General features: G+C 71.4%; 54 protein-coding genes (2 of these 54 only partly in view). 31 read left to right on the top strand and 23 right to left on the bottom strand.

Annotation, left to right across the window (positions count from 1 at the left end; genetic code table 11):
* Nucleotides 1–234, bottom strand: partial view of a M4 family metallopeptidase gene (locus AB0N68_RS04425; RefSeq protein ID WP_292793458.1) — the beginning only. The gene continues 837 nt to the left of window position 1, outside the view; only the first 234 of its 1,071 coding nucleotides appear in the window; it begins with the start codon at nucleotides 232–234; its stop codon lies beyond the left edge, outside the window.
* A gap of 94 nt (nucleotides 235–328) precedes the next feature.
* The gene (locus AB0N68_RS04420) at nucleotides 329–544 is read right to left on the bottom strand and encodes a hypothetical protein (protein WP_187663017.1); all 216 of its coding nucleotides are present in this window, start codon (nucleotides 542–544) and stop codon (nucleotides 329–331) included.
* Nucleotides 545–637: 93 nt separating this feature from the next.
* Between AB0N68_RS04420 and AB0N68_RS04415 the strand changes: the two genes are divergently transcribed.
* Complete coding sequence (locus AB0N68_RS04415) at nucleotides 638–2,155, top strand: SDR family NAD(P)-dependent oxidoreductase (RefSeq protein ID WP_280568748.1); 1,518 nt, start codon at nucleotides 638–640, stop codon at nucleotides 2,153–2,155.
* Nucleotides 2,156–2,237: 82 nt separating this feature from the next.
* Here the strand turns inward: AB0N68_RS04415 and AB0N68_RS04410 are convergent, their stop codons facing one another.
* The gene (locus AB0N68_RS04410; RefSeq protein WP_187663019.1) at nucleotides 2,238–3,311 is read right to left on the bottom strand and encodes a sensor histidine kinase; all 1,074 of its coding nucleotides are present in this window, start codon (nucleotides 3,309–3,311) and stop codon (nucleotides 2,238–2,240) included.
* Nucleotides 3,312–3,321: 10 nt separating this feature from the next.
* Complete coding sequence (locus AB0N68_RS04405) at nucleotides 3,322–3,993, bottom strand: response regulator transcription factor (RefSeq protein ID WP_292793451.1); 672 nt, start codon at nucleotides 3,991–3,993, stop codon at nucleotides 3,322–3,324.
* Nucleotides 3,994–4,080: 87 nt separating this feature from the next.
* Here AB0N68_RS04405 and AB0N68_RS04400 point away from each other — a divergent pair, with 87 nt between their 5' ends.
* From AB0N68_RS04400 to AB0N68_RS04385, 4 genes are read left to right on the top strand one after another with little or no spacing between them, the layout of a single operon-like run.
* The gene (locus AB0N68_RS04400; protein ID WP_259951900.1) at nucleotides 4,081–4,764 is read left to right on the top strand and encodes a M15 family metallopeptidase; all 684 of its coding nucleotides are present in this window, start codon (nucleotides 4,081–4,083) and stop codon (nucleotides 4,762–4,764) included.
* Nucleotides 4,761–5,882, top strand: a complete 1,122-nt coding sequence (gene alr, locus AB0N68_RS04395) for an alanine racemase (protein ID WP_313366512.1) — start codon at nucleotides 4,761–4,763, stop codon at nucleotides 5,880–5,882. The genes AB0N68_RS04400 and alr overlap by 4 nt, the downstream gene beginning before the upstream one ends.
* On the top strand, nucleotides 5,879–6,829 hold the full coding sequence (locus tag AB0N68_RS04390; RefSeq protein WP_313366513.1) for a D-alanine--D-alanine ligase family protein: 951 nt from the start codon (nucleotides 5,879–5,881) through the stop codon (nucleotides 6,827–6,829). The genes alr and AB0N68_RS04390 overlap by 4 nt, the downstream gene beginning before the upstream one ends.
* 42 nt (nucleotides 6,830–6,871) lie before the next feature.
* Complete coding sequence (locus AB0N68_RS04385; RefSeq protein ID WP_101847682.1) at nucleotides 6,872–7,261, top strand: VOC family protein; 390 nt, start codon at nucleotides 6,872–6,874, stop codon at nucleotides 7,259–7,261.
* 15 nt (nucleotides 7,262–7,276) lie between these two features.
* On the opposite strand, the gene AB0N68_RS04380 is transcribed toward AB0N68_RS04385, so the two are convergent.
* The 7 genes from AB0N68_RS04380 to AB0N68_RS04350 form a co-directional block, all read right to left on the bottom strand.
* Nucleotides 7,277–9,925, bottom strand: coding sequence for a DEAD/DEAH box helicase (locus AB0N68_RS04380; RefSeq protein ID WP_292794069.1), 2,649 nt, complete (start codon nucleotides 9,923–9,925; stop codon nucleotides 7,277–7,279).
* A gap of 24 nt (nucleotides 9,926–9,949) precedes the next feature.
* Entirely contained in the window at nucleotides 9,950–10,450 is a 501-nt protein-coding gene (locus tag AB0N68_RS04375) for a roadblock/LC7 domain-containing protein (protein ID WP_292794066.1), read from the bottom strand.
* Nucleotides 10,447–11,010: a GTP-binding protein gene (locus AB0N68_RS04370; protein ID WP_187663026.1), complete on the bottom strand. Its 564-nt coding sequence runs from the start codon at nucleotides 11,008–11,010 to the stop codon at nucleotides 10,447–10,449. The genes AB0N68_RS04375 and AB0N68_RS04370 overlap by 4 nt, the downstream gene beginning before the upstream one ends.
* 68 nt (nucleotides 11,011–11,078) lie before the next feature.
* A complete protein-coding gene (locus AB0N68_RS04365; protein WP_187663027.1) occupies nucleotides 11,079–11,450 on the bottom strand; it encodes a roadblock/LC7 domain-containing protein in 372 nt (123 codons plus the stop codon).
* Between the two features lie 110 nt (nucleotides 11,451–11,560).
* Nucleotides 11,561–12,274, bottom strand: coding sequence for a purine-nucleoside phosphorylase (deoD, locus tag AB0N68_RS04360; protein ID WP_187663028.1), 714 nt, complete (start codon nucleotides 12,272–12,274; stop codon nucleotides 11,561–11,563).
* Between the two features lie 13 nt (nucleotides 12,275–12,287).
* Nucleotides 12,288–12,947, bottom strand: coding sequence for a DNA alkylation repair protein (locus AB0N68_RS04355; protein ID WP_292794062.1), 660 nt, complete (start codon nucleotides 12,945–12,947; stop codon nucleotides 12,288–12,290).
* 101 nt (nucleotides 12,948–13,048) lie between these two features.
* Nucleotides 13,049–14,086 (bottom strand): FUSC family protein, encoded by a 1,038-nt coding sequence (locus AB0N68_RS04350; protein WP_259951919.1) that lies wholly within the window; start codon nucleotides 14,084–14,086, stop codon nucleotides 13,049–13,051.
* A 101-nt stretch (nucleotides 14,087–14,187) separates the two neighbouring features.
* Here AB0N68_RS04350 and AB0N68_RS04345 point away from each other — a divergent pair, with 101 nt between their 5' ends.
* The 13 genes from AB0N68_RS04345 (at nucleotide 14,188) to AB0N68_RS04285 (ending at nucleotide 28,505) form a co-directional block, all read left to right on the top strand.
* Nucleotides 14,188–14,643, top strand: a complete 456-nt coding sequence (locus AB0N68_RS04345) for an SRPBCC family protein (protein WP_292794056.1) — start codon at nucleotides 14,188–14,190, stop codon at nucleotides 14,641–14,643.
* A 94-nt stretch (nucleotides 14,644–14,737) separates the two neighbouring features.
* On the top strand, nucleotides 14,738–15,826 hold the full coding sequence (locus AB0N68_RS04340; RefSeq protein ID WP_292794053.1) for a DUF998 domain-containing protein: 1,089 nt from the start codon (nucleotides 14,738–14,740) through the stop codon (nucleotides 15,824–15,826).
* A gap of 132 nt (nucleotides 15,827–15,958) precedes the next feature.
* Entirely contained in the window at nucleotides 15,959–16,177 is a 219-nt protein-coding gene (locus tag AB0N68_RS04335) for a hypothetical protein (RefSeq protein ID WP_292794050.1), read from the top strand.
* A 65-nt stretch (nucleotides 16,178–16,242) separates the two neighbouring features.
* Nucleotides 16,243–19,107, top strand: coding sequence for a helix-turn-helix transcriptional regulator (locus AB0N68_RS04330; RefSeq protein WP_292794047.1), 2,865 nt, complete (start codon nucleotides 16,243–16,245; stop codon nucleotides 19,105–19,107).
* A gap of 73 nt (nucleotides 19,108–19,180) precedes the next feature.
* The gene (locus AB0N68_RS04325) at nucleotides 19,181–19,384 is read left to right on the top strand and encodes a cold-shock protein (RefSeq protein WP_025104028.1); all 204 of its coding nucleotides are present in this window, start codon (nucleotides 19,181–19,183) and stop codon (nucleotides 19,382–19,384) included.
* A 234-nt stretch (nucleotides 19,385–19,618) separates the two neighbouring features.
* Nucleotides 19,619–20,644: an iron-siderophore ABC transporter substrate-binding protein gene (locus AB0N68_RS04320; RefSeq protein ID WP_292794044.1), complete on the top strand. Its 1,026-nt coding sequence runs from the start codon at nucleotides 19,619–19,621 to the stop codon at nucleotides 20,642–20,644.
* Between the two features lie 32 nt (nucleotides 20,645–20,676).
* Nucleotides 20,677–21,720: a FecCD family ABC transporter permease gene (locus AB0N68_RS04315; RefSeq protein WP_268777417.1), complete on the top strand. Its 1,044-nt coding sequence runs from the start codon at nucleotides 20,677–20,679 to the stop codon at nucleotides 21,718–21,720.
* Nucleotides 21,717–22,790, top strand: coding sequence for a FecCD family ABC transporter permease (locus AB0N68_RS04310; RefSeq protein WP_259954919.1), 1,074 nt, complete (start codon nucleotides 21,717–21,719; stop codon nucleotides 22,788–22,790). The genes AB0N68_RS04315 and AB0N68_RS04310 overlap by 4 nt, the downstream gene beginning before the upstream one ends.
* Nucleotides 22,787–23,587, top strand: coding sequence for an ABC transporter ATP-binding protein (locus AB0N68_RS04305; protein WP_136051913.1), 801 nt, complete (start codon nucleotides 22,787–22,789; stop codon nucleotides 23,585–23,587). Before AB0N68_RS04310 ends, AB0N68_RS04305 begins: the two co-directional genes overlap by 4 nt.
* Nucleotides 23,577–24,533, top strand: a complete 957-nt coding sequence (locus AB0N68_RS04300; RefSeq protein WP_313366514.1) for a siderophore-interacting protein — start codon at nucleotides 23,577–23,579, stop codon at nucleotides 24,531–24,533. The genes AB0N68_RS04305 and AB0N68_RS04300 overlap by 11 nt, the downstream gene beginning before the upstream one ends.
* Before the next feature lies 1 nt (nucleotide 24,534).
* On the top strand, nucleotides 24,535–25,374 hold the full coding sequence (locus AB0N68_RS04295) for an ABC transporter ATP-binding protein (protein WP_259954923.1): 840 nt from the start codon (nucleotides 24,535–24,537) through the stop codon (nucleotides 25,372–25,374).
* A 24-nt stretch (nucleotides 25,375–25,398) separates the two neighbouring features.
* On the top strand, nucleotides 25,399–26,430 hold the full coding sequence (locus tag AB0N68_RS04290) for an ABC transporter substrate-binding protein (RefSeq protein WP_187663039.1): 1,032 nt from the start codon (nucleotides 25,399–25,401) through the stop codon (nucleotides 26,428–26,430).
* Nucleotides 26,427–28,505 carry an iron ABC transporter permease gene (locus AB0N68_RS04285; RefSeq protein WP_363332179.1) on the top strand — a complete coding sequence of 693 codons (2,079 nt, stop codon included), beginning with the start codon at nucleotides 26,427–26,429 and terminating at the stop codon, nucleotides 28,503–28,505. The genes AB0N68_RS04290 and AB0N68_RS04285 overlap by 4 nt, the downstream gene beginning before the upstream one ends.
* Nucleotides 28,506–28,575: 70 nt before the next feature.
* Here the strand turns inward: AB0N68_RS04285 and AB0N68_RS04280 are convergent, their stop codons facing one another.
* Nucleotides 28,576–29,418: an alpha/beta fold hydrolase gene (locus AB0N68_RS04280; RefSeq protein WP_268777412.1), complete on the bottom strand. Its 843-nt coding sequence runs from the start codon at nucleotides 29,416–29,418 to the stop codon at nucleotides 28,576–28,578.
* Nucleotides 29,419–29,513: 95 nt separating this feature from the next.
* On the opposite strand from AB0N68_RS04280, the gene AB0N68_RS04275 reads away from it, so the two are divergent.
* Entirely contained in the window at nucleotides 29,514–30,080 is a 567-nt protein-coding gene (locus AB0N68_RS04275; protein WP_187663042.1) for a TetR/AcrR family transcriptional regulator, read from the top strand.
* Between the two features lie 87 nt (nucleotides 30,081–30,167).
* Nucleotides 30,168–30,983, top strand: a complete 816-nt coding sequence (locus AB0N68_RS04270; protein ID WP_268777410.1) for a TspO/MBR family protein — start codon at nucleotides 30,168–30,170, stop codon at nucleotides 30,981–30,983.
* Here AB0N68_RS04270 and AB0N68_RS04265 read toward each other — a convergent pair.
* Genes AB0N68_RS04265 through AB0N68_RS04240 form a run of 6 tightly spaced genes read right to left on the bottom strand, consistent with a single transcriptional unit; the run spans nucleotide 30,980 to nucleotide 38,957 of the window.
* On the bottom strand, nucleotides 30,980–31,651 hold the full coding sequence (locus tag AB0N68_RS04265; protein WP_187663044.1) for a response regulator: 672 nt from the start codon (nucleotides 31,649–31,651) through the stop codon (nucleotides 30,980–30,982). The two genes, AB0N68_RS04270 and AB0N68_RS04265, sit on opposite strands and share 4 nt — an antisense overlap.
* The gene (locus AB0N68_RS04260) at nucleotides 31,648–34,209 is read right to left on the bottom strand and encodes an ATP-binding protein (protein WP_292795274.1); all 2,562 of its coding nucleotides are present in this window, start codon (nucleotides 34,207–34,209) and stop codon (nucleotides 31,648–31,650) included. Before AB0N68_RS04260 ends, AB0N68_RS04265 begins: the two co-directional genes overlap by 4 nt.
* Nucleotides 34,206–34,811: a potassium-transporting ATPase subunit KdpC gene (kdpC, locus tag AB0N68_RS04255; RefSeq protein WP_292795276.1), complete on the bottom strand. Its 606-nt coding sequence runs from the start codon at nucleotides 34,809–34,811 to the stop codon at nucleotides 34,206–34,208. Before kdpC ends, AB0N68_RS04260 begins: the two co-directional genes overlap by 4 nt.
* 20 nt (nucleotides 34,812–34,831) lie before the next feature.
* Nucleotides 34,832–37,189, bottom strand: a complete 2,358-nt coding sequence (gene kdpB, locus AB0N68_RS04250) for a potassium-transporting ATPase subunit KdpB (protein ID WP_363332175.1) — start codon at nucleotides 37,187–37,189, stop codon at nucleotides 34,832–34,834.
* 2 nt (nucleotides 37,190–37,191) lie between these two features.
* Complete coding sequence (kdpA, locus tag AB0N68_RS04245) at nucleotides 37,192–38,868, bottom strand: potassium-transporting ATPase subunit KdpA (RefSeq protein ID WP_187663048.1); 1,677 nt, start codon at nucleotides 38,866–38,868, stop codon at nucleotides 37,192–37,194.
* Nucleotides 38,868–38,957 carry a potassium-transporting ATPase subunit F gene (locus AB0N68_RS04240; RefSeq protein WP_036292752.1) on the bottom strand — a complete coding sequence of 30 codons (90 nt, stop codon included), beginning with the start codon at nucleotides 38,955–38,957 and terminating at the stop codon, nucleotides 38,868–38,870. Before AB0N68_RS04240 ends, kdpA begins: the two co-directional genes overlap by 1 nt.
* A 281-nt stretch (nucleotides 38,958–39,238) precedes the next feature.
* Between AB0N68_RS04240 and AB0N68_RS04235 the strand changes: the two genes are divergently transcribed.
* A complete protein-coding gene (locus AB0N68_RS04235) occupies nucleotides 39,239–40,387 on the top strand; it encodes an SLC13 family permease (protein WP_292795288.1) in 1,149 nt (382 codons plus the stop codon).
* A gap of 71 nt (nucleotides 40,388–40,458) precedes the next feature.
* Here the strand turns inward: AB0N68_RS04235 and AB0N68_RS04230 are convergent, their stop codons facing one another.
* Together AB0N68_RS04230 and AB0N68_RS04225 are read right to left on the bottom strand one after the other, a co-directional pair.
* Complete coding sequence (locus tag AB0N68_RS04230; protein ID WP_292795282.1) at nucleotides 40,459–41,052, bottom strand: FMN-binding negative transcriptional regulator; 594 nt, start codon at nucleotides 41,050–41,052, stop codon at nucleotides 40,459–40,461.
* Entirely contained in the window at nucleotides 41,025–42,005 is a 981-nt protein-coding gene (locus AB0N68_RS04225) for a DMT family transporter (protein ID WP_313366667.1), read from the bottom strand. The genes AB0N68_RS04230 and AB0N68_RS04225 overlap by 28 nt, the downstream gene beginning before the upstream one ends.
* On the opposite strand from AB0N68_RS04225, the gene AB0N68_RS04220 reads away from it, so the two are divergent.
* Nucleotides 42,004–43,410, top strand: a complete 1,407-nt coding sequence (locus AB0N68_RS04220; RefSeq protein ID WP_313366666.1) for an aminotransferase-like domain-containing protein — start codon at nucleotides 42,004–42,006, stop codon at nucleotides 43,408–43,410. The two genes, AB0N68_RS04225 and AB0N68_RS04220, sit on opposite strands and share 2 nt — an antisense overlap.
* A gap of 9 nt (nucleotides 43,411–43,419) precedes the next feature.
* Here the strand turns inward: AB0N68_RS04220 and AB0N68_RS04215 are convergent, their stop codons facing one another.
* Entirely contained in the window at nucleotides 43,420–45,369 is a 1,950-nt protein-coding gene (locus tag AB0N68_RS04215; RefSeq protein ID WP_396654845.1) for an APC family permease, read from the bottom strand.
* A 224-nt stretch (nucleotides 45,370–45,593) separates the two neighbouring features.
* Here AB0N68_RS04215 and AB0N68_RS04210 point away from each other — a divergent pair, with 224 nt between their 5' ends.
* From AB0N68_RS04210 to AB0N68_RS04195, 4 genes are read left to right on the top strand one after another with little or no spacing between them, the layout of a single operon-like run.
* Complete coding sequence (locus AB0N68_RS04210) at nucleotides 45,594–46,655, top strand: VanZ family protein (protein WP_292796170.1); 1,062 nt, start codon at nucleotides 45,594–45,596, stop codon at nucleotides 46,653–46,655.
* 33 nt (nucleotides 46,656–46,688) lie between these two features.
* Nucleotides 46,689–46,949: a type II toxin-antitoxin system prevent-host-death family antitoxin gene (locus AB0N68_RS04205; RefSeq protein ID WP_085604709.1), complete on the top strand. Its 261-nt coding sequence runs from the start codon at nucleotides 46,689–46,691 to the stop codon at nucleotides 46,947–46,949.
* Nucleotides 46,946–47,209 (top strand): type II toxin-antitoxin system RelE family toxin, encoded by a 264-nt coding sequence (locus tag AB0N68_RS04200; protein WP_292796176.1) that lies wholly within the window; start codon nucleotides 46,946–46,948, stop codon nucleotides 47,207–47,209. The genes AB0N68_RS04205 and AB0N68_RS04200 overlap by 4 nt, the downstream gene beginning before the upstream one ends.
* A gap of 53 nt (nucleotides 47,210–47,262) precedes the next feature.
* Nucleotides 47,263–47,967 carry a GTP pyrophosphokinase gene (locus tag AB0N68_RS04195; protein WP_259954947.1) on the top strand — a complete coding sequence of 235 codons (705 nt, stop codon included), beginning with the start codon at nucleotides 47,263–47,265 and terminating at the stop codon, nucleotides 47,965–47,967.
* Between the two features lie 10 nt (nucleotides 47,968–47,977).
* Here AB0N68_RS04195 and AB0N68_RS04190 read toward each other — a convergent pair whose 3' ends face one another.
* Together AB0N68_RS04190 and AB0N68_RS04185 are read right to left on the bottom strand one after the other, a co-directional pair.
* A complete protein-coding gene (locus AB0N68_RS04190) occupies nucleotides 47,978–49,300 on the bottom strand; it encodes an amidohydrolase (protein ID WP_292796181.1) in 1,323 nt (440 codons plus the stop codon).
* Between the two features lie 22 nt (nucleotides 49,301–49,322).
* Nucleotides 49,323–49,967, bottom strand: coding sequence for a TetR/AcrR family transcriptional regulator (locus AB0N68_RS04185; RefSeq protein ID WP_187663056.1), 645 nt, complete (start codon nucleotides 49,965–49,967; stop codon nucleotides 49,323–49,325).
* A 153-nt stretch (nucleotides 49,968–50,120) separates the two neighbouring features.
* Here AB0N68_RS04185 and AB0N68_RS04180 point away from each other — a divergent pair, with 153 nt between their 5' ends.
* From AB0N68_RS04180 to AB0N68_RS04160, 5 genes are all read left to right on the top strand, one after another.
* On the top strand, nucleotides 50,121–51,785 hold the full coding sequence (locus AB0N68_RS04180; protein WP_292796184.1) for an ABC transporter substrate-binding protein: 1,665 nt from the start codon (nucleotides 50,121–50,123) through the stop codon (nucleotides 51,783–51,785).
* Between the two features lie 167 nt (nucleotides 51,786–51,952).
* Nucleotides 51,953–52,777, top strand: coding sequence for an ABC transporter ATP-binding protein (locus tag AB0N68_RS04175; protein WP_292796187.1), 825 nt, complete (start codon nucleotides 51,953–51,955; stop codon nucleotides 52,775–52,777).
* Nucleotides 52,774–53,580, top strand: coding sequence for an ABC transporter ATP-binding protein (locus AB0N68_RS04170; RefSeq protein ID WP_292796190.1), 807 nt, complete (start codon nucleotides 52,774–52,776; stop codon nucleotides 53,578–53,580). The genes AB0N68_RS04175 and AB0N68_RS04170 overlap by 4 nt, the downstream gene beginning before the upstream one ends.
* Nucleotides 53,577–54,665, top strand: a complete 1,089-nt coding sequence (locus tag AB0N68_RS04165) for an ABC transporter permease (protein WP_292796193.1) — start codon at nucleotides 53,577–53,579, stop codon at nucleotides 54,663–54,665. The genes AB0N68_RS04170 and AB0N68_RS04165 overlap by 4 nt, the downstream gene beginning before the upstream one ends.
* Before the next feature lies 1 nt (nucleotide 54,666).
* Nucleotides 54,667–55,095, top strand: partial view of an ABC transporter permease gene (locus AB0N68_RS04160; protein ID WP_292796196.1) — the start only. The gene runs 720 nt beyond the window's last position; 429 of the gene's 1,149 nt are visible here — the first part of the coding sequence; the start codon lies at nucleotides 54,667–54,669; the stop codon falls past the right edge of the window.

Here is a 55,095-nt window from a genome sequence, read left to right as displayed (position 1 = left end):
CTGCGTGTTGCCGGCGTCGCTGATCGTGCGGTTCGGCGCATCGGAGAGCTGCGCGACGAGGTCGCCGTTCTCGTCGATGGAGAGGTCGATGCGGGCGCGGAAGGGCGGGCGCCCGGCGGTGAGCGTCTGCCGGGCGGCGGCCGCGGCCTTGGGGAAGCGACCCGACTCGGCCAGGCGCGCGAGCAGGTAGGAGGGGACGACGCCGGGGTGCGGGAAGGATTCTGCGCTGCTCATGCGTCGACCCTACGCCGGGGATCGGACAGAGCAGGAGACCCGCTGCCGTTCCTCGAGGACGGCGGGAGCCATGGCGGCGGTGGCCGTGCGAGTGCTAGTCGCCGGATTCGCCAGGGGAGGCGCCGGGTCGGCGACGTGCCCCGACGATGAGCAGCACGATTCCCAGCACCGCCAGCAGGATGTTCACGCCGAGGTACACGGCGCCGTCGGCGCCGCCCGCCCGGACGACCGAGAAGGATGCGACCGTCCCGATGACGGCGAGAGCGAGGCACACGAAAGCGACGATCCTCAGCGTGCCGGCCTTCCTCATCTCATCCCTTCCGTCCGGACCCAGCGTAGCCGCGCGGCGCCCGGCACCCCACACGGCAGGAGACCCCCAGGACTGTCGCGTAAAATCGGCCTAATGACCGACGCGCCCGACGCCACTCCCGACCTGGGCCCCGGCATCGACCCCGACGACCTCGCCACCACGCTGCGCGTCCTCGCCGAGCTGCACACGATCGACAACGAGCACCCCGACTTCGTGGCCGTGCGCCACGCGACCGCGGCGATGTTCAAGGCGGTCAAGCGCGTGCGGCGCAAGGAGATCCGGGACGCGATCGCCGAGGCGGACAAGGCCGTCGTCGCTCGCACCGCCACCGGCGCTCCCGACCGCATCGACGACGAGACGCGCGGCAACGATCTCGCCACGAGCGTGGTGGACGCGCCCATCGCCGGCGAGCTCCTCAAACCCCGCAACTGCTACATCTGCAAGCAGCCGTACACGCTCGTCGACGCGTTCTACCACCAGCTCTGCCCTGACTGCGCGCGCTTCAGCCACGGCAAGCGCACCGCCCGCACGGACCTCACCGGCAAGCGCGCTCTGCTCACCGGCGGCCGCGCGAAGATCGGCATGCACATCGCGCTGCGCCTCCTCCGCGACGGCGCGCACACCACGATCACCACCCGGTTCCCGCGCGACGCGGTGCGCCGGTTCTCGGCCCTGCCGGATGCGGGCGACTGGCTGCACCGGCTGCGCGTGGTCGGCATCGACCTCCGCGACCCGGCCCAGGTGATCGGGCTCGCCGACTCGGTCGCCGCGCAGGGGCCCCTCGACATCCTCATCAACAACGCCGCCCAGACGGTCCGCCGCTCGCCGGGAGCCTATTCGCTGCTCGCCGACGCGGAGCTCCAGCCGCTGCCGGACGGGCCGCTGCCAGAGATGGAGACCTTCGGGCACACCGTCGACCCGCACCCGCAGGCGCTGCAGGCCTCGGTCGATTCGCACCCGCTGCTGTCGGTGGCCGCGCTCGGGGGCACGGTCGCAGAGCAGGGGGGACAGGCGCTCACCGCGGAAGACCTCGCACGGCTCGCGATGTCACCGGGCTCGTCCTCGCTGGAGAAGCACGCGGACGGCACGGCGATCGACGCGGGCGGACTCGTGCCGGACGTGAACCGCGTCAACAGCTGGGTGCAGTCCGTGGATCAGGTCGATCCGCTGGAGATGCTCGAGGTGCAGCTCGCCAACACGACCGCGCCGTTCCTGCTCATCAGCCGGCTGCGGGCGTCGATGGCCGCGTCGCCGTCGCGCCGGAAGTACGTCGTGAACGTCTCCGCGATGGAGGGACAGTTCTCCCGGCGCTACAAGGGTCCAGGCCACCCGCACACGAACATGGCGAAGGCCGCGCTGAACATGCTGACCCGTACGAGCGCGGGGGAGATGCTGGAGACGGACGGCATCCTCATGACCGCCGTCGACACCGGCTGGATCACCGACGAGCGCCCGCACTACACGAAGGTCCGGCTCGCGGAGGAGGGCTTCCACGCCCCGCTCGACCTGGTCGACGGCGCCGCCCGCGTGTACGACCCGATCGTGCGCGGCGAGGCCGGCGAGGACATCCACGGCGTCTTCCTCAAGGACTACGAGCCCAGCCCCTGGTGACGCCCGTTCGACTCCGTTCGAATCGCCTGAATGGTTCTATCCGGAGCCGAAACAGGGCGAATCGCGCGATTCGAAAGCCGGGTCAGCCGGGATAGGGGTGCGGGAACCAGACGGTCACGATGAGGCCTCCGCCGGTGCGGGGGGTCAGCACGAGGGTTCCGCCGTGTGTCTGGGTGATGCGCTGGACGATCGCGAGGCCGAGGCCCACCCCGGCGTGCTCCGCTCCCCGCGTGCGCTCGGTGCCGCGCTGGAAGGGTTCGACGAGCGTGGCGACCTGGGAGGCGGGGAGCTCCGCACCGGTGTTCTCCACGACGAGGGCCACCGCGTCCGGGAGGGAGTGCGTGCGCACCGCGACGGAGCCGCCGCCGTCGCCCCGGTTGTGGACGATCGCGTTGGCGACGAGGTTCATGACGAGTTGCGGCAGCAGGGCGGAGGAGCCGAGCACGGTCGCCGGGACGCCGGAGACCTCGACCTCGACCCCGCGGCGGTCGGCGAGCGGGAGGAGGGCCTCGACGGACTCCTCGGCCAGGAGCGACAGGTCGACGAGGGTCCGCGGGAAGGTGCGCTGATCCGCCCTGCTCAGCAGCAGCAGCGCCTCGGTGAGGTCGATCGCACGCGTGTTCACCTCGCGGAGCCGGTCGATGAGGGCGTCGACGTCCCGGTCGGGATCGGTGCGGGCCACGTCGAGGAGCGTCTGCGAGATGGCCAAGGGGGTCCGCAGCTCGTGCGAGGCGTTCGCGGCGAAGCGCTGCTGCTCGGAGACGTGCGCCTCCAGCTGCTCCAGCATGGTGTCGAAGACGTCGGCGAGGTCGCGGAACTCGTCGCTCGGGCCCTCCATGCGGATCCGGTGCGACAGCGAGCCCTGGGCCGCGAGCCGGGCCGCGTCGCCGATGCGGTCGAGCGGGGCCAGCATCCGGCCGGCGAGCAGCCACCCGCCGCCGAGACCGATCGCGAGCAGGGCGACCATCACCATCGCGGCGACGGGTACGAACGCCCGGATCAGGTCCGAGCGGTTGGGGACGAAGAACTCGACGACGGGGATCTGCACATCCGGGACGTACCTCAGGAGGTAGAGCGCCACGGCGCCGAGCAGCAGGAGGCCGGAGACGACGACGATGCCCGCGTAACTCAGCGTCAGCTTGAGGCGGACGCTCATCCCGCGCCGCCTACGCATCCGGGTCGGCCCCGATCCGGTAGCCGACGCCGGGCACCGTGAGGATCAGCCACGGCTCGCCGAGGCGCTTGCGCAGCGAGGAGACGGTGATGCGGACGGCGTTCGTGAACGGGTCGGCGTTCTCGTCCCACGCCCGTTCCAGCAGCTCCTCGGCGCTGACCACACCGCCCTCGGCGTCGACGAGCACCTCCAGCACGGCGAACTGCTTGCGGGTGAGGGCGACGTACCGGCCGTCGCGGTAGACCTCGCGGCGGAACGGGTCGAGACGAAGACCGGCGATCTCCAGCACCGGCGGTCGCGCGCGCTGGCGGCGGCGATCGAGGGCGCGCAGCCGCAGCACCAGCTCCCGCAGCTCGAACGGCTTGGTGAGGTAGTCGTCGGCGCCGAGCTCGAACCCGGAGGCCTTGTCGTCCAGCCGGTCGGCGGCCGTGAGCATGAGGATGGGGATGCCGCTGCCCGAGGCGACGATCCAGCGCGCGATGTCATCGCCGGGCGGCCCCGGCACGTCGCGGTCGAGGATCGCGATGTCGTACGCGTTGATGCTCAGGAGCTCGAGCGCGGTGTCGCCGTCGCCGGCGATGTCGGCCGCGATCGCCTCGAGCCGCAGCCCGTCGCGGACCGCCTCGGCGAGGTAGGGCTCGTCCTCGACGATCAGCACACGCATGGCAGTGATCCTACGCAGTGCGGCATATCGGCGGTGTATGGAAAACGCCATACGCCCCGGCAACCGCGTCCTCTCTTCACTGGAAGCATGAACGACCTCCACACCCCCCGAGCCGTCCGGGCACGGCGCCGTCGGCGGATCGCCACCACGGCCTCCGTGCTGGCACTCGCCGTGGTCGCCGCCGTCGCCGTGCAGCAGTCGCTGTCGGCCGCGTTCGCCGAGACCGCCCCGATCGTCACGCCCGCCACCACCGGCTCCTCCGGCTCCGACACCGATCCGCATCCGCCGACCACCGGATCGGTGCTCGCCCCGAGCGAGGCGGACGGCGTGATCCGCGACGGCGATCAGCCGACGGTCTTCGACGTCGACAGGATCGCCGTCGGCAACCTCGACCCCGCGCTGCTCGACGCCCTCCAGCGTGCCGCCTCCGATGCCGAGGCCGACGGGGTCACCTTCGTCGTGAACAGCGGATGGCGGTCGGCCACGCTGCAGGAGCAGTTGCTCCGCGACGCCATCGACGACTACGGCTCGGAGGAGGAGGCGCGCCGTTGGGTGGCGACCGCCGAGACCTCGGCGCACGTCTCCGGCGACGCGGTCGACCTCGGTCCGCTCCCCACCCTCGACTGGCTCGCCCAGCGCGGCTGGCGCTACGGGCTCTGCCAGACCTACGCCAACGAGTCCTGGCACTACGAGCTGCGACCGGAGGCTGTCGAGGACGGCTGCCCCGCACAGTACGCCGATGCCACCGAAGACCCGAGGATGCAGCGATGACCGCGGTGCTCGCGGAGGGGGCGACCCTGTCCCGCCTGCACGCGCCGACCCTGTCCACCCTTCCGGGCGCCGTCGCCGAGAACCTCCGCCGCGTGCGGGCCGCCGCTGCGGTTCCCGTCATGGCCGTGGTCAAGGCCGACGCCTACGGTCACGGCATGGTGGCGGTGGCGACCGCCGCCGTGGCCGCGGGAGCCGAGTGGCTCGGGGTCACCGACGTCGCCGAGGGGGTCGCGCTGCGCGAGGCCGGCCTGCGCGTGCCGATCCTCGCCTGGCTGCATCCGGCGGGCATCGACGCGCCGCTCGCGGCCGCTGCGGGGGTCGACGTGGCCGTGGGCTCCGTCGAGGAGCTGCGCCAGCTCGCGGCCGATGCCACAGCTTCCGTGCGGGTGCACCTGCACCTCGACACCGGGATGGCGCGCGGAGGGTGCCCCGTGGAGGACTGGGACACTCTGCTGCGCACGGCGAGGGCGGCCCGCGGACGGATCGATGTCGTCGGGGTGATGGGGCACCTCCCCTGCGCGGACGCCGCGGATCCGCGGGCGAACGCGGCCGCGGTGCTGCGGATGCGCCAGGGGAGGGACGCGGTCCTGCGCGCCGGGTTCGGACCGCTGCTCGTGCACCTCGCGGCGACGTCGGGGGCTCTCACGGACCCCGCCACGCACTTCGACATGGTGCGGGTGGGGGCCGCCCTCGTGGGGATCGACCCGTCCGAGACGGTGTCGTTGGTCGGGGCCTCCCGGTTCACCGCGCCCGTGGTGCACAGCGCCGCCGTGCCGGCCGGAACCGTCGTGGGCTACGGGGGCACGCACACGACGGCAACGGCCACGCACCTGAGCGTCGTGGGCGTCGGGTACGCGGACGGCATCCCGCGGGAGGTCGGGCCGGGTGCGGGGGTGGAGATCGGAGGGGAACGGCACCTGATCGTCGGGAGGGTGTCGATGGATCAGATCGTCGTCGACACCGGGGGGAGGGCGTTCCCGCGGGGAGCGGTCGCGACGGTGTTCGGGCCGGACGGCGGCGCAGTGCCGTCGGTGCAGGAGTGGGCGCGGTGGGCGGGCACCATCCCGCACACCATCGTCACGGGCATCGGCCCGCGAGTGAGAAGGAGCGTGGCATGACGATGAAGGTCCTGGTCATCGGAGGGGGACAGAACCCGGAGCACGAGGTGTCGCTCGCGTCGGCGGCGGCGGTCGCCGCGGCGCTGCGGTTGGGGGGACACGCCGTCACGACCGTGACGATCGACCGCGACGGCGTGTGGCGCGCGGACGGCATCCCGCCCGGCGTGAGTCCGGCGGCATCGTTGCAGCAGGCCCTGCCGCTGCTCGCGGCGAGCGACGTCGTGTTCCCGGCCGTGCACGGGGCGCTCGGGGAGGACGGCGCCCTCGCGGCGCTGTGCGCGCTCGCCGGGGTCCCCGTGGTCGGCTCCGCGCTGGGGGCGGGGGCGATCGGCATGGACAAATGGGCCACGAAGCTGGTGGCCCAGGCCGTGGGGCTGCGGACCGCCAGGGGGCGACTGGTCGCCGCGGAGGACATCGGCGATGTGGAGTTCGACGGCGCGGTCGTGGTCAAGCCGGTCACGGCCGGCTCGAGCCACGGCGTGAGCCTGGTGACGGAGGAGGGCGACCTGCTCACGGCGCTGCGGGGGGCAGCGCGGTTCGACCGGCGGATCCTGGTCGAGGAGGTCGTGCACGCACGGGAGATCGACGTCGCCGTGCTGCGGGAGAAGGGCGGGGTGCGGTGGGCCGCCCCGCCCCTGGAGATCCACGCGCCCGGGCTCTTCGACACCGCGACGAAGTACGACGGCACGGCCCGCTTCACGGTTCCCGCGCAGCTCGATACAGCCGCCACGACGGCGCTCAAGCGCGCGGCGATCGCGATGTTCGATGCCCTGGGGTGCGACGGCGTCGCCCGGATGGACTTCTTCCTCACGGACGAGGGCCCTGTGCTCAACGAGGTGAACACGATGCCGGGGCTGACCGCCGCCTCCCAGGTGCCGCGGATATTCGCGGCGGCCGGGGTGGACTACGTCGACCTCGTGGGCAGGCTCGTCCGAGCGGCCGTGTGAGAGGGGCTCGACACGGCGCGTGCGGAGGCGGATGCTGGGGGCATGGCAGCCTTCACAGCGGAGAACGCGTTCAGCGGTTTCAGCGTCGACGACATCGACGCGGCGAAAGAGTTCTACGGCACGACCCTCGGGCTCGACGTCGAGGTCAACGCGATGGGGTTCCTCGATCTGCGCCTGCCCCGCGGCGGGTCGATCCTCGTCTACGCGAAACCGAACCACACCCCGGCGAGCTTCACGATCCTGAACTTCCCGGTGGCGGACGTCGACGCCGCGGTCGAGGAGCTCAACGAGCGCGGCGTACAGACGAAGATCTACGGCGACGACGAGTTCCCGTCGGACTCCCGCGGCATCGTCCGCGGGAACGGGCAGGGGCCGGACATCGCGTGGTTCCGCGACCCGGCGGGGAACGTGCTCGCTGTCATGCAGGCCTGACGGGGCCCGCCTCGCTCACAGCCGGTCGACCGCCGTCACTGTCACGACCGCCTCGCCGGCCTCGTCTGACGCGGCGAGGTCGACGGTGGCGCTGATGCCCCAGTCGTGGTCGCCGACCGGGTCGTCGATGATCTGCCGCGCCGTCCAGGCGGTCGGCCCCTCGGTGAGCAGCAGCATGCGGGAGCTGCGGGCGTCCGGTCCGGTGCCGATGTCGTCGTGCTCGGCGAAGTACGCATCCAGCGCGTCCGACCAGGCGGCGGCGCCGAACGACGGGTCGAGCTCGGCCAGCGCATCCACGTCCTCACGCGCGGCGAGCTGCACGCGCCTGAAGAGTTCGTTGCGGACGAGCGTGCGGAAGGCGCGGGTGTTGCTCGTGAGGCGCTTCGGTGCGGGCGGGACGATCGGCTCGTCGGTCTCGCCGCGGGCGGCGGTCCCGGCGGTCAGCTCGCTCCACTCGTCGAGCAGGCTGGAGTCGATCTGGCGCACGAGCTCGCCGAGCCAGGCGATGAGGTCGTGGAGGTCCTCGTCCTTCCGCTCCTCGGGAATCGTCTGGGAGGCGGCGCGGTACGCGTCCGACAGGTACCGCAGGACGACGCCCTCGGAGCGGGCGATCTTGTAGAACGCGACGTACTCGCCGAACGACATGGCCCGCTCGTACATGTCACGGACGACGGACTTCGGGTGCAGGGCGAAGTCCCGGATCCACGGTTGCGCAGCGCTGAAGGTCTCGAAGGCGGCGTCGAGGAGCTCCTCCAGGGGCTTCGGGTAGCTGATCCCTTCGAGGAGCTCCATGCGCTCGTCGTACTCGATGCCCTCGCGCTTCATCGCGGCGACCGCCTCGCCCCGCGCGAGGAACTCCTGCTGGCTGAGCACGGCGCGCGGATCGTCCAGCGTCGCCTCGACGATCGAGATCATGTCCAGCGCGTACGACCCCGTCCCCACCTGGGTCCCTGAGCCTTCCTGGGCCCCTGAGCCTGTCGAAGGGTGGGTCCCTGAGCCTTCCTGGGTCCCTGAGCCTGTCGAAGGGTGGGTCCCTGAGCCTTCCTGGGTCCCTGAGCCTGTCGAAGGGTCCAGCAGATCGAACGCCGCGAGGGCGAAGGGGGACAGCGGCTGGTTGAGCGCGAAGTTGGGCTGCAGGTCGACCGTGAGCCTGACCCCCTTCGGTGCTCCGGGCACGCCCGTGTCGAACGTCTCCACGACGCCCGATTCCCGGAGCGTCCGGAAGATCGCGAGGGCGCGGAGGGCGAGCGCACGCTGCCGGGCGCGCGGCTCATGGTTGTCGAAGACGAGCCGGCGGACGTTCCCGAACACATCGCCGCCCCGGGCGATGACGTTGAGCAGCATCGCGCTGGTGATCTGCATGTGCGAGGTCAGGGTCTCGGGCGTCGCATCGATGAGCTTCCGGAACGACGGCTCTCCCCACGACACGAACCCGTCCGGGGCCTTCTTGCGGATGATCTTCCGCTTCTTCTTCGGGTCGGCGCCGGCCTTGCGGATCGCGGCGAGGTTCTCCGTCTCGTGCTCGGGCGCCTGGGCGACGACGGTGCCCGCGGTGTCGTAGCCGGCGCGTCCGGCCCGCCCCGCGATCTGATGGAACTCCCGGGCGTTGAGCTGGCGCATCCGGGTGCCGTCGAACTTCGTCAGCGCGGTGAGCAGTACGGTCCGGATGGGGACGTTGATGCCCACGCCGAGCGTGTCGGTGCCGCAGATCACCCGCAGGAGACCGCGCTGGGCCAGCTGTTCGACGAGCCGGCGGTACTTCGGCAGCATGCCGGCGTGGTGCACGCCGATGCCGGCCCGGAGGAAGCGGGAGAGCGTCTTGCCGAACGCCGTCGTGAAGCGGAAGCCGCCGATGAGGGCGGCGATCTCGTCCCGCTGCTCACGCGTCGCGACCTTCGTGCTCGACAGGGCCTGGGCCCGCTCCATGGCGGCCGCCTGCGAGAAGTGCACGATGTAGACCGGGGCCTGTCCCGTGTTCAGCAGGTCGTCGATGGTCTCGTGGATGGGCGTCGTCTCGTAGAAGAAGTGCAGCGGGACCGGGCGCTCCACTCCGGTGACCGAGGCGGCCTCCCGTCCTGTGCGACGCGTCAGGTCGGCGGCGAGGGTGGTGACGTCGCCGAGGGTGGCGGACATCAGCACGAACTGGGCCTGTGGGAGCTCGAGGAGCGGCACCTGCCAGGCCCACCCGCGGTCCGGGTCGCCGTAGAAGTGGAACTCGTCCATGACGACGAGGCCCACGTCGGCGGCATCACCCTGCCGCAGGGCCAGGTTCGCGAGGATCTCGGCGGTGCAGCAGATGATGGGGGCGTCCGCGTTCACGGCGGAGTCTCCCGTCACCATCCCCACGTTCTCGGCGCCGAACACCTCTGCCAGCGCGAAGAACTTCTCGCTGACGAGGGCCTTGATCGGCGCCGTGTAGTAGCTGCGGCGGCCGCCGACCATCGCCGCGAAGTGGGCTCCGACCGCGACGAGCGACTTTCCGGTGCCCGTCGGCGTGGACAGGATGACGTTCGCGCCGGAGACGATCTCGATGAGCGCCTCGTCCTGCGCGGGGTAGAGGCGGATGCCGGTCGACTCCGCCCATTCCACGAACGTCAGGTAGACCGCGTCGGGGTCCGCCGCGTCGGGAACGAGAGAGGGTTCGAGCCGCGGCGTGGGATTCATGGTGCTTCGATCATCCCATCTGCGTCATGTCGCCGATCCCGCGACCCCGAGCGCGGTGAGCAGCTCGTACGCCGTGGAGCGCGCGTGCACGATCACGGTCCCGAGCTGCGACGACGAGGCCGACACCGAGAGCAGGAGCTGGCCATACGGCGCGAGGATGAAGCTCAGCAGGGCCATCCGGTTCTCTCCGATGGACAGCGACACGATGGCCGACAGGGTCGGCTCCGTCCCGCCGGCGATGATCTCGGCTTCGGCCCGCGCGACCCCGAACAGGGAGCCGTTCATCGCCGCGAGCTGCTCGCCGCCGTCCTGGTCGACGCCGAGCGAGGCGATGTGTAGGCCGTCGGCCGTGCCGAGGACCGCGGTCGTCAGCTCCGGGAAGCGCTCCTCCAACTGCTGCAGACGGGTCTGCGCCGACGGGCCGACGATGCGCGACCACAGGGCCCAGTTGCCGGCGACGTCGGGGTGCATGCGGGACGGATCGGGCGTCGCGGCGGCGTCGTGCCGCCGGGCGGGTCCGGTCATGGCTTCTCCTCCGGAAGATCGAGAGCGGCGCCGGCGACACGCATCACGCTGTCGCGGTCGCGCGCGTCGGCCGCGAGGACGCGCGAGGCGGGGATGCCGTGTCGCGCGAGGGGGGCGGCGAGCGCGCGCCGGATATCGCCGATCGCTCGTCCGGCGGTGTGGCTGACGGCGATCACGACGCGATGCTCCTCGCCCGCGAGAACGTCCAGCCACTCGTCGGCGTCGGCGACGAGGGTGTCGCGGTCGCCGCGCAGCCAGAGCAGCACCCGGGTGCCCGGGATCGAGACGCGCTGCCGTGCCGACGCGAAGCGCTGCTGCCCCGGGATGCCGATGAGCGCGATGGAGACCTCGGGCGTCGGCCGCCAGGTCCCGTAGTCGAGCCCGACCGTCGTGGTGGTCTTGCCGTCACCGCTCGCGAACGACATCGGCACGTCGGTGTCCACCGGCGCGACGTCGCTCAGAGCGCGGACCGCAGTCGTCTTGCCCGCGCCCACCGGACCGGCGAAGATCACCCGGTACCGCTGAGGCAGGTCGGTCCGTCGGCGCCGGGGGCGCCTCATCGTCCGCTCCCCGGGACCGGTCTTTCGCTGTCGCCCTCTCCCGAGGCCGCTCCCCACGGCCTCATGGATCACGCGCCGAGGGCGGCGACCCGGCGGTTCACCGAGGAGCGCAGCAGGGCGAGGTTCGTGGCCTGCCGATCGGCGGCCAGGTAGATGAACAGATCGTCGTCGAGCATCTTGAGCAGGTGCAGCTGCGTGTTCAGCGTCAGCAGCATGTCCTCGAGCTCGCCATCGATGCCGAGGGCATCGATCGTGCGCTTCTTGTTCTTCACGATCTCGCTGTTGAACGCGCTCGCGACCTCGAGGTCGAAGTCCGGACGGACGGAGCTCGAGGCGAGCGGCAGCCCTGATTCCAGGTCGACGATCGACGCCCCGATGAATCCGTTGATGTCGCGCTCGATGTCCGCCAGAAGCGTGTTGAGCTGATCTTGCGTGGCCATGGTTCTCCCCAGTCGTCTTCATCGCGCGCAGCAGCGACCGCCCTGTGCGGTCGTCCCCGGCGCCGCGCGACCTGTGAAGTGTATAACGTTACTCGACGAGGGGGCCAGTCTCAGACCGAGGTCGCTGCGCGGAGGGCGATGCGGACCATGTCGCCGAACGTCTGCTCGCGCTCCTGGGCCGTGGTCTCCTCGCCGGTGACGATGTGGTCGCTGACCGTGCAGATCGCGAGGGCGCGGCGCCCGTGGAACGCGGCGAGCGTGTAGAGCCCTGCCGCCTCCATCTCGACGCCGAGGATGCCGTGCCGCACGAAGGGCTCCGTGAGCTCCGGCCGGGTGCTGTAGAACTGGTCGCTCGAGAACAGCGGCCCCACGTGCACCGTGGACGACACCGGCTCCGACTCGCTCGCCTCCACCGCCGCGCGCAGCAGGGCGAAGTCGGCGAGCGGGGCGTAGTCGAGGCCGTGGAAGCGTACGCGGTTGATCCCGGAGTCGGTGCTCGCGCCGTTGGCGATGATGATGTCGCGGACCGCGAGCTTCTCGGTCAGCGCGCCGCAGGATCCGACCCGGACGATCGTCTGCACGTCGTACTCCGTGAACAGTTCCGTCGCGTAGATCGCCATCGACGGCTGCCCCATCCCCGAGCCCTGGACGGAGACCCGATGCCCCTCCCAGGTGCCGGTGAAGCCCAGCATGCCGCGCGTCTCCGAGTACAGCTCGGCGTCGTCGAGGAAGGTCTCGGCGATCCACTTCGCCCGCAGCGGATCGCCGGGGAACAGGACGACGGGGGCGATCTGACCGGGTTCCGCGGCGATGTGGGTGCTCATCCGCTCAGCGTACTCAGCCCTCGCGACGCCGGACGATCTCCCCGATCCAGAGGGGCGCGAAGGGCGAGGTGCAGCCGGGGGCGGTGGGGTAGTCGGCCAACACCTGGAGCCGTTCTCCGATCTCCACCGCCCGTCCCCGCAGGTCCGGATGGAAGATGCCGATGTTCGCGAGGGTCTCGTTCATGGCCCACTGCAGGCGCGGCGGGGCCTGCTGCAGGTCGCGGTCGATCAGGTCGAGCAGGTGCGGCAGGTCGAGACCGTCGGCGTCCTTCGTCACCCGGACCGTCGTCAGCGACCACGCGGCGGACGCGACGGTGGGATCCGCGTCGTCGAACCAGCGCCGGCGCAGCTCCTCGGCGAGGGGCGACTTCTTGAGCACGTAGTTCACGAACCAGTCGTTCACCTTGGGGGGCCTCGTCTCGCGCAGCATCGTGTCGAGCTCGTCGGCGGTGAAGTCGGCCGGACGGCACACGAGCAGGGCCAGAAGCCGGGCGGACGTCTCGCCGGTCGCCCACAGCTCCCGCGCCAGGGCCTGGTCCGTCTTGATGCGCTTCGCGAGGGCGCGCATGCGGCTCAGGTTGATGCCGTGGTCGTCGCCGCGCTTCTCGTTCGCCGCGCGCTGCTTCGGGTCCTCCAGTGCCGCGAGCTCCGCCAGCGCCTCCTCGACTGTCATCCCGCCAGGGTAACCCCGCCGACCCACCCCTTTCGGTGCGTCCCGGCCCGTTGCGAACGCACAGAGGGGGCCGGGAGGTGCGAAAGGGGGTGGGTCGGTACTCAGTCTTCGTCAAGGAGCTCGCCGCGGATGCGACGGAGGTCTTCCATGAGGGAGCCGATGAGGATCCAGTGCTGCGAGGACGGCGGACGGATCACGAGCGGAGCGGTCAGCGCGGGGATGGCGGAGGTCAGCGGTTCGGGCTCTGCGGCGGGAGCCGTGGTCTGCACCGCGAGACGCACGTCGTGCCCGGCCCGGCGGAGCTGCTCGGCGATCGCGGCCACCGCGGGCTCCTCGCCGAGCCGGTCGTCGTAGTGGTCGAAGTAGGCCCGCGTCATGCCGATGGTCTGCGTGACGATGGGCGAGAGCCGGTCGAGCAGCGCCCTCAGCTCCTGCAGGTCGGCGCGGTGGGTCGAGCGCCGGGGGTTCAGCGTGAGCGACTCCTCCCCGGCGGCGATCGCGGCTTCGGCGGCGTCCTTCATGGGTCGCAGCAGCCGCACCTCGAGCATGAGCTCCTGCAGCCGCGCCGGAGTCTGCGGGGCGGGCAGGGCGTCCGCGAGACGGTCGAGGCTCGCGGCGAGCTCCCGTCCGAGCAGCCCCACATCCCGCCGCGCCGGCTCGACGAGCACCGGCGGCACGATCAGCGCATTCACGACGATGCCGATCACCACCCCGATGAGGGTCTCCCCGATCCGGGCGATCGCGTACTCCGGACTCGACGACCCGAGCGCCAGCACGAGCATCGCCGAGATCGCGACCTGGTTGCCGGTGCCGGGGGACGCCCGGAAGATCCATGCCACGAGCATCGCGACGACGATCGCGAGCAGCACGATCCAGCTCGGCGAGCCGAGGAGCAGGCCGAGGCCGACGGCGATCACCACGCCGACGATCACGCCGATGCTGCGCTCCAGCGCCTTCGACAGCGACTGGTTGACGCTGGGCTGCACCACCAGCAGCGCGGCGATCGCGGCGAACACCGGCAGCTGCCCGGGGAAGACCAAGCCCGCGATCAGCCACGCGGCGATGGTCGCCGCGGCCGACTTCACCACCTGCAGCAGGGGGGAGCGCTGGGAGGCGCGGATCGCGGCGGGGATGCGCATGACCTCCACGGTAGTCGCGCCGATGTCAACCCCATCGCCGATCTGGCCCGCAGCAGGCTGAATGGAAGCACACGAACGACGAACAAGTGAGGAGCATCCCCATGGTGCAGATCATCGAGACCATCGACGTCGACGTTCCCGTCCGCACGGCGTACAACCAGTGGACGCAGTTCGAGAGCTTCCCGAAGTTCCTCGACGAGGTCGTCTCCATCACGCAGATCGACGCGACCCGCACGCACTGGAAGGTGAACGTGGGGGGCGCGGAGCGTGAGTTCGACGCCGAGATCACCGAGCAGCACCCGGATGAGCGCGTCGCGTGGAACAGCGTCGGCGGCGAGACCGAGCACGCGGGCGTCGTGACGTTCCACAAGATCGACGAGAACACCACGCGTGTGACCGTCCAGCTCGACTGGGCGCCGGAGGGACTCCTGGAGAAGGTCGGTGCCCTGGTCGGCGCCGGATCCCACGCGGTGAAGAAGGACCTGAAGAACTTCAAGGAGTTCATCGAGGGCCGTGGCGTCGAGACCGGCGCCTGGCGCGGTGACGTGGACGCCTGACGCATCCTCTTCGAGGCCCGGACCGCTGCGCGCGGCCCGGGCCTCGTCGCGTGTGAGGGCTGCGGGCGTCGGAGGGGCGTGCTTGCATGGGCGCATGGACACGAGGGAGCGTCTGCGCGGCGAGGGGCGTGCCGTGCTCGCGACCGTGGTCTGCTTCGTCGGGGGAGCTCTCGCCGGGGCGCTGCTCCTCGCCGGCCCGCCGCGGCCGCTGACGGGTGAGGGAGGACTGGCGCTGCCCGCTGCGGGGGTCGCCGGCAGTGTCGCGGCCCTGGCCTTCGTCGTCAGCACTCTCCTGCACCGTCGCGATGAGCCAGCCGCGATGCCGCGCTGGCAACGGGTCGTGTCGCGCCTCTCGGCCGCCGCCCTCACCGTCGCGTTCGGGGCGGTGACGGCGATGGGCGTGCTGCTCACGGCCGAGGTGCTCGCGGCGGGCCTGCGCGGCCTCGCGCTCGGAGCCATCGGCGGCGGGCTGCTCACGGGGGTCGCGGCCGCGGTCGGCGGACGACTCGCCTTCGGTGCGGGAATCGGGCTCCGGACCGCGGACCTCGCCGGGCTCCTGTTCGGGTTCCTCGTGATCGGCACGCTGTTCGCGATGGTGACCGCCGTCGACCCCCGGTGGTGGGAGGAGAACTTCTCGCAGCTCGGGGTGGGGTGGGCGTTCAACGGCACCCTCGTCGTCGCCGGGCTGCTGGTCGCCACCGTCGGCTCGTACATCGGTCGCGATCTGCATCGGCTGCTCGGGGACCACGCGCTGTCCCGGATCGCGACCGTGGTCGTGCTGTGGGCGGCGGCCGGGCTCGCTCTCGCCGCGGTCGGGCTCCTGCCGCTGTATCGAGCCCCCGTGCCGCACGACATCGCAGCCGTCGCGGCGCTGCTCCTCTTCCTCGGGGCTGCCGCGGCGACGACTTTGATCGTCCCCGGTCGGCCCCTGGCCCTCGTGGTGACCTCCGTCGCCGTCGGGGTGCTCGTGGTCGGGGCCGTGCTGCTGTGGTGGCCGCTCCGCTTCTTCCCGGTGACCGCGGTGGAGGCGGTCGTCGTCGGGCTCGGACTGCTGTGGATGACGACGCTCGTGCGGGTGCTCGCGATCGTCGTGCCGGAGGGGGCTCGTCCGTCCACGCGGCGCTCGCTCTGGGAGGGCAGGCGTTCGCGCGGGCTCAGGCGGGTGGGTGGACCAGGAGCCTGATGCGGCGCGGGGGCCTGCGTCGGCGTAGGGAGGTGGGCGGGAAGAGGGCGCGGAAGATAGGGCATCCGTCCGATGTCGAGGGGGCACCTCAGAGCGGAGTGTAGGGATACACCGAACCGTCGAGGAGACATCATGTTCGAGCACCCCTCCCTCATCCATCAGGTCACCGTCTTCGAGCAGGAGCAGATCGAGCGCGCGGTCGCCCGGCGCCGGATGCTCATCGAGCACGCGGACCAGATCGTGCCGCGTCCTGCGGGTCCGCTGCGCCGGCTGCTGCGCCTCGGACGCGGGCGAGCGTCGGCGCCGCAGGCTCCGTGCACTGCGGCGTGCGACCCGGCCGTCGCCCGATGACGGACGGCGTCGTCCTGTCCTTCCCCGGCCCTCCGGATGTCCGCGGGCAGTGGCACGATGGGTCCATGGCCCCAGCCCCCACCGCCGCGATGGTCGGGCGTGATGCCGAGCTCGCCGGGATGCGCCGCCTGTTCGACGGCGTGCGCCAGGGTGTGCCCGCCGCGCTGCTCGTGGAGGGCGAGGCGGGGATCGGCAAGTCCCGGCTGGTGCGGGAGTTCAGCGCCGAGATCGCGACCGCGGCCGACGTGCACGGGGGCTGGTGCCTCGACCTCGGCACCTCGCGCGCCCCGTTCGGCCCGCTCGCCGGCATCCTCCGCTCGCTCGTGGAGCGGCTGGGCGCGGAGCGTGTGCGCGAGGCGGTCGGCGTGGGCGTCGAGGCTCTCGGCATGCTGCTGCCCGAGCTCGTCGACGCTCCCGCCGCTCGCGACCGCACCAGCCCCGAACGCCTGCGCGACGCGATCGCCTCCCTCATCGAGGCCGCCACGGAGCTGGCGCCGCAGGTCATCGTCGTCGAAGACCTGCACTGGGCCGACGACTCGACCCTCGCGATCCTCTCCTTCCTGCTGCGCACGCTCGACCGTGGCCGCCTCCTGCTGCTCATCACCTGCCGCACCGACGATGTGCGCCGAGGCGACGCGGTGAGCCGGTTCATCGGCGAGGCCACGAGGGCGCGGCTGCTCGAACGGATGACCGTGCCGCGCCTCGACGACCATGCGGTCGGCGAGCTGGTCGCACAGATCACGGGACGCGCGCCGACCGCGACGGCGCTGGAGCGGCTGCAGGTGCGCGCGGAGGGCGTCCCCTTCTTCGTCGAGGAGATCGCCGGGTGCGCCCAGGGCCCCCTGCCGGAGAGCCTGCGCGACCTGCTGCTCGCCCGCTTCGACCGCCTCGGCGACGACGCGCGCCGGGTGGTGCAGGTGATGTCCGGCGCCGAGCGGCCGCTCACGGATCCGCTGCTGCTGCGCCTCGTCGACCTTCCGGAGGATCGTGTCGAAGACGCCGTCCGTGAGGCCGTGCGCAGCGGCATCATCGTCGTCGGCGAGGACGACTACCGGTTCCGCCACGCTCTGCTGCGGGAGGCCGTGCACGGCGACCTGCTCCCCGGCGAGAGGGCGCGGCTGCACCGGGCCTACGCCGAGGCGTTGGAGGAGGGCGGGGGCGACGACGCGGCGGCGTCGGCCTACCACTGGCAGCTCGCGCAGGACGATCGTCGTGCGATCGCGGCCGCCGCCGACGCCATGCGGCAGGCGAAGGCCCAGTACGCCTTCGCCAGCGCGGCGCGGTTCGGGGAGCTCGTCCTCGAGCTCTGGCCGCTCGTGCCGGACGCGGCGGAGGCGACGGGCTTCGCGCGTCTCGACCTCCTCCACGTGCTCGGGTCGGTCCTGCGCAACGCCGGCGACGGGGAGCGCGCGCTCGCGGTCGCCAACGTCGCGCTGAGCGAGGTCGACGCGGCGACGGTCGACCCGCGACTGCACGCCCGGCTGCTGCGCAACAAGGCGCTGTACCTCGTCAACCTCGGGCGTCTCGGAGCCGTCCCGTTGCTTCAGGAGGCGCTGGCGCTCGCCGAGCGGGTCGACGACGACGTGTTCCGTGCGGAACTGCTGAATCAGCTCGCGAGTCGTCGCATGATCGCGGGTGACCGGGAGGAGGCCATCCGCCTCGCCGACGAGGCGGAGCGCCGGGCGGCGGGCGCCGCGACGACGGACCAGCTCTCGATCGCCGCGAACGTCCGTGGCGGGTCGCTGGCGCACCTCGGACGGGTCGCGGAGGGGGTGCGCGAGTACCGACGGGCACGCGACCTCGCCGCCGGATCGACGGCCGAGATGCGTTACCGCGTCAACTACTCCGACCTGCTGACGCTGCTGGGCCGCTATCGGGAGGCGGTCGCCGTCGCGGAGGAGGGTCTGCGTCGGGCCCGTGAGCTCCGCGTCGAGCGCACCTCGGGCTCGATCATGGCGCAGAACATGATCGTGCCGCTGCTGGAGCTCGGGGAGATCGACCAGGTCGAGGACATGCTGGCCCGCGATTTCCTGCAGGGCACGCTGCGCGTGTTCCGGATGTACGTGAGCATGACCCGGGTGCGGGTGCTCGCCTGGCGGGGCCGGGCCGCGGAGGCCGCGGAGACCCTGCGGGAGTGGCTGCCGGCGTTCGAGGAGACGGGGGTCTCGGAGCGGCAGATCTGGTACGACCGGATCACGATGCAGGTCGCCGTCGCCGAGAGTCAGGGCGACCTCCGCGGAGCGCTCGACGTGATCCTGGCGATGCTGGAGGACGAGCGTCCGGCGTTGCTGCATCAGCGGCGGCTGCTCCTGGAGGCGGGGGCCCTCGTGACGGCGCTGCGTGCGGGCGGCGCGGACGTCGAGGCGGCGGTCGCGGCGGTGCGGACGGCGTGGGAGGTACAGCCGCCGGAACTCCAGGACGACGCGTGGTCGACGGTGCTGCACGCCCTGCTCGAACCGGAGCCGGCGGTGGTCGACGAGGCGCTGGTGTGTGCGGACGGGGACGACGTTCCGGTGACGTTCCGGGTGGTGCTCCGGCTCGAGCGGGCCCGGCTGCACGTCGCCGCCGGGGAGCGCGCCGAGGCGGCTGCCGTGCTGGCCACGGCGACGGCGATCGCCGAGCGACTCGGCCACGTGCCGCTGCAGAAGGCACTGACACGGTTCGGCGATGCGTCCGGGGTGCGTCCGACCGCACCCCGCGAGGCCGACGCGGAGCAGCTGACGGCCAGGGAGCGGCAGGTACTCGCCCTGATCGCTGAGGGCCTGAGCAACCGCCAGATCGGGGAGCGCCTGTTCATCAGTGTGAAGACCGTCAGCGTGCACGTCTCGGCGGTGCTGCGCAAACTCGGTGTCAGCACGCGCACCGAGGCGGCACTCGCCCATCGCACGGCCGAAGAGGCGGCATCCGGTCAGTCGGCCGTGGTAGCGTGACCGAGCATGCATGTCGGATCATCGGCATGATGCAGGCCGCGCGAGCGGCCGGTCAACAGAAAGTAGAAAACACATGGCCACTGGCACTGTGAAATGGTTCAACGCAGAGAAGGGCTTCGGCTTCATCGCTCCCGATGACGGCACCGAAGACCTCTTCGCCCACTACTCGGCTATCGCCGGCTCCGGTTTCAAGGAGCTCCGCGAGAACCAGAAGGTCGAATTCGACGCTGAGCGTGGCCCCAAGGGCATGCAGGCGGCGAACATCCGCGCTCTCTGAGCGTGCGCTGACTTCCTGAAGCCGGCCGGATCCGTACGGGTCCGGCCGGCTTTTTCGTTGCCCCGACACCTTCGAATCGCCCACTTTGCGGCATCCGGGCGCCGGATGGGACAAGGTGAGCGATTCGAAACGGGAGTGAGGCAGTCCTAACCTCCGTGTTAGATTAGGCGAGGCTTACCAAAGGCCGGACGCTCTCGCGTCGACACCCCATCTCCCATCCCGAAGGGAACGCCTGTGCGCACCTCTCGACTTCTCGCCCTCGGCGCGGCCGCCGCGCTCGCCGTGACGCTCTCCGCCTGCTCGTCCTCCGCGCCGGAGTCGACCGCGTCCGCCGGGAGCAACCCGGCCTCTGACGACGCGTTCCCCGTCACCATCGAGCACGTCTACGGCGAGACGACCATCGACGAGAAGCCCGAGCGCGTGGCCACCATCGCGTGGGCGAACCACGAGGTGCCGCTGGCCCTCGGCATCGTCCCGGTCGGCATGAGCAAGGCCACCTGGGGCGACGACGACGACAACGGCATCCTCCCCTGGGTGGAGGAGAAGCTCGACGAGCTCGGGGGCGAGACCCCGGTGCTCTTCGACGAGACCGACGGCATCGACTACGAGGCCGTGGCCGACACCGAGCCCGACGTCATCCTCGCCGCCTACTCCGGCCTCACGCAGGAGGAGTACGACACGCTCTCCAAGATCGCCCCGGTCGTCGCCTACCCCGACGTCGCGTGGGGCACGTCCGTCGACGACATGGTCGAGATGAACTCCAAGGCCCTGGGGCTCGAGGCTGAGGGCGAGGCCCTGATCGAGGACCTGCACGCCGACGCCGACGCCGCCCTCGCGGCCAACAGCGCGCTCGAGGGCAAGAAGGTCATCTTCGCGTTCTTCGACCCGAGTGACCTGAGCGTCATCACCTACTACACCGCGGCCGACACGCGCCCCGGCTACCTGCACGATCTCGGCCTGCCGTTCCCCGCCATCGTGGAGGAGAACAAGGACAGCGAGCAGTTCTACCTCGAGGTGAGCGCCGAGGAGGCGCAGAAGTTCGACGACGTCGACGTGCTCGTGACCTACGGCGACGACTCCACCCTCGCCACGCTGCAGGCCGACCCGCTGCTGTCGAAGATCCCGGCCATCGCGGAGGGCCGCGTCGCCATCCTTCCCGACGCCACGCCCATCGCCGCGTCGGCGAACCCGTCCGCGCTGTCGATCCCGTGGGGTCTCGAGGACTACCTGGCCATCCTCGCCGCGCCGCTCGCGAAGTAAGCTCCGCGTCCGCCCCCCAGCGGAGAGTCGTCGTGATCTCAGCACCCGTCCTCGCGCCGGACGCCGCCACCCTGCGGCGTCCGGCGGTGGTGCGCACCCTCTGGCTGCTCGCCGGGGTCGGTGTGATCCTCGTGCTCGTCGTGCTCTCGGTGTCGTTCGGGGTGCGGGCGGTCACCCTCGACGACATCCTCGCGGCGCTCTCCGGGCAGTCGGACACGATCGCTCAGGCCGCGGTCGTCAAGCGCATCCCCCGCACGGTGCTCGCGCTCCTCGTGGGGGCGGCCCTCGCCCTCGCGGGAGCGACGATGCAGGCCGTCACCCGCAACCCCGTCGCCGACCCCGGCATCCTGGGGGTCTCGAACGGCGCCTCGTTCGCGGTCGTCCTCGGCATCGCGTTCTTAGGGCTCAGCAATCCCTACGGGCAGATGGCCTTCGCGATCGTCGGCGCCGCGGCGGCCGCCGTGTTCGTCTACACCGTCGGCTCCCTCGGCCGTGGCGGGGCCACCCCGCTCAAGCTGGCCCTCGCGGGGGCGGCGACCTCCGCCGCGTTCGCCTCGCTCATCAGCGCGGTCATGCTGCCGCGGGTCGACCTGCTCCAGACGTTCCAGTCGTGGCAGATAGGCGGCGTCGGCGGGGCGGAGTGGCCGCGGATCGCGATCACCGCCCCGGTCCTCGCGGTCGGCGCCCTCATCTGCTTCCTGTCTGCACGCGGCATGAACTCCCTCGCCCTCGGTGACGACATGGCCAAGGGGCTCGGCGAGCACGTGCTGCGCACCCGGATGCTGTCGGCCCTCGGTGCGGTCATCCTGGCCGGCGCGGCGACGGCGATCGCAGGGCCGATCGGGTTCGTCGGGCTCATCGTCCCCCACATGTGCCGGATGCTCGTGGGTACAGACCACCGCTGGCTGCTGCCGTTCTCGGCCCTCGCCGGCGCCGCGCTGCTCACCGCGAGCGACATCGTCGGACGCGTGATCTCGCCGTCGTCCGAGGAGATCCAGGTGGGTATCATCACGGCGATCATCGGGGCGCCGTTCTTCATCTGGATCGTCCGCCGACAGAAGGTGCGGGAGCTGTGAGCACGACCGAGCACACCCTCGTCCGCGGCGACGAGTCCGCCGCCGCCCGCACCGCGCGTGTCATCGCCGGCCGCCGGGCACGCCACCGCCGTCATGCCGTGGTCACCGTCGCGCTCGGGGCCGTCGTGGTCGTGCTCTTCACGGTGGCGCTCATGGTCGGCAACACGTTCTACCCGCTCGACGAGGTCGTCCGCGTGATCCTCGGCGAGACGGTGCCCGGTGCGTCGTTCACCGTCGGCGACCTGCGCCTGCCGCGCGCCGTCCTCGCCGTCCTCACCGGCCTCGCGTTCGGCATGGCGGGCGTGACGTTCCAGACCATGCTGCGCAACCCACTCGCCTCGCCGGACATCATCGGCATCTCGAACGGGGCCGGTGCCGCCGCGGTGTTCGGCATCGTCGTGCTCTCGCTCAACGGCCCCGCCGTCTCGCTCCTCGCGCTCGTCGGCGCCCTCGTCACCGCGCTGGCGATCTACCTCCTCGCCATCAAGGGCGGCTTCGCGGGCACCCGCCTCATCCTCATCGGGATCGGCGTCGCGGCGATGCTGCAGAGCGTCATCTCCTACCTGCTGTCCCGGGCCGCGAACTGGGACATCCAGACCGCGATGCAGTGGCTCACCGGCAGCCTCAACAACGCGTCGTGGGAGCGGGTGCTGCCGATGGCGATCGCCGCCGCGATCCTCGTGCCGCTGCTGCTCTCGCAGGGCCGGGCGCTGGGCACGCTCCAGCTCGGAGACGACTCCGCCGCGGGGCTCGGCGTGCGGGTCACCGCCACGCGCCTCGTCTTCATCCTCGGCGCCGTGGCCCTCCTCGCCTTCGCGACCGCCGCCACCGGGCCGATCGCCTTCGTCGCGTTCATGGCCGGACCCATCGCCGCGCGGCTCACCGGTCCCGGTGCCACGCTGCTGCTGCCCAGCGGCCTCGTCGGCGCGGTGCTCGTGCTCGGCGGCGACCTCATCGCCCAGTTCGCGCTCGGCGCGCGGTACCCGGTCGGCGTGGTCACCGGCGTCGTCGGCGCGCCGTACCTCATCTACCTGCTCATCCGCACCAACCGCACCGGAGGCTCGCTGTGACCGCCGCCCACCGCCTGTCCGCCGAAGGGGTCACCCTCTCCTACGGCGACCGCACCGTGGTCGAGGGCCTCGACCTGCAGATCGCGCCGGGGAAGATCACCACGATCGTCGGCGCCAACGGCTGCGGCAAGTCGACGCTGCTGCGCGCCCTCGCCCGCCTGTTGTCGCCGGGGGACGGGGAGGTCGTGCTCGACGGGAAGTCCATCCACGCCCGCCCCACGAAGGAGGTCGCGCGCATCCTCGGCCTGCTGCCGCAGTCGCCCGTGGCCCCCGAGGGCATCGCCGTCGCCGACCTCGTCGGTCGCGGACGTCATCCCCACCAGCGGGCGCTGTCGCGGTGGAGCGCGCACGACTACGAGGTCGTCGCCGACGCCCTGGACGCGACCGGGATCAGCGACCTCGCCGACCGCAGCGTGGACGAGCTCTCCGGCGGTCAGAGGCAGCGCGTCTGGATCGCGATGGCCCTCGCGCAGGAGACCGACATCCTGCTGCTGGACGAGCCGACGACGTTCCTCGACGTCGCCCACCAGGTCGAGGTGCTCGACCTGCTCACCGACCTCAGCGTCGCGCGCGGCACCACGATCGTCATGGTGCTGCACGACCTCAACCTCGCGGCGCGCTACGCCGACGAGCTGGTCGCCATGAAGGACGGTCGCGTGCACGCGATCGGCGCCCCGCAGGAGATCGTCACCGCCGAACTCGTGCAGGAGGTCTTCGGCCTCCCCAACCAGATCACCATCGACCCGGTCTCCGGCAAGCCGATGGTCACCCCCATCGGAAGGCATCATGTCCGCTGAATCCACCACGACCGAGCGCCCGACCTACATCCTCACCCGCGCCGAGGTGCGCGGCGTCGACCGCGTCTCCCCGTCGTTCGTGCGGGTGACGCTCGGCGGCGAGGAGCTCAGCGAGCTGGGGACGCCGGGGGAGGTGTACGACAGCCGGGTCAAGCTCGTCTTCCCGCCCGCGTCCGGCGTGCTCGCCGAGATCGACCGGTCGACGTACGACTGGTGGGGCTCGTACCTGTCCGTCCCGGAGGAGGAGCGCGGCTCGATGCGCACCTACTCCGTGCGCGAGCTGCGGGTCGCCGACGACGGCCGCACCGAGGTCGACATCGACTTCGTGCTGCACCTGGAGCCGGGGCTCACCGGTCCGGCCTCGCGGTGGGCGAGCACCGCCGCGGTGGGTCAGGAGCTGTGGCTGGTCGGCCCGCGCCGCGGCGTCGTCGCGCACGGCGGGGCGGAGTACGCGCCGGGGGCGGCGACCTCAGTGGTCCTCGTCGGGGATGAGACCGCGGCCCCCGCCATCGCCCGCATCCTGGAGGACGCCCCGCGCGACCTCCGCGGCGTCGCCTTCATCGAGGTGCCGTCGCCCGCCGACGTGCTCGCGATCGACGTGCCGGCCGGGGTCGACGTGCACTGGCTCCCGCGCGACATCGGCGAGCCGCACGGCCTTCGCCTCATCCCCGCGGTGCTCGAGTATCTGGGGGATGACGACGCCGGGGACGAGATCCGGGTCACCGACATCGAGGGGGAGGACCTCCTGTGGGAGACCCCCGAGTACTCGAGCCTGGGGGAGGAGATCCCCCGTGAGGACGACCGCGCCGGCCGCTACTTCTGGATCGCGGGCGAGAGCGGTGTCGTGACGACGCTGCGTCGGCACCTCGTGAAGGACCTCGGCGTCGATCGCGCGCAGGTCGCCTTCATGGGCTACTGGCGCCGCGGCGTCGCGATGCGGGGCTGAGATGACCGAGGCCATCGATCGCCACAGCCTGGAGGGGGAGTCCCTCGTCCTCGGCTACGGCCGCACCCGGGTCGTGCACGACGTATCCCTGCGCCTCGCGCCGGGCCGGGTGACCACGCTGATCGGACCGAACGGCAGCGGCAAGTCGACCGTCCTCCGCGCTCTCGCGCGGCTGCACCGCATCGAGGCGGGGACCGTGCGCGTCGGCGGCGCGGAGTCGCGCGACGCCGCCGCCCTCTCCGCCAAGGAGTTCGCGAAGACCGTCGCGATGCTGTCGCAGTCCCGGCCGCACCCGTCCGGGATCGAGGTCTCCGACGTCGTCGCCTACGGCCGCCACCCGCACCGCGGACGGTTCTCCGGCGTGAGCGACGCCGACCGAGCGGCCGTGGCGCGCGCCCTCGCCCTCACCGGCCTCTCCGCCATGGCCGCCCGTCCGGTCGACCAGCTCTCCGGCGGCGAGCTGCAGCGCGTCTGGCTGGCGACCGCACTCGCCCAGGACACCGGGGTGCTGCTGCTCGACGAGCCGACCAACCACCTCGACCTGCGCTACCAGGTGGAGACCCTCGACCTGGTGCGGGAGCTCGCCGACGACCACGGCACCGCGCTCGGCGTCGTGCTGCACGACCTCGACCACGCCGCCTCGGTCGCCGACGACGTCGTGCTGATGCACCGCGGCCGGGTCCACGCGGCGGGGGCGCCCGCCGAAGTGCTCACCGGCGAGAACCTCTCGCACGTGTACGGCCTGCGCATCGACACCGCCCTCGACGAGGAGACCGGGCTGGTGCGGGTGCGTCCGCGCGGTCGCCACCACGGTCGCCTCCGCGCCCCCTCCGCCTCCTGATCCCGACCCCTGAAGGAACCACCGATGAAGAAGACCTCCCTCGCCGTGCTCGCCCTCGGCGGCGCCCTCACCCTCGCGCTCGCCGGCTGCGGCACCACGCAGACGCCGTCCGCCGAGGGATCGGACGCCCCGACCTCGACGAGCGCGGGCTGCACGGACGACACCACGAGCACCTCGACCGGGGCGGTCTCCGTCACCGACGACCTCGGCCGCACGGTCGAGCTCGACACGCCGGCCGAGCGGATCGCGGTGCTCGAGTGGCAGCAGATCGAGGACGCCCTGTCGCTGTGCGTGACGCCGGTCGCGGTGGCCGACGCCGAGGGGTACAGCACCTGGGTCACCGCGGAGGAGCTGCCGGAGGGCGTCGTCGACGTGGGCACCCGCCAGGAGCCGAACCTGGAGACGCTGTTCGGCACCGACCCCGACCTCGTGATCGTCGAGGTCAGTGCCGCGGACGACCCCATCGTCGCGCAGCTCGAGGCCTACGACGTGCCCGTGCTCGCGACGATCGGCGCCGATGCGAAGGACCCGATCGCCAAGATGCTGAACACCTTCGACCTCATCGCCCAGGTCACCGGCCGCGGGGAGCGGGCCGACGTCGTCACCGAGGAGTTCCAGGAGCACCTCGACACCGCGAAGGCCGAGCTCGCCGACCGCGACCTCGCCACCACCGACTTCGTGTTCTTCGACGGCTGGGTCGACGGCGGCAACGTGGCGCTGCGTCCGTTCGGCCAGGGCTCGCTCGTCGGCGAGGTGGGCGAGGAGCTCGGGCTGACGAACGCCTGGACCGGCGAGGTCGACCCCGTGTACGGCCTCGGGCAGACCGATGTCGAGGGCATGACGACGGTCGGCGACGCGAACCTGTTCTACACCGGCACCGCGGACCCGGATTCCGAGAGCTTCGTCGACGCCCTCGCGGACAACCCCGCGTGGACCTCGCTCCCCGCGGTGGCGGAGGACCGCCTGACCGCGTTCCCGGCAGGTATCTGGACCTTCGGCGGCCCGCGCTCGACCGCGCAGATCATCGACGGCTACCTCGAGGTGCTCTCGAAGTGACGGAGACCCTCCGCCTCGACGACGCGACGGCGACCGCGGAGCCTGACGCCCCGGCGTCCGCCGTCCGCGTGGGGGCGGAGGGTCGGAAGCCCGCGGTGTGGACGGGCGTCGGCGTGCTCGTCGCTCTCGCCGTCGTGCTGGTGGCGGTCGCCTGCTGGCACCTCACGCAGGGCACGAGCGGCGCGGTGTTCGCTGACGCCGACGTCCTCTGGGGATCGCGGGTGCCGCGGCTCGCCGCCGGCGTCGCGGTGGGCGTGGCCCTCGGCGTCGCCGGCATCCTGCTGCAGTCCCTCGCCCGCAATGCCCTCGCGTCACCCGACACGCTCGGCGTGACCGCCGGGGCCTGCCTCGCCGTCACGGCGCTCGCCGCGTTCGGGATCGCCGTGCCGGTGTGGGCCTCCGGGGCGGTGGCGTTCGCGGGCGGCATCGTCGCCGCGGGCATCGTGCTCGGACTCGCCGGAGGGGCGGGGTCGTCCACGACCCGCCTCATCCTCGCGGGCTCTGCGCTGGCGCTCGCCTTCCAGGCCGCGACCTCGACCCTGCTCATCCTGTTCGACGAGGAGACCAAGGGACTGCTCGCCTGGGGGAGCGGGAGCCTGTCGCAGCTCGGACTCACCGCGTTCCTGCAGGCGGCTCCGGTCGTCGTGGTCGTCACGGTGCTGGCCCTCGTGCTCGCGCGGCGCCTCGACATCCTGTCCCTGGGCGACGACACCGCCTCGTCGCTCGGCGTGCCGATCCGGTCGACCAGGACCATCGGGATCCTCCTCGCGGTCACCCTCACGGCGGTCGCGGTGACGCTCGCCGGGCCGATGGGCTTCGTCGGGCTGTGTGCGCCGGTGCTCGCGCGGCTGCTGACGCGGGTGGTGCCAAGCCTGAACCGCCATCTGCTGCTGATCCCCGCGTCGGGGCTCCTCGGCGCCCTCGTCGTCATCCTCTCCGACGCCCTCCTGCGCGCGCTGATCGGCGCGGAGGCCGCGATCCTCATCCCGACCGGCGTCGCGACGACGCTGCTGGGCGCGATCGTGCTCGTGCTCATGGCCCGACGCCTCCGCGACGCCGGTCCCACGCGCGAGCCTCCGCGGGTGCGCTTCGGGGTGCGCAGCCGCCTGCGCTTCCGGATCACCCTCGCCCTCGTCGCCCTCGGCGTGGTCGGGGTGCTGCTGCTCGGATTGCTCGCCGGGCACACCTGGCTGCTCACCGGCGACATCGCGCTATGGCTGCAGGGGCAGGCTCCCGCGCCCATCGCCTTCGCCCTCGACGAGCGCGCGCCGCGGATCGTGGCCGCCGTGGTCGCCGGCGCCGCGCTCGCGCTCTCCGGCGCCGTGATCCAGGGGGTGAGCCGCAACCCGCTCGCCGACCCGGGCATCCTCGGCGTCACCGGCGGCGGCGGGCTCGGCGCGGTGCTGGTGATCACGAGCATCACGTCGTCGACGGGCGGGATGATCGCGGGAGCCGTCACCGGCTCGCTGCTCGCCTTCGCCCTCGTCTACCTGCTGTCGTGGCGGGGCGGCCTGAACGCGGACCGTTTCCTGCTCATCGGCATCGGGGTCTCGTACTTCACGGTCTCCCTCACGACCTTCTTCCTACTGCGCTCGAACCCGTGGGACACCCCGAAGATCTACACCTGGCTCTCCGGCACGACGTACGGGCGGGTGTGGGAGCAGGTCATCCCGCTGGCGATCGTCCTCGTGATCGCGGTGCCGTTCGTGGTGATGAGTCGCCGGGAGCTCGACGTGCTGTCGCTCGATGAGGACACCCCGCGACTGGTCGGCATCCGGCTGGAGCCCGTCCGGTTGACGCTGCTGCTGGTGGCGGCCGTCCTCGCGGCGCTGAGCGTGACGGCGATCGGGGTCATCGGCTTCGTGGGGCTCGTGGCGCCGCACGCGGCGCGGGCCCTGGTGGGCGCGCGGCACTCGCGAGTGATCCCGACGGCGGTGCTCCTCGGCGGGCTGCTCGTGGGCATCGCGGACACGATCGGCCGGACGGTGATCGCCCCCGCGCAGCTTTCGGCGGGTCTCGTGGTCGCGCTGATCGGTGCCCCGTACTTCGTCTGGCTGCTCTGGCGCTCCCGCTGACCCGCTTCGAATCGCCCGAATGGCCCCATCTCCAGAGGAAGTGGGGCCATTCGGGCGATTCGAACGAGGGTTACCGGGCCAGGAACTGCGTCAGGGCGGCGTTGACCTCGTCGGCGTGGGTCCAGAGGAGGCCGTGCGGGGCGCCCTCGACCTCGACGTACTCGGCCTCGGGGACGGCCTGGTGGAAGCGGCGGGCGGTCGCGTCGATCGGCAGGATGTTGTCCTTGGTGCCGTGCAGGATCAGCGTGGGCTTGGCAGCGGCGGCCACGGCCTTCACGTCGTCGCGGAAGTCCTCGATCCAGGTCGGGACCACGGCGTAGGCGGCGACCGGGGCGCTGGTGACGGAGAGGTTCCAGTTCGCGTCGACGACCTGCTGGCTGATGCGCGTGCCGAGGTTCTCGTCGAGGTTGTAGAAGTCCTTGTAGAACTGGGTGAACCACGCGTAGCGGTCGCCCTTGGCGGCGGCCTCGATCCCGTCGAAGACCCCCTGCGGCACGCCCTCGGGGTTGTCGTCGCGCTGCACGAGGAAGGGCTCGAGCGACGCGAGGAAGGCGAGCTTCGCGACGCGCTCGTGGCCGTAGCGGCCGACGTAGCGGGCGAGCTCGCCGGTGCCCATGGAGAAGCCGACGAGCACGACGTCGCGGAGGTCGAGGGTCTCGAGCACGGTGTTCAGATCGGCGGCGAAGGTGTCGTAGTCGTAGCCGGAGCCGACCTTGGAGGACTGTCCGAAGCCGCGGCGGTCGTAGGTGATGACGCGGTACCCCTGGGCGAGGAGCTCGCGGGTCTGGCGCTCCCAGCTGTGCCCGTTGAGCGGGTAGCCGTGGATCAGCACGACGGGCTGACCGCTGCCCTGGTCTTCGTAGTAGAGCTCGATCGGGGTGGTGTTCTCGGTGCCGACGGTGATGTAACCCATGATGTGTTCCTTCCGATGCCGGTGAGAACGATCGTTCTCGCCTGATGTGATCAATCTAGAGAACGTTCGTTCTCATGTCAAGTAGACTTCTGGACATGACCGAAGACGAGGCGCGCGAACGCATCCTCTCCGCCGCGGAGGAGCTCTACTACCGCAAGGGCTATGCAGCGGTCGGCATGGACGAGCTCCGGTCCGCCGCCGGGGTGTCGCTGCGGCGCCTCTATTCGCTGTTTCCGGCGAAGACGGACATCGTCGCGGCGGTGCTGACGCGGAAGCACGCCGAGTGGGAGCAGGGGCTCACCGCCGCCGTGGCGCAGAGCGGCGACGACCCGCGCGCCCGCCTCCTCGCGGTCTACGGCTACCTGGAGGACTGGTTCTGCAGCGACGGGTTCCGGGGCTGCGCCTTCATCAACGCGTTCGGCGAGCTCGGGGGCACGAGTCCCGAGGTCGCCGGCATCGTCCGCGCGCACAAGGCGTCGTTCCAGCAGTACATGGCGGAGCTCGTCGCGGCGACCGGCGCCCCGGTGGGCCTGGCCGCCCAGCTCTCGCTCCTCGCCGAGGGGGCGCAGAGCACGGCGGCGATCGGTGCGGACCCGGAGGCCGCCGTGCACGCGCGCCGCGCCGCCGAGGTCCTGATCGACGCCGCCCTCGCTCCGGCCTGACGCCTCCACTCGCTAACCTGGTTAGCGAAACGAAGGCGCACTGTCAAGGCCACTCCCTTCCGCCCCCTCCCCGCGTAGGGTGCGGGCATGGAGACCTCGACGAAGGGCATCGCCCGCCAGAGCCTCGTGATCGCCGCCGCCGTGTTCATGCTGATCGCCGCGGCCATCGGCGCCGGCGCCTTCGGCGGTGACTCCGTCGATGAGCTGCAGAACGGCGCGCTCTCGGCCCAAGGCTCGTACCTCGCCCCCGCCGGACCGGCCTTCTCGATCTGGTCGCTCATCTATGTGGGACTCCTCGCCTACACCGTGTGGCAGGCGCTCCCCGCGCAGCGCCGCGACGAGCGACAGCAGGCGGTCGGCGGCTGGATCGCCCTCTCGATGGTGCTCAACGGCCTCTGGCTCGTGACCGCGCGCTACCTGACGCTGTGGCTGACCGTGCTCGTGATCGCGCTCCTGCTCGCGACGCTCGCCCGCGTCGTCGTGCTCCTCGGCCGGTTCCCCGCCCGCAATCTCGCTGATCGCCTCCTCACCGACGGGGCCAACGGCCTGCACTTCGGCTGGGTCACCATCGCGACGGTCGCCAACACCGCCGCCTGGCTCACCCAGACGGTCCCGGAGATCGGAGCGGGTGCCCCCGACGCCTGGGCCGTCGCCGTGCTCGTGGTCGTGCTGGTGATCGGCGCCGCATCGGCCTGGTTCACCGGACGCCTCGCGCCGGCGCTCGCGACCGCCTGGGGTCTGAGCTGGCTCGCGGTCGGGCGTCTCACGGGCGAGCCGGAGAGCACGCCCACCGCCGTCACCGCGATCATCGTGGCCGTCCTCCTCGTCGTCGTCGGCGTCGTGGCGGTCCTCCGTCGGCGTCGCATCGCGGGCACGCACGACCGCGCGCCGCTCGGTCGCTAGAGGACCAGCCGGTAGCCCATTCCTGACTCCGTCAGCAGGTGGACGGGCGTCGAAGGCTCGCGCTCCAGCTTCTTGCGGAGCTGGGACATATAGAGCCGCAGGTAGCCGGAGTCGGACACCTGGGCACTGCCCCAGATCTCCTTGAGGAGATCCTGCCGGGTCACCAGCGCGCCCGGATGCCGCGCGAGGTGCTCGAGCATCCGCCACTCGGTCGGCGTGAGGTGCACCCGGGTGCCGGCGCGGGTCACGGTCTTCGTGGCGAGGTCGACGACGACGTCCCCGAACGCGACCACGGACTCCCCGTTCGCGGCGACCGCGCGGCGGGAGAGCGCCCGCAGCCGGGCCAGCAGCTCGTCGACCTGAAAGGGCTTCGTGACGAAGTCGTCCGCCCCGGCGTCCAGCGCCTCCACCTTGTCGGCGGAGCCCGTCCGCCCCGACACGACGATGATGGGCACGCTCGTCCAGCCGCGGAGCGCCTGGATCACCTCGATGCCGTCGAGGCGGGGCATGCCGAGGTCGAGCATGATGAGGTCGGGATGGCTCTGCGCTGCGGCGGCGATCGCGGCGGCGCCATCGGCGGCCACGACGACCTCGTAGCCGTGCGCCGCGAGGGTGATCCGCAGCGCCCGCACCATCTGCGGGTCGTCGTCGGCGATGAGGAGCTTCACTCCGTCCCCTCCGTGTCGGAAGACCCTGCGGCGAGCGGCAGGGAGATGACCATGGTGAGTCCGCCCCCTGGGGTGTCCTCCGGAGTCAGGCTACCGCCCATGCCCTCCGTGAAACCGCGCGACAGGGCGAGCCCGAGCCCGAGCCCCGCTGTGTTGTCGGTGTCGCCGAAACGCTGGAACGGCTGGAAGACGGCATCGCGGCGTTCCGGCGCGATGCCCTCGCCGCGGTCGATGATCCGGAGCTCTGCCCGATCCCCCAGCCGGCTGCTCGACACGAGCACGCGACTGCCGTCGGGAGCGTGACGGTGGGCGTTGGCGAGCACGTTCACGAGTACCCGCTGCAAGAGCACGGGGTCCGCGTGCAGCGGCGGGAGGTCGGGGTCCAGGGCGAGCTCGACGTCGGCGGGGCCGAGACCGAGCTCGTCCACCGCGGCGAGCACGGGGCCGGCCGCGTCGATCCGCTGGGCCGAGACCGCGAGCACCCCCGCCTCCACGCGGCTCACGTCGAGGAGATCGGTGACGAGGGCGGAGAGGGTCGCGAGGCTCTCGTCCGCGGTCTCCAGCAGCTCCGCGCGGTCCTCGGCGGACAGCCCGTGCGCGCCGCGGAGCCCGCCGATCGCGGCGACCGCCGAGGCCAGCGGCCGACGCAGATCGTGACTGACGGCGGAGAGCAGGGCGCTGCGGACCTGGTCGGTCTCGGCGAGGGCTTCCGCCTCCCGTGCGGTCGCGCGGAGATCGGTGTGCTCGATGGCGGCGGCGAGCTGGGCGACGATCGCGTCGAGCAGCCGGCGCTCCGGACCGGCGATCGGCTCGCCGTTGAGCTCCAGCACGGCGCGCGGGCCCCCACCGGACGCGACTCCGACCGGGATGGTCGTGGCGCGGCCGTCCGGTACCGGCTCGCCGTCCCTGGCCAGCACCTCGCCGGAGGGGGTGAGCAGCCGCACCCCGCTCAGGCCGAACGCCTCCCGCGTGCGGCTGACGAGGGCGAGCACGGCGTTGTCGCCGCGGAGCACGTTCCCGGCGACGGCCGCGAGGAGCTCCGCCTCGGCGGTCGCCCGCTGCGCGGTCCGCGCCCGGCGGGCGGCCTGGTCGACGATGAGGCTCACGAGGATCGCGATGATCACGTAGAGGGTGAGCGCGAGCACGTGCAGCGGGTGCGCGATCGTGATCGTGAACAGCGGGGCGACGAAGAGGAAGTCGAGGGTGATGCCGGAGAGCACCGCCGCGAACACGGCGGGACGGATGCCGCCGATGAGGGCGACCACCACGACGAGCAGCTGGTAGGCGAGCACCTCCGCCGTGATCGACTCGGGGCTGCGGACGGTGAACATCAGCCAGGACAGCAGCGGGCCGAACACGAGGGCCACGCCGAAGCCCAGCGCCTGCCGACGCCAGCCGAGCGCACCGCCGGTGATGCGGGGGAGGGCGAGCCGGCCGCCCGCCGCGGCGTGGGTCACGATGTGCACGTCGATGTCGCCCGAGCGGCGGATGACCTCGGCGCCGATCCCCGGCCCGGTGAGGGCGGCGGCGAGGCGGCCGCGCCGGCTCACCCCGATCACGAGCTGCGTGGCGTCGGCACCCTGCGCGAACTCGACGAGCGTCGCCGGGATGTCGTCCCCGACCACCTGGTGGTACGTGCCGCCGAGGGACTCGACGAGGGAGCGCTGCGCGGCGAGGGCGCCGGGGGTCTCGTCGCGCAGTCCGTCCTGGGCGGTCACGTGCACGGCGAGCAGCTCCCCGCCGGCGGAGCGTGCGGCGATGCGGGCCCCGCGGCGCAGCAGCGTCTCGCCCTCCGGGCCGCCGGTGAGGGCGACGACCACCCGCTCGCGCGCCTGCCAGGCTCCCGCGATGCCCTGTTCCGCGCGATAGCTGCGGAGCGCGCTGTCGACCTCGTCGGCGAGCCACAGCAGGGCGAGCTCCCGCAGGGCGGTGAGGTTGCCGAGCCGGAAGTAGTGCGAGAGGGCGGCGTCGACCCGCTCAGCGGGGTAGACGAGACCTGCGGCGAGCCGGTCGCGGAGCGTCTGCGGTGCGAGGTCGACGACCTCGATCTCGTCGGCGGCGCGGACGACCGCGTCCGGGATGGTCTCGCGCTGGGCGATCCCGGTGATCTTCTCCACGACCGCGTTCAGCGACTCGATGTGCTGCACGTTCACGGTGGTGACGACGTCGATCCCCGCGTCCAGCAGCTCCTCGACGTCCTGCCAGCGCTTGGGGTTCCGCGAGCCGGGGGCGTTCGTGTGCGCGAACTCGTCCACCAGAGCGATCTCCGGGGCGAGGGAGAGCACCGCATCGAGGTCGAGCTCGGAGAGGGTGACCCCGCGATGGGCGTCCTCGCGCCGCGGCACCTCGGGAAGCCCGGAGGTGAGGGCGGCCGTGGCCGCACGGCCGTGGGTCTCCACGATCGCGATGACCACGTCGCGGCCTTCGTCGCGGAGCCGCCGACCCTCGGCGAGCATCTCGAAGGTCTTCCCGACGCCCGGCGCGGCGCCGAGGAGGACGCGCAGTCGTCCGCGGCGGTTCCGGTCCGTCGCGGGGCGCGGCGGCCGCTCTGCGCTCATGCACCCTCCCGGTCGTCGAGTGCGAGATTCAGCTCCGCGACGTTGATGCGCTCCTCGCCGAGGAACCCCAGGTCCCGCCCTTGAATCCTAGACTCCACGAGGGCCCGCACCTCGTCTTCGGACAGGTCGCGGGCGGCGGCCACCCGCGGCAGCTGGAGCAGGGCGTACGCGACGCTGATGTGCGGGTCGAGGCCGGAGCCGGACGCGGTCACGGCATCCGCGGGGACCGCGGACGGATCGACGCCCTCCCTCGCGGCGATCTCGGCCTTCCGTGCGGCGATGGCGGCAACGAGGTCGGGGTTCTCCGGCCCGAGGTTGCTGCCGCCGGACGACGCCCCGTCGTACCCGTCGCCGGCCGCCGAGGGGCGGGACTGGAAGTACTCGGGCAGGGCCTCGCCCTCGGCATCCGTGAAGGACTGCCCGAGGAGCGCGCTGCCCCGGTCGCCGGGGAGCATCGAGCCGTTCGCCTGTGCGGGGAGGAGGAGCTGGCCGATGCCGGTGACGAGCAGCGTGTACCCGACGCCGAGGACGAGGGTGAGGACGAGCATCGCGCGGACGGCGACACCGGCGGTGCGCATCGTGGTGCGGGTGGTGGACGACATGGCGTTCCTTTCGAGCCCGGTCAGAAGCCGGGGAGGAGGCTGACGAGGAGGTCGATGAGCTTGATGCCGACGAACGGGGCGATGACCCCGCCGAGGCCGTAGACGAGCAGGTTCCGCTGCAGGATCCGCGAGGCGCTCGCCGGCCGGTACTTCACGCCGCGCAGCGCGAGCGGGATGAGGAACACGATCACGATGGCGTTGAAGATGATCGCGCTCGTGACCGCGGAGGCCGGGGAATGCAGCTGCATGATGTTCAGTGCCGCGAGTCCGGGGAACACCCCCATGAACATCGCCGGGATGATGGCGAAGTACTTCGCGATGTCGTTCGCGAGCGAGAACGTCGTCAGTGCGCCGCGGGTGATGAGCAGCTGCTTCCCGATGCGGACGATGTCGATGAGCTTGGTCGGGTCGGAGTCGAGGTCGACCATATTGCCGGCTTCCTTGGCCGCCGAGGTGCCCGTGTTCATCGCGACGCCGACGTCGGCCTGGGCGAGCGCGGGAGCGTCGTTCGTGCCGTCCCCGGTCATCGCGACGAGACGTCCGCCCTCCTGTTCCCGGCGGATGAGGTCGAGCTTGTCCTCCGGGGTGGCCTCGGCGAGGTAGTCGTCGACGCCGGCCTCGGCCGCGATGGCCTTCGCGGTGAGGGGGTTGTCTCCGGTGATCATGACCGTGCGGATGCCCATGCTGCGCAGCTCGTCGAACCGCTCTCGGAGGCCGTCCTTGACGATGTCCTTGAGGTGCACGACCCCGAGGATCCGCGCGTCCACAGCCTGGGTCCCGGAATCGGAGTGGGTCCCTGAGCCTGTCGAAGGGCCTGGGTCCGGCTGGGTCCCTGAGCCTGTCGAAGGGCCTGAGCCTGTCGAAGGGCCCTGCACCGCGACGACGAGGGGCGTGCCGCCGCCCGAGGCGACGTCGTCGGTGAGGGTCGCGAGCTCGTCATCGGGAGTCTGCCCCAGCCAGGCCGCCACGGCCGAGGCGGCACCCTTGCGGATCTGCGTGCCGTCGGCGAGGTCGAGACCGCTCATGCGCGTCTGCGCGGTGAACGGGACGACGACGGCGTCCGCCGGGGCCTCCACCCGGATCCCGCGGGCGGCGGCGAGTTCGACGATCGATGCGCCCTCCGGCGTCGGGTCGGCGAGCGAGGAGAGGGCGGCGGTGCGCAGCAGCTCCTCGGCGTCCACCCCGGTGAGCGGCAGCACGGCGTGGGCGCGGCGGTTGCCGTGGGTGATGGTGCCGGTCTTGTCGAGGAGCAGCGTGGTGACGTCGCCCGCGGCCTCCACCGCCCGCCCCGACATCGCCAGCACGTTCCGCTGCACGAGCCGGTCCATGCCAGCGATGCCGATGGCGGAGAGGAGCGCGCCGATGGTGGTCGGGATGAGGCAGACGAGCAGGGCGATGAGGACGGGGATGCTCACCGGCGACGCCGCGTACGACGCGATCGGGTTCAGGGCGAGGACCACGACGACGAACACGATCGACAGGCTCGCGAGGAGGATGTTCAGCGCGATCTCATTCGGGGTGCGCTGCCGGCTCGCCCCCTCGACGAGGGCGATCATGCGGTCGACGAACGTCTCGCCGGGCTTCGACGTGATGCGCACGACGATCCGGTCCGACAGCACCCGGGTGCCGCCGGTGACAGCACTGCGGTCGCCGCCGGACTCGCGGACGACGGGGGCGCTCTCGCCGGTGATGGCCGACTCGTCGACCGTCGCGATGCCCGCGACGATGTCGCCGTCGCCCGGGATCAGTTCGCCCGCGGAGACGATCACGAGGTCGTCGCGCTGCAGCTCCGCCGACGACACCGTCTCCGTCGGCGCTTCGACGAGCTCAGCGACCCACCCGGCGCCACGCTGGGTCCCTGAGCCCGCACCCTGGGTCCCTGAGGCCGCACCCTGGGTCCCTGAGCCCGCACCCTGGGTCCCTGAGGCCGCACCCTGGGTCCCTGAGCCCGCACCCTGGGTCCCTGAGCCTGTCGAAGGGCCCACCACCCGTCGCGCCATCGTCTGGGTGCGGGTGTTCCGCAGGCTCGCGGCCTGGGCCTTGCCGCGCCCTTCGGCGACCGACTCCGCGACGTTCGCGAAGAACACAGTCAGCCAGAGCCAGAGCGCGATGCCCCAGGTGAACGCCGCCGGGACGGGGGTGCCGCCGGAGGAGGCGGGCCCGCCGAGGAAGGGCTCCGCGATCGCGAGGACGGTCGTGAACGCGGCGCCGACCCAGACGAGGAGCATCACGGGGTTGCGGACGAGCGTCGCGGGGTTGAGCTTCCGGACGGCACCGGGGAGCGCCTGCACGAGCTGGGCGCCGCCGAAGGAGCGCGGCGGACGGGCGGGGACGGCAGGGGCGTCCTGCTGTTCCGGAGGGGTGGTGAGGAGGGTCATGGTCAGAGTCCTTCGGCGAGCGGTCCCAGTGCGAGCACGGGGAAGTAGGTGAGGGCCGTCACGACGACGGTCACGGTGAGGAGCAGGCCGACGAACTGCGGCCGGTGGGTGGGGAGCGTGCCGGTCGTGGCCGGCACCCGCTCCTGCGCGGCGAACGACCCGGCGAGAGCCAGCACGAGCACGATCGGGAGGAAGCGCCCGAGCAGCATCGCGACGCCCAGGGCGGTGTTGAACCACGGAGTGTTCGCGGTGAGCCCCGCGAACGCGGAGCCGTTGTTGTTCGCGGCGGAGGTGAACGCGTAGAGCACCTCGCTCATGCCGTGCACGCCCGGGTTGAGGATGCTCGTGGACTCCACGTCCTCGCGGATGCCGGGGATCGCGAAGCTCAGGGCCGTGCCGCCGAGGACGAGCACCGGGACCACGAGGATGTAGAGGCTTGCGAGGGTCATCTCCCGCGGTCCGATGCGCTTCCCGAGCCACTCCGGGGTGCGGCCGACGAGCAGCCCGCCGACGAAGACCGCCACGATCGCCAGCACGAGCATCCCGTACAGACCGGAGCCGACGCCGCCCGGGGCGACCTCGCCGAGCATCATGTTCAGCATCGGCATCATGCCGCCGAGCGCGGTGTACGAATCGTGCATCGAGTTCACGGCCCCGGTCGAGGTGAGGGTGCTCGCGCTGCCGAAGAGGGTCGAGCCGAGGATGCCGAAGCGCTGCTCCTTGCCCTCCATCGCCGCGCCGGCGAGCTCGGGGGCGGAACCGCGTCCCGCCAGCTCCAGGGCCGAGAGCGCGGCGAGTGAGGCGAGGAACAGGGTGCCCATGACCGCGACGATCGCGTAGCCCTGCCGGTGGTCGCCGACCAGTCGGCCGAACGCGCGGGGGAGGGCGAACGGGATCACCAGGATCAGCAGCACCTCGAGGAGGTTGGTCCACCCGGTCGGGTTCTCGAAGGGGTGGGCGGAGTTCGCGTTGAAGAAGCCGCCGCCGTTGGTGCCGAGCAGCTTGATGGCCTCCTGCGACGCGACCGGACCGCCGGGGATCGTCTGCGTGCCGCCGGAGACCGTGGCGACGTCGGTGAAGCCGTTCACGTTCTGGATCACGCCGCCCGCGAGCAGGGCCACCGCGCCGATCAGGGCGAGCGGGAGGAGCAGCCGCCCCAGACCGCGGGTGAGGTCGACCCAGAAGTTGCCGATCGTCGCGGAGCCGCGGCGTGCGAGACCGCGGATGAGGGCGATGGCGATGGTGAGGCCGACCGCGGCGGAGACGAAGTTCTGCACGGTGAGGCCCGCGAGCTGCACCGTGTAGCCCAGGGTCTGCTCGGGCGAGTATGACTGCCAGTTGGTATTCGCGACGAAGGAGGCGGCGGTGTTGAACGCGAGTCCCTCCGGCACGGCGGGCAGGCCCAGCGAGGCGGGGAGGAAGGCCTGGAGCCGCTGCAGCCCGTAGACGAGCAGGAGCCCGACGAGGGAGAACAGCAGCACGCTGCGGGCGTAGGCGCGCCAGGTCTGCTCGGAGCGGGGGTCGACCCCGATCACCCGGTACAGCCCGCGCTCGACGCGGAGGTCGCGCCCGGAGGTGTAGACGTGCGCGATGTAGTCGCCGAGGGGGCGGTAGAGGAGCACGAGCACGACCACGACGGCCGTGATCTGGAGGACGCCGAAGAGGACCGTCGCGTCCATCAGAAGCGCTCCGGGGCGACGAGCGCCACGACCAGGTAGACGACCGCGGCGACGGCGAGGACGGCGGCGAGGATCTCGAAGACGATCATGCGCGGTCCACCGCCTTGGCGATGAGGGACACGAGGGCGAACAGCGCCAGGGTCAGCGCGAGGTAGATGATGTCGAGCACGTCCTCGATCCAACTGCGCCGCCCGGCCGCATCCGTCGATCCTCACGGTTCCCCTACGCCCGTCCCCCGGATGCATGCGGGTTGCTCACACCTCCTGCCTTCGAATCGCGCACCTGGTCCCCAACCCGCCGCCGATGCAGCCAGGTGCGCGATTCGAAAGGGTGGCGCCGGCCCTATGCTCACGAGGTGGGGATCGGACGGATGCGGATCGGCGTCGGCGCGGGGATCGTCGCCGGGCTCGTCGTGATCGCGCTCGTGTGCGTGCTCACGGGCTTCCTGCCGCGCACGGATGCCGGTGCGCTCGGGGCGCGGATCGCGCCCGTGCTGGGGTTCGTCGTCGCGATCACGATCGTCGCCGAGCTCGCCCGTGATGCGGCGGTGTTCGACGTCGTCTCGCAGCGCCTCGCGCGCTGGGGTCGCGGCCGCGTGGTGGTGCTGTGGACGCTGGTGGTCGTGCTCGCCGTGGTGAGCACCGTGTTCCTCTCGCTCGACACGACCGCCGTGATCGTCACCCCGGTCGTGGTGGTCCTGGCGCAGAGCATCGGCGTCTCCCCGCTGCCGTTCGCCCTGGCCACCGTCTGGCTCGCCAACACCGCGTCCCTCGCGCTGCCGGTCTCGAACCTCACCAACCTGCTCGCCGCGCCCGCGATGGGGGACGGCCCCGGGGCGTTCATCGCGCTGAGCTGGGCGCCCACGCTCGTGGGGATACTGGTGCCCGTCGCGATCCTCACGGTCCTGCATCGGCGCACGGTCTTCGGCACGTATGAGATGCCCGTGCCCCGACGCCCCGCCGATCCGACGCTGTTCTGGAGCGCCACCGGCATCCTCGTCGTGCTGATGCCGCTGCTCGCGCTCACCCACGACGTGTGGATCCCCGCCACGGTCGCGGCTCTCGCGTTGATCGCGCTGTTCGCCGTCCGTCGTCGCCACGCCCTGCGATTGTCCCTCGTCCCGTGGCAGGCGCTCGCGCTCGCCGCGTCGCTGTTCGTCCTGGTCGAGTCCGCGCACGCGCAGGGGCTGCTCGACTTCCTGACCTCACCGACCGCGAAGGGCGACTCTCTCGGCGACCTGTTCCGGCTCGCGGCGCTGGGAGCCGTGAGCGCGAACGCGATCAACAACCTCCCGGCCTACCTCGTGCTCGAACCCGCGGCAGGGGACCCGGTCGCCTTGATGGCCCTGCTGATCGGTGTGAACCTCGGTCCGCTCATCACGCCGTGGGCCTCGCTGGCGACGCTCCTCTGGCACCATCGCGTGACGGCGCTCGGGGTCGAGATCCGCTGGGGCCGCTTCGCGCTCTGGGGGGCCGTCGCCGCGGTGCCCACCGTCGTCCTGGCCACGCTCGTCCTCTGACCCCGTTTCGAATCGCGCGCTCTGCTGCACATCCGCCCGAGATGGAGCACAGTGCGCGATTCGAACGGGGGTCAGACGCGACGCATCTCGGCGGCCAGGGCGGGGTGGACCGCGTCGAACCGGGCGGCGATGCGCTCGCGCACCTCGGGGGCCTTGTTCTGGCTGAGCTTGGCACGCGCATCGAACCGGGTGACCCGGAGCCGCAGGCCCACCGTGCCCTTCGCGGCTCGTCGGGTGCCCGCCTCGTCCTCCGCGAGGCTCCGCCCGTGCGGCTGCCCACCCTCGAAGTGGTCGGTGAGCCGGGTGAGCATGGCGTAGTTCTCCTCCGCGGTGAGGATCTCGGGGGTGCCGGAGAGGTGCGCGGTGACATGGTTCCAGGTCGGGACGAGGTCTCCCGGCGCGTACAGACTCGAGGACACGTAGTCGTGCGGCCCCTGGATGATCACCAGGACCTCGTGTCGTCCGAGCTCGTGGAGCTCATCGTCCGGGCGTCCGAAGTGGCTCACGAGCACGATGCCGTCCTCGTCCTCGTCGAGCAGAACGGGGTAGTGCGAGGCGACGAGACCGGTGGAGGTCGGCGAGACGAACGTCGCCCACGGGTGCGCGCGGATGAGGCGCTTGACCTCCTCCGGGTCGGTCATGAGGTAGTGGGGGGTGTGACGCATGGCTCCTCCTGTCGGGTGGGGGTGGCGGTGGGGGTGGGAGGAGAACTGCGGGTGCGGACGGCGAGTCCGGCGCACACGACGACCGCGACTCCGCCGAGCACCGTGGCCAGGCCGACGTCCTCGTGGAAGAGGAAGGATGCCCAGGTGATGCCCATGACGGGCTGCACGAGCTGGATCTGGCTCACCTGTGCCATGGGGCCCATCGCGAGGCCGCGGTACCAGGCGAAGAATCCGAGGAACATGCTGACCGCGGCCAGGTAGCCGAACGCGAGCCAGGCGGTGGGGGTGGCGACGGGCGGTGCGGCGACCCCGGCGGCGATGGCCACCGCGAGCATGACGGGAGCGGCGAGCACGAGTGCCCAGGAGATCGTCTGCCAGGCACCGAGCTCGCGCGCGAGCAGGCCGCCCTCCGCGTAGCCGACGGCCGCGGCGATCACGGCCCCGAACAGCTGGAGGTCGGCGGGGCGGAGCGCGCCGGGCGTGCCGTTCTGCAGCGTCGCGAAGACGAGGGCCGCGGCGGCGCCGAGGAGTGCGAAGACCCAGAACGAGGGGGACGGGCGCTCCCGGGTGCGCAGCACGACGGCGACCGCGGTCGCGGCCGGCAGGAGGCCGATCACGACCGCGCCGTGACTCGCGGGCGTGGTGATCATGGCGAACGAGGTCAGCAGGGGGAAGCCGGCGACCACTCCGAGGGCGACGATCGCGAGTCGCGCCCACTGGGCCGGGTTCGGCGGCTGCTGGCGTGTGACGAGGAGGACGAGTGCGGCGAGCACAGCGGCGACGACCGCGCGGGCGGAGCCGATGAACAGCGGCGAGAGTCCGCCGCCGAGCGCGATCCGGGTGAACGGGAGCGTGAACGAGAAGGCGACGACGCCCAGGAGGCCCCAGGCGGGACCGGCGGCGCGGGATAGCAGTGTTCCGTTCGGACGGATAACGCTACTGTGTTCTTTCATGAGTCAGGATAGCACCGCGCGGATCGTGGCGGGCCTGCGGGCGTGGATCGCCACGGCCGCTCCCGGGGCCCGCCTCCCCTCCAACCGCGCGCTGACGGCGGAGTACGCCGCGAGCCCCGTGACCGTGCAGAAGGCGGTGCAGCAGCTCGTCCGCCTCGGGCTCGTCGACGCGCGACCCGGCGTCGGTACCTTCGTCCGCGCGGCGCGCACGGTCCTGCCGGCCGACTACGGCTGGCAGTCCGGAGCCCTGGGAGCGGCCGCCGTGCGCCTGGACGGTCTCTCCTCGGCACAGCGCCCGACCTCGCCGGACGCGATCGGGTTGCACTCCGGGTATCCCGCTCCGGATCTCCTCCCCGAGCGGCTGGTACGGCAGGCCCTGGTGCGCGCCTCCCGGACCGCGTCCGCTCTCACCCGCTCTCCCGCGGCCGGCGAGCCCGGACTGCAGGAGTGGTTCGCGGCGGAGCTGGCCGCGGCGGCCCCGGCCGGGATCACGGTGCCGACCGCCCGCGACGCCGTCATCATCTCCGGGAGTCAGAGCGGACTGAGCTCCATCTTCCGGGCGGTCGTCGGCGTCGGCCGGCCGCTGCTCATCGAGTCGCCGACGTACTGGGGTGCCCTGCTCGCGGCGGAGCAGGCGGGGGTCGTGCTCGTTCCCGTCCCCTCCGGTCCGCAGGGTCCGGATCCGGACGCGGTCGACAGGGCGCTCGCCGAGACCGGAGCCCGGGCGTTCTACGCGCAGCCCACGTTCGCGAACCCCACCGGTGCGCAGTGGCCGGCGGCGACCGGGGAGGCCGTCCTCGACGCGGTCCGTCGCCACGGGGCCTTCCTCATCGAGGACGATTGGGCGCACGACCTGGGCATCGACGCCGAGCCCCGTCCCGTGGCGGCCTCCGACCACGACGGTCACGTGGTCTACCTGCGCTCGCTGACGAAGAGCGTGTCGCCGTCCCTGCGGGTGGCGGCGGTGATCGCGCGCGGTCCCGCCAGGGACCGCATCCTCGCCGATCGCGCGGCGGAGTCGATGTATGTCAGCGGCCTCCTGCAGGCGGCCGCGCTCGACGTGGTGACCCAGCCGGCCTGGCGCACGCACCTCCGCGGCTTCCGCGAGCAGCTGCGTTCGCGGCGCGATCTCCTGCTGTCGTGCCTGGCCGCGCAGGCGCCGACCGCGCTGGTGGAGGCCGTGCCGGTCGGCGGGCTGAACCTCTGGCTGCGGCTGCCGGACGGCACCGACGCCGCCGCGGTCGTCCGCGAGTGCGCGGCGCGCGGCCTGGTCATCGCGCCGGGGAGTGAGTGGTTCCCCGCCGAGCCGTCGGGGGCGTACGTACGGCTCAACTACGCGAGCGCCGACCCGTCCCGCTTCCCCGAGGCTGCGGCGATCCTCGGCGCGATCCTCGCCGGAACCTGACCGTCGCCGTCAGGACTCGGACGGCGGCCCGGCAGGGCGGTGCGCCCGGCGCCCGGCCACCACGACGGGCCGCCCCGCCCTCTCCTGGCCGGGCAGTGGACGCGAGCGCCGGCCGTAGATGAGTTCGGACGAGTCGAGCAGCCACGGCACCAGGGTGATCGACACCCCGTGCACGAGCATGAGCTGGTTCGCGAGGCGACGGGCGCGCCGGTTGTGCAGGAAGTTCTCCCACCAGTGCCCCACGATGTACTGCGGCAGGTAGACCGTGACGACGGAGGAGCCGTGCTTCTCGCGATACTGCCGGATGAACTGCGTCACGGGCTGTGCGAACGAGCGGTACGGCGACTCGACGATCACGAGCGGCACCGGCACGAGGTGGTCCGCCCACTCCTGCTGCAGGCGCGCGGCGTCCTCCTGGGAGACGGCCACGTGCACCGCGAGGGTCTTGTCGTGCTTGGCGGCGATCGCGTAGTCGATGGCCTTCATGACCGGCTTCTGCAGATGGTTCACGAGGACGATGGCGACGTCGCCCGAGGCGCCGAACCGGGTGGTGTCGTCGATCGCGATCTCGTGCTCGACATCCCGGTAGTAGCGCTTGACGCCGATCATCAGGAACGCCAGCACCGGGATGGCGAAGAACACGAGATAGGCGCCGTGCGTGAACTTCGTGATCGTGACGATGACGAGCACGAGCACCGTCAGCGTCGCCCCGGCGGAGTTGATGAGCAGCCCCACCCGCGCGGAACGCCGGTCCGCGGCGCCGTCGCCGTTCGGGGGGACGGGTGCGCGCAGCAGCCGTCGCCAGTGCCGCACCATGCCGATCTGGCCCAGGGAGAAGGAGACGAAGACGCCGATGATGTACAGCTGGATCAGCGTCGTCAGCCGCGCCTGGAACACCACGAGCACGGCGATCGCGGCGATCCCGAGGAGGATCATGCCGTTGGAGAACACGAGCCGGTCGCCGCGGGTGTTCAGCGACTTCGGGGCGTAGCCGTCGCGGGCGAGCACGGCGCCGAGCAGGGGGAAGCCGTTGAAGGCGGTGTTCGCCGCGAGGAGCAGCACGCAGGCCGTGGCCGCCTGCACGATGAAGAACGGGATGCTGCCGCCGCCGAACGTCGCCGCCGCGATCTGCGCCATCAGGCTCCGCTGCGGGGTCGTGCAGTCGAAGCCGATGAGGTCGCAGGGGTTCTCGGCGTAGTGCACGCCGGCGATGAGGGCGAGGGCGGTGAGGCCGGAGAACAGGCAGATCGCGATGGTGCCCATGAGCACCAGCGTCGACTGGGCGTTGCGCACCTTCGGGGCCCGGAACGCGGGGACGCCGTTCGACACGGCCTCGACCCCGGTCAGCGCGGAGCAGCCGCTGGAGAACGCGCGGAGGATGAGCAGCAGTACGGCCGCCTGGCTGAGGCTCTCGGCCTGGACGGCGAACTCCGCGCTGGAGGCGACCGGGGCGTCGCCGAGGGCCGTCCGGACGAGCCCGGTGACGATCATGACGCCGACCGAGCCGATGAACACATACGTGGGGATGGCGAACACGAGCGAGGCCTCGCGCACCCCGCGGAGGTTCACGATGATGATGAGCACGACGAAGCCGACGGCGAGTTCCACGCGAAGCGGATCGAGACCTGGCACCGCCGAGATGATGTTGTCCACCCCGGAGGCGACCGACACCGCCACCGTCAGCACGTAGTCGACGAGGAGCGCTGCGGCCACGATCACCCCGGGGACCTCGCCGAGGTTCTTCGACGCGACCTCGTAGTCGCCGCCGCCGGAGGGGTACGCCTTGATGAGCTGCCGGTAGCTCAGCACCACCACGAGCAGCAGCACGACGACCGCCGCCGCGACGAGCGGGGTGAACGACAGGAACGTGAGACCGCCGATGAGCAGGATCATCACGAGCTCCTGCGGGGCGTAGGCCACCGAGCTCAGCGCGTCCGAGGCGAAGATCGGCAGCGCCATGCGCTTGGGGAGGAGCTGCTCGTCGACCTGGGCGCTCGTGAGCGGGTCGCCGAGCAGGATGCGCTTGGCGCGCGGCGGCGCGTCCGGGGTCGGCCTCGTTTGTTCTGACACGTCCGGCGACACTACGCCGACCGCAGCCGCCCTCACGCGATCCTCACGGAATCCCTACGGCGCGGTGGCGCTCCCTCACGGAATCCTCACGGCCTCCCGGTATCCTTGCGTCAGTGGGGGATCAGGTGGTTCTGGGGGTCATCGCCGTGGCGATCGGCCTCGCCGTGGGCGTCGTGCTCTTCGTGCCCTTCGTCGCGATCAGCTACCGCCGCCGCGGACGCCTCTCGCTCGGACGCACGCTGCTCTGGCTCGCGGCGCTCGTCTACTTCTGGGCCATCTGGACGTACACGCTGCTGCCGCTTCCCGACCCGGACACCATCCGCTGCGTGGGGGCGATCACCGACCCGATGTCCGTCGTGCGCGACGTGCGGAAGGCGTTCGCCGCTCCGGGCAACCCGCTGCGCCAGCCCGCCCTGCTCCAACTCGTGTTCAACGTGCTGCTGTTCGTCCCGCTCGGAGCGTTCCTCCGCGTGCTGGGCGGCCGCGGCCTCCCCACCGCCCTCGTGGTCGGGTTCGGTCTGTCCCTGCTGGTGGAGACCACCCAGCTCACCGGGGTCTGGGGGCTGTACCCGTGCGCCTACCGCTTCTTCGACGTGGGCGACCTGATGACGAACACGATCGGAGCGGTCCTCGGCTCCGTCCTCGCGCTCGTGGTGCCACGGTCGCTGCGCGGAGTCCAGGCCCGTGCGGACGCCGATGAGCCCCGTCCCGTCACGCGCGGTCGCCGCGCGCTGGCGATGCTCTGCGACGGGCTCGCGAACGGCTTCGTCGTGCTCGCCGGGGGCGTCGCGGTGCAGCTCTGGCTCGAGTACGTCGTGCAGGACCGTCAGGCCGTGCTCGACGGCACCCTCGCCGGCACGGTGAGCACAGCGACCGCCTGTGCCCTGTGGCTCGTGATCACCCTCGTCACCGGCCGCTCGGTGGGAGACCTCGCCGTGCAGCTGCGCTACACCGGGTCGCGACTGCCGGCCGCGCTCGCCCGGCTGCTGCGCTGGGCGGGCGGCATCGGCGGACTCACGGCGCTGGGGATGCTCGGCGGGGTGTTCGACGCCCTCTCCTTGCTGCTGATCCTCGTCGCGATCGTGCTGCTGTTCACCACCCGCCAGGGTCGTGGGCTTCCCGGCCTCCTCTCCGGCCAGCACCTCGAGGACGCCCGCGTCACCGCGAAGAGTTGAGCCCATTATGTACATAAGAGGTATTCTGTACGCATGAACACTCTCAGCCGCAGCGTGCCGTCGAAGGACCTGCGCGATCAGCTCGCCGACGTTCTCGGCGGTGTCGCGTACGGGGCGGAGCGGGTGGGGGTGACGCGTCACGGCAAGCTCACCGCGGTCGTGATCGGCGTCGACGACCTCGAGCTCCTGGAAGAGCTCGAGGCTGCGCGAGATGCGGCGGAGTTCGGAGCGGCGAAGGCGGCGGACGACGGGGGTCGAGTCTCGCTCGATGACCTCCGTGCGGAACTCCCGTGACGCGGTACCGCGTCACGTTCACCACCGCAGCGGCGAAGGAGGTCCGCAAGCTGGATCCTCCGCTCCGTCGGCGCATCCTCGCCGGGATCTCCGACCTCGAACGGGAGCCTCGTCCGCACGGCGTCCGCAAGCTCGCCGGGTTCGACAACGCCTGGCGCGTGCGGATCGGCGACTACCGTGTGCTCTACGAGGTCGTGGACGAGCGGGTGCTCGTCACCGTGGTCCGCGTCGCCCACCGGCGGGACGTCTACGACCTCTGACGGCATCTCGAATCCACAGGGGTTTCCGATCACGGATCGATAACGTCGTCCTCATGAGCGTGATCCCGGTCGACGAGCACCTGATCTCCGAGGCGAAGGAGCTCCGCGACCAGCTGCAGCGCTTCCTCCGCGAGTACGAGTTCGGGATGCGCGAGGTGGAGACGAAGATCTCGATCCTCCGCGACGAGTTCACCCACGACCACGCGTACAACCCCATCGAGCACGTCAAGAGCCGGCTCAAGTCGCCGGACAGCATCGTCGAGAAGATCGCCAGGAAGGGCATCGACGACCCGGACTTCGATCGCATCCGCACGGAGATCACCGACATCGCCGGCGTGCGGGTGACGTGCAGCTTCGTCGCCGACGTCTACCGCCTGTTCGATCTGCTGACCGCGCAGGACGACGTGACCGTCCGCACGGTCAAGGACTACATCGCGAATCCGAAGCCGAACGGGTACAAGAGCCTGCACGCCATCATCGAGGTCCCCGTCTTCCTCTCGACCGGGGCGCTGGCCGTACCGGTCGAGGTGCAGTTCCGCACCATCGCGATGGACTTCTGGGCGAGCCTGGAGCACAAGATCTACTACAAGTTCTCCAACCAGGTGCCCGCGCACCTCGTCGACAGCCTCAGCGACGCCGCCGATGCCGCCGCCGAGCTCGACACCCGCATGGAGCGGCTGCACCGCGAGGCGCACGGCGTGCCGCAGCGGCAGCTCGCCCCGCCTCCTCCGCCTGCGCCGCGCGTCGTCGAGGTCTGAGCGCCCCGCCTCAGGCGAGGAACTCGCGGGCGGCCGCGGACATCGCGGTGACCCCGACCTCGATCGTCGGATGGATCTCCGGCGCGAAGAAGGGCGAATGGTTGGTGGGGATGTCCTTCTCCACGGTCCCCGCTGCAAGAGCCGCGGCGAACCGGGCGGGGTCGACACCGCCCCAGAACCAGAACACGAGCGGGACCTCGGCGTCGCGCGCGAACCACGAGACGTCCTCGCTGCCCGTGAACATGCCGGGGTCGACGACGGCCGAGTCCCCGAGCGCGCGACGCAGCGCCGAGGAGACCCGCGCCGTCGCCTCCTCGTCGTTGATCGTGGCGGGCAGCGTGTGCTGCGTGTGGATCTCGGGCTCGCGCTCGGCACCGGACGCCATGGCCTCGGCGCGCACGATCCGTTCGACGCTCTTCAGCACCTTCTCGCGCGCGTCCTCGTTCGGATAGCGGAGGCTGAGCTCCAGCTTCGCCTCGGCCGGGATGATGTTGTTCTTGAGTCCGGCGTGGATCGATCCGACGGTCACCACGGCCACGCCCTGCGGGTCGATCTCGCGGGAGGCGATCGTCTGCAGGCGCATCACGGTCGCGGCCGCCATCACGACAGGGTCGATCGTGGCGTGCGGGCGGGAGCCGTGGCCGCCGCGGCCGTGCAGGGTGACGGTGAGGCCGTCGGAGGCGGCCATCTGGGTGCCGCTGCGCACGCCGATGATGCCCGCCGGGAGCGGGGTGACGTGCTGACCGAGCACCACGTCGGGCTTCGGGTAGCGGGCGAGCAGGCCGTCGTCGAGCATGGCCCTGGCGCCGGCGCCGTACTCCTCCGCGGGCTGGATGAGCACGACGAGGGTGCCCGACCACTCCGCGCGCTCGGCGACCAGCTTCTCCACGGCCCCGATCATCGCGGTGACGTGCATGTCGTGGCCGCAGGCGTGCATCACGGGCACGGTGGTGCCGGCCGGATCGACGCCCTTCGCGGTGCTCGCGTACGCCAGACCCGTCTGCTCCTCGACCGGCAGCGCGTCCATGTCGGCGCGTACCCACACGACCGGCCGCGGGAAGTCCTCCTCCTGGGTCCCTGAGCTCGTCGAAGGGCCATCCTGGGCCCCTGAGCTTGTCGAAGGGCCCGAGCCCTGGGTCCCTGAGCTCGTCGAAGGGCCTGTCGAAGGGTTGCGCAGCACGCCGACCACGCCGGTCACGCCGACCCCCTCCTCGACCTCGAGCCCCAGGTCGCGCAGGTGCTGGGCGGCGATGCCCGCGGTCCTGGTCTCCTGGAACGACAGCTCCGGATGCTGGTGCAGATCGATGTAGAGCGCTTCGAGGTCGATGGCCATGCGCCCGAGCCTAGCCGGGAGGTCAGGGCCGCGCGTAGGACTCCAGGGCCGGTCCCGGATGCAGCACGCCGTTCACGATCGCGCGGATCGCGAACTCGCTCGCGGCGCCGAGGGGGACCACTCCGGGGTGCAGGAGCCACTGGAGCTGCAGGCCGTCCATCACGGCGAGGATGGCGGCCGAGGCGGCGGCGATGGTCGCGGGTTCGGTCACGCCCTCCTGAGCGCAGAGCTCGCCGAACGCCGCCGTCACCTCCCGGCGCAGGGTCGTGTAGCGATCCTCGAAGTACTCGCGGCCGGGGTGGTCGTCGGTCACCGACTCGGAGGACAGGACCGTGTAGGCCTGCACGATGCCCGGCCGCTTCTCGTTGGCGAACGCCGTGCGGACGAGGTGGAGGAAGAGCTCCGGCCCGTCGGGGATGTGCTTCTCGGCGAGGTCGGCCACGTCGGCCTGATCCCGGTAGGCGAGCACTTCGAGGAGGAGCTTCTGCTTCGAGCCGAAGTGGTGAAGGACGCCCGCGTGGGTGATGCCGACCTGTTCGGCGACATCGGCGAGGGTGCCGTTCGTGGAGCCCTTGTTGCCGAAGATCTCCACCGCAGCCTTGAGGATCTGCTCGCGCTTCTCCCGCGTGGCCGGGCGCACCCGGACCGTGTGCACGTCGTCCGTCATGAGCCCACCTCCCCTCGTCGCACTCTGCTTGCCAACCAACTTACTCCTCGGTAACCTCTCCACAGCTTACTTTCTCGACAGTAAGCAAATGCGCGGCCGCAGGCGATCCGTCGGCCGCGTCGCCGCACAAGGACCCGTGCCCAAGGAGAAGCAATGAAGCTCACGAAAACCCTGATCGCCGCCAGCGCGGTCGCCGTCCTCGGCGTCTCCGCGCTCGCCGGATGCTCGTCCGGAGGGGGCGACGACGCCGCCGCGGGCGAGGCCGTCGCCCTCACCATCGCCAAGCCGGACGGCGCCATCACCACCGAGTCGAACAACCCGTACGTCGGAGACTCGTCCGCCTCGAAGTACGGCTACGGAAAGGTCATCTTCGAGACCCTCGGCCTCGTCAACCAGACCGGAGACCGCGGGGTCACCCCCTGGCTCGCGGAGAGCATCGAGTGGAACGACGACTACACCGCCGTGACCGTCGTGCCCCGCCCCGACGTCACCTGGAGCGACGGGGAGCCGTTCACCGCCGACGACATCGTCTACTCGTACGAGCTCGTCTCCACGCCCGCGCTGGACACGGCCGGTCTGAAGTTCGAGGGCGCCACCGTCGACGGCGACGCGGTCACCCTGACGTTCGGCGAGTCGAAGTACGTCAACCAGGCGCGCGTCCTGCACGTGCCGATCGTTCCGAAGCACATCTGGGAGAACCTCGACGACCCCGCCACCGATCCCGTCAAGGGCGACGACCTCGTCGGCACCGGCCCCTACGCCCTCTCCAACTGGTCCACCGAGTCGGTCACGCTCACCGCGCGCGACGACTACTGGGGCGGCGACCTCGCCGTGCCCGAGCTGCACTACGTCTCCTACGGCGACAACACCGCGCTGACCACGGCCCTCGCCCAGGGCGAGGCGGACTGGGCGCAGGCGTTCATCCCGCAGATCCAGGAGCAGTTCCTCGACGCCGACCCCGAGCACAACAAGTTCTGGGCCGCCCCGACCACCGGCTCGGCGACGCTCTTCATGAACCTGCAGCAGAAGCCGTTCGACGACCCGACGTTCCGCCAGGCTCTCGCCTGGGTCATCGATCGCGACGCCTACGTGGACATCGCCCGGGAGGGCGCCAGCGAGCCGGTCTGGTCGGTGACCGGACTGTCGTCGATCCTGGACGACGAGATCCAGCCCGAGTTCGAGGGCCAGGAGTACGCCGTCGACGCCGAGATGGCGCGGGATCTGCTGGAGTCAGCCGGGTACAGCTGGAAGGACGACGCGCTGATCGATCCGGACGGCGCCCCCGTCTCGTTCACGCTGTCGGTGCCCTCGGGCTGGAGCGACTGGAACACGGCACAGGAGCTCATCGCGGAGGATGTGACCGAGGCCATCGGTGCCGAGGTGAAGATCGACATGCCCGACTGGGGCGGCTGGCAGGTCCCGCGTGACGAGGGCACGTTCTCCGCGATCATCCACTGGCTGGAGGACAGCGGCACCGCTTACGGCCTCTACACCTCGACCATGGACCCCCGCTGGATCTCCCCGGAGGGCATCGCCGGGTTCAACTTCGGCCGCTTCGAGGACCCGGAGGCCACGGCGGCGCTGAACAGCTACGCCAACGCGTCGTCGGACGAGGAGCGCACCACCGCCCTCACCACGCTGCAGGAGATCTTCGTCGAGCAGGTGCCCGCCATCCCGCTCGGCGCGCACCCGCTGCTGGGGGAGTTCAACACCCGGAACTACGTGGGCTGGCCCTCCGAGGAGGACCCGTACGCCTCGGCCGATCCGACCCAGCAGAACATCGTGCAGATCCTCACCAAGCTGGAACTCGCCGACTAGGGCTTCGACAGGCTCAGCCACCCCCTGCACCGGCCTTCGACAGGCTCAGCCACCCACGGCGGGGCTTCGACAGGCTCAGCCACCCACGGCGGGGCTTCGACAGGCTCAGCCACCCATCTGGGTCCCTGAGCCTGTCGAAGGGCCCGCCCCCCACGAAGGACACCCCCATGCCAGATCCCCTGCTCACCGTGCGCGACTTCTCCGTCGTGTACGACGTCGACCCGCCCGTCGAGGCGGTGAAGAACGTGACCCTCGAACTGCAGCGCGGCGAGATCCTCGGCCTCGCCGGCGAGAGCGGCTGCGGCAAGACGACGCTCGCGTACGGCGTCCAGCGCCTGCTGCGTGCCCCGGCCGTCATCACCGGCGGCAGCGTGACCTTCCACGACGTGACCGGTGTCGACATCGACATCAACGCGCTGGACGTCGACGCGATGCAGCGATTCCGCTGGGACAAGGTGTCGATGGTGTTCCAGGGGGCGATGAACGCCCTCAATCCGGTGGCGACGGTCGGATCGCAGCTGGAGGACGTGTTCGAGATCCACCGACCCGACATGACCCGGAAGCAGCGCCGAGCCGAGGCGGAGGAGCTGCTCGAGATCGTGAAGGTCGGGCGCCAGCGCATCCGCTCCTTCCCGCACGAGCTGTCCGGAGGCATGCGGCAGCGCGTCATGATCGCGATGGCCCTGGCGCTGCGGCCGCAGCTCATGGTGATGGACGAGCCCACCACGGCGCTCGACGTCCTCGTGCAGCGGGAGATCCTCACGCAGATCTCGCAGCTGCGGCACGAGTTCGGGTTCTCGGTCGTCTTCATCACGCACGACCTCCCCCTCCTGCTGGAGATCAGCGACCGGATCGCGATCATGCGCGAGGGAGAGATCATCGAGCTCGATACGGCAGAGCGCATCTGGACGCAGCCCGAGCACGAGTACACGAAGACCCTGCTGTCGTCGTTCCCCCGGCTGACCGGGGAGAGAGGGGTGCTGGTGCGATGACTACGCTCGAGTTCCGTCACGTCACGAAGACGTACAGCGTCCGCGGCGCCGGGCAGATCCGCGCCCTCGACGACGTGAGTTTCACGCTCACCTCCGGCCGGACGATCGGCCTGGTCGGACAGTCCGGCAGCGGCAAGTCCACGATCGCGAAGATCCTCACCCAGCTCGAGACCCCGACCAGCGGTGAGGTGCTGCTCGACGGCACGCCCATCCCGCGCCGCGGCAGAGGCCTGCGGAAGTACCGTCAGCAACTGCGCATGGTGTTCCAGGACCCGTTCGCCTCGCTCAACCCGTACCACTCGATCCGCTACCACCTGGAGCGGCCGATCCGCCTCGACGACGTGGTGCCCAGAGCGGAGACGGAGGCCGAGGTGCGCCGGCTCCTGGAGCGCGTGCGCCTCGACCCGGATGCGGTGATCGACCGCCGACCGCACGAGCTCTCCGGCGGGCAGCGCCAGCGTGTCGCCATCGCGCGGGCGCTCGCCTCCCGGCCGTCGCTCCTCGTCGCCGACGAGCCCGTCTCCATGCTGGACGTCTCCATCCGGCTCGGGGTGCTCACCCTCCTCGCCGATCTGCAGCGTGAGGAAGGGCTCGGCGTGCTCTATATCACCCACGACCTCGCCACCGCACGCCACTTCAGCGACGAGATCATGGTCCTCAACCAGGGCCGGGTCGTCGAGTACGGCACGGCGGACGACGTGATCCTCGATCCACAGGACCCCTACACCCGCGCTCTGCGCGCCGCATCGCCCGACCCGGAGAAGCACTTCGCGTCGGCGGCATCGAACGGAGGTGCGCGGTGAGCACGGCTTTTCCGCAGCTCGACGACAACGACCTCATCGCGCAGGGCGCACGGGAGGCGGGGACGACCGCGACGACGGTGGACCGCGGGACCCGGCGCGTGCCCTGGCGCTTCTTCGCCGGACGCGCCGCGTTCTACCTCTTCACGCTCTGGGCCGCGATCACCATCAACTTCTTCCTGCCGCGGCTGATGAAGGGCGACGCGGTGACGTCCTACCTCGCCCGCAACCGCACGGTGAGCCCGGAGGCCGCCGACGCCCTGCGCATCCTGCTGGGGATCGACACCGACAAGAGCCTCTGGCAGCAGTACCTCGAGTACTGGGGCATGCTGCTCCGCGGCGACCTCGGCATCTCGACCCTGCACGGGCTGCGGCCGGTGGCCGAGGTGCTGGGGGCGGCGTTGCCCTGGACACTGGGGCTGGTGGGCATCGCGACGATCATCTCGTTCGCGCTCGGCACCGTCGCCGGCGCCATCGTCGGCTGGAAGCGCGGGAGCAAGCTCGACGCGATCATCCCGGTGACGACGTTCTTCAACACCATCCCGTACTTCTGGCTCGGCCTCATCGCGATCGCCATCTTCTCCTCGACGCTGAAGTGGTTCCCCTCCTCGCATGCCTACGACAAGGGGCAGTCGCCGGAATGGAGTCTCGACTTCATCGGGCAGGTGATCGCGCACGGCACCCTCCCGGCGCTGACGATCGTGGTCGCATCGCTCGGCGGTTGGGTGCTGGGGATGCGCAACATGATGCTGACCGTGCTCGACGACGACTACATCACCGTCGCCCAGGCCAAGGGCATGCCCAACCGACGCGTGCTCTGGGCGTACGCGGCCCGCAACGCCGTGCTCCCGCAGATCCAGAGCTTCGCGCTGTCGATCGGCTTCATCGTCGGCGGCACGATCGTCATGGAGATGGTGTTCAGCTATCCGGGTGTCGGCAAGCTGCTGCTCGACGCGACCAACGCGAAGGACTTCGCGCTCATGCAGGGCGTGTTCCTCGTCATCACCCTCTCCGTGCTCGTGGCCAACATCCTCGCCGATGTCGTCTACGCCGACCTCGACCCGCGCACGCGCCAGATGGAGTCCTGACATGACCGTTCCCACCACCGCAGCGACGACAGCGCCCGACGGATCGGCCGTCGTCTCCGGCATGCCCGAGACCGCGACACTGCGCACCCCGCCGGCGGGAGCGCCGCCGCGCAAGACGTTCTGGTCGCAGCTCGCGCAGGCGTTCGCGATGTTCCGCAATCCCAAGTCGATCGCCGGGCTCATCATCCTCGGGGTGTTCGTGCTCATCGCGATCCTCGCTCCGTGGATCGCCCCGTACGGGCCGACCCAGAAGGACCGCACGGCGCTGCGTCAGCCGCCCTCCTGGGAGCACTGGCTGGGCACGACGCACATGGGCGAAGACGTGCTGAGCCAGATCATCTACGGCACGCGCGGGGTCATCGTCGTCGGCTTCCTCGCCGCCTTCATCGCCACGGCGATCGCGATCACCATCGGCGTCATCGCGGGCTAC

Source organism: Microbacterium meiriae (genome assembly GCF_040685015.1).
Taxonomy (GTDB): Bacteria; Actinomycetota; Actinomycetes; order Actinomycetales; family Microbacteriaceae; genus Microbacterium; species Microbacterium meiriae.
Note: the sequence above shows the minus strand (reverse complement) of the source record. Positions and strands in the feature narration are given on the sequence as shown.

What these genes read in the sequence shown, in the direction of transcription:
- AB0N68_RS04420 (WP_187663017.1), bottom strand. Translation starts at nt 544, where the DNA reads ATGAGGAAGGCCGGCACGCTGAGGATCGTCGCTTTCGTGTGCCTCGCT.
- AB0N68_RS04415 (WP_280568748.1), top strand. Translation starts at nt 638, where the DNA reads ATGACCGACGCGCCCGACGCCACTCCCGACCTGGGCCCCGGCATCGAC.
- AB0N68_RS04410 (WP_187663019.1), bottom strand. Translation starts at nt 3,311, where the DNA reads ATGAGCGTCCGCCTCAAGCTGACGCTGAGTTACGCGGGCATCGTCGTC.
- AB0N68_RS04405 (WP_292793451.1), bottom strand. Translation starts at nt 3,993, where the DNA reads ATGCGTGTGCTGATCGTCGAGGACGAGCCCTACCTCGCCGAGGCGGTC.
- AB0N68_RS04400 (WP_259951900.1), top strand. Translation starts at nt 4,081, where the DNA reads ATGAACGACCTCCACACCCCCCGAGCCGTCCGGGCACGGCGCCGTCGG.
- alr (WP_313366512.1), top strand. Translation starts at nt 4,761, where the DNA reads ATGACCGCGGTGCTCGCGGAGGGGGCGACCCTGTCCCGCCTGCACGCG.
- AB0N68_RS04390 (WP_313366513.1), top strand. Translation starts at nt 5,879, where the DNA reads ATGACGATGAAGGTCCTGGTCATCGGAGGGGGACAGAACCCGGAGCAC.
- AB0N68_RS04385 (WP_101847682.1), top strand. Translation starts at nt 6,872, where the DNA reads ATGGCAGCCTTCACAGCGGAGAACGCGTTCAGCGGTTTCAGCGTCGAC.
- AB0N68_RS04380 (WP_292794069.1), bottom strand. Translation starts at nt 9,925, where the DNA reads ATGAATCCCACGCCGCGGCTCGAACCCTCTCTCGTTCCCGACGCGGCG.
- AB0N68_RS04375 (WP_292794066.1), bottom strand. Translation starts at nt 10,450, where the DNA reads ATGACCGGACCCGCCCGGCGGCACGACGCCGCCGCGACGCCCGATCCG.
- AB0N68_RS04370 (WP_187663026.1), bottom strand. Translation starts at nt 11,010, where the DNA reads ATGAGGCGCCCCCGGCGCCGACGGACCGACCTGCCTCAGCGGTACCGG.
- AB0N68_RS04365 (WP_187663027.1), bottom strand. Translation starts at nt 11,450, where the DNA reads ATGGCCACGCAAGATCAGCTCAACACGCTTCTGGCGGACATCGAGCGC.
- deoD (WP_187663028.1), bottom strand. Translation starts at nt 12,274, where the DNA reads ATGAGCACCCACATCGCCGCGGAACCCGGTCAGATCGCCCCCGTCGTC.
- AB0N68_RS04355 (WP_292794062.1), bottom strand. Translation starts at nt 12,947, where the DNA reads ATGACAGTCGAGGAGGCGCTGGCGGAGCTCGCGGCACTGGAGGACCCG.
- AB0N68_RS04350 (WP_259951919.1), bottom strand. Translation starts at nt 14,086, where the DNA reads ATGCGCATCCCCGCCGCGATCCGCGCCTCCCAGCGCTCCCCCCTGCTG.
- AB0N68_RS04345 (WP_292794056.1), top strand. Translation starts at nt 14,188, where the DNA reads ATGGTGCAGATCATCGAGACCATCGACGTCGACGTTCCCGTCCGCACG.
- AB0N68_RS04340 (WP_292794053.1), top strand. Translation starts at nt 14,738, where the DNA reads ATGGACACGAGGGAGCGTCTGCGCGGCGAGGGGCGTGCCGTGCTCGCG.
- AB0N68_RS04335 (WP_292794050.1), top strand. Translation starts at nt 15,959, where the DNA reads ATGTTCGAGCACCCCTCCCTCATCCATCAGGTCACCGTCTTCGAGCAG.
- AB0N68_RS04330 (WP_292794047.1), top strand. Translation starts at nt 16,243, where the DNA reads ATGGCCCCAGCCCCCACCGCCGCGATGGTCGGGCGTGATGCCGAGCTC.
- AB0N68_RS04325 (WP_025104028.1), top strand. Translation starts at nt 19,181, where the DNA reads ATGGCCACTGGCACTGTGAAATGGTTCAACGCAGAGAAGGGCTTCGGC.
- AB0N68_RS04300 (WP_313366514.1), top strand. Translation starts at nt 23,577, where the DNA reads ATGTCCGCTGAATCCACCACGACCGAGCGCCCGACCTACATCCTCACC.
- AB0N68_RS04295 (WP_259954923.1), top strand. Translation starts at nt 24,535, where the DNA reads ATGACCGAGGCCATCGATCGCCACAGCCTGGAGGGGGAGTCCCTCGTC.
- AB0N68_RS04290 (WP_187663039.1), top strand. Translation starts at nt 25,399, where the DNA reads ATGAAGAAGACCTCCCTCGCCGTGCTCGCCCTCGGCGGCGCCCTCACC.
- AB0N68_RS04280 (WP_268777412.1), bottom strand. Translation starts at nt 29,418, where the DNA reads ATGGGTTACATCACCGTCGGCACCGAGAACACCACCCCGATCGAGCTC.
- AB0N68_RS04275 (WP_187663042.1), top strand. Translation starts at nt 29,514, where the DNA reads ATGACCGAAGACGAGGCGCGCGAACGCATCCTCTCCGCCGCGGAGGAG.
- AB0N68_RS04270 (WP_268777410.1), top strand. Translation starts at nt 30,168, where the DNA reads ATGGAGACCTCGACGAAGGGCATCGCCCGCCAGAGCCTCGTGATCGCC.
- AB0N68_RS04260 (WP_292795274.1), bottom strand. Translation starts at nt 34,209, where the DNA reads ATGAGCGCAGAGCGGCCGCCGCGCCCCGCGACGGACCGGAACCGCCGC.
- kdpC (WP_292795276.1), bottom strand. Translation starts at nt 34,811, where the DNA reads ATGTCGTCCACCACCCGCACCACGATGCGCACCGCCGGTGTCGCCGTC.
- kdpB (WP_363332175.1), bottom strand. Translation starts at nt 37,189, where the DNA reads ATGACCCTCCTCACCACCCCTCCGGAACAGCAGGACGCCCCTGCCGTC.
- kdpA (WP_187663048.1), bottom strand. Translation starts at nt 38,868, where the DNA reads ATGGACGCGACGGTCCTCTTCGGCGTCCTCCAGATCACGGCCGTCGTG.
- AB0N68_RS04240 (WP_036292752.1), bottom strand. Translation starts at nt 38,957, where the DNA reads ATGATCGTCTTCGAGATCCTCGCCGCCGTCCTCGCCGTCGCCGCGGTC.
- AB0N68_RS04235 (WP_292795288.1), top strand. Translation starts at nt 39,239, where the DNA reads ATGCGGATCGGCGTCGGCGCGGGGATCGTCGCCGGGCTCGTCGTGATC.
- AB0N68_RS04230 (WP_292795282.1), bottom strand. Translation starts at nt 41,052, where the DNA reads ATGCGTCACACCCCCCACTACCTCATGACCGACCCGGAGGAGGTCAAG.
- AB0N68_RS04220 (WP_313366666.1), top strand. Translation starts at nt 42,004, where the DNA reads ATGAGTCAGGATAGCACCGCGCGGATCGTGGCGGGCCTGCGGGCGTGG.
- AB0N68_RS04225 (WP_313366667.1), bottom strand. Translation starts at nt 42,005, where the DNA reads ATGAAAGAACACAGTAGCGTTATCCGTCCGAACGGAACACTGCTATCC.
- AB0N68_RS04215 (WP_396654845.1), bottom strand. Translation starts at nt 45,369, where the DNA reads ATGGCGCTGCCGATCTTCGCCTCGGACGCGCTGAGCTCGGTGGCCTAC.
- AB0N68_RS04205 (WP_085604709.1), top strand. Translation starts at nt 46,689, where the DNA reads ATGAACACTCTCAGCCGCAGCGTGCCGTCGAAGGACCTGCGCGATCAG.
- AB0N68_RS04195 (WP_259954947.1), top strand. Translation starts at nt 47,263, where the DNA reads ATGAGCGTGATCCCGGTCGACGAGCACCTGATCTCCGAGGCGAAGGAG.
- AB0N68_RS04190 (WP_292796181.1), bottom strand. Translation starts at nt 49,300, where the DNA reads ATGGCCATCGACCTCGAAGCGCTCTACATCGATCTGCACCAGCATCCG.
- AB0N68_RS04185 (WP_187663056.1), bottom strand. Translation starts at nt 49,967, where the DNA reads ATGACGGACGACGTGCACACGGTCCGGGTGCGCCCGGCCACGCGGGAG.
- AB0N68_RS04180 (WP_292796184.1), top strand. Translation starts at nt 50,121, where the DNA reads ATGAAGCTCACGAAAACCCTGATCGCCGCCAGCGCGGTCGCCGTCCTC.
- AB0N68_RS04175 (WP_292796187.1), top strand. Translation starts at nt 51,953, where the DNA reads ATGCCAGATCCCCTGCTCACCGTGCGCGACTTCTCCGTCGTGTACGAC.
- AB0N68_RS04170 (WP_292796190.1), top strand. Translation starts at nt 52,774, where the DNA reads ATGACTACGCTCGAGTTCCGTCACGTCACGAAGACGTACAGCGTCCGC.